Source organism: Pantoea sp. SM3640, assembly GCF_015654165.1.
GTDB lineage: Bacteria > Pseudomonadota > Gammaproteobacteria > Enterobacterales > Enterobacteriaceae > Pantoea > Pantoea vagans.
The window spans coordinates 2,415,988-2,473,658 of sequence record NZ_CP064872.1 but is presented as its reverse complement, the minus strand read 5'-3'; the positions used below and the strand labels follow the sequence as shown (position 1 = coordinate 2,473,658).

52 protein-coding genes and 2 tRNA genes (2 of these 54 only partly in view) are annotated in these 57,671 nt (G+C 54.9%); 25 read left to right on the top strand and 29 right to left on the bottom strand.

Annotated elements, in window-relative coordinates:
• From mukB to IV493_RS11515, 4 genes are all read left to right on the top strand, one after another.
• On the top strand, positions 1–2,749 hold the 3' portion of the coding sequence (gene mukB, locus IV493_RS11530; protein WP_195857162.1) for a chromosome partition protein MukB. 1,739 nt of this gene lie to the left of the window's left edge; the window shows 2,749 of its 4,488 coding nt (coding positions 1,740–4,488); its start codon lies off the left edge, out of view; the stop codon is at positions 2,747–2,749.
• A 147-nt stretch (positions 2,750–2,896) separates the two neighbouring features.
• The gene (gene ldtD / locus IV493_RS11525) at positions 2,897–4,708 is read left to right on the top strand and encodes a L,D-transpeptidase (protein WP_195857161.1); all 1,812 of its coding nucleotides are present in this window, start codon (positions 2,897–2,899) and stop codon (positions 4,706–4,708) included.
• Between the two features lie 185 nt (positions 4,709–4,893).
• Positions 4,894–5,442, top strand: a complete 549-nt coding sequence (locus IV493_RS11520) for a YcbK family protein (protein ID WP_010254972.1) — start codon at positions 4,894–4,896, stop codon at positions 5,440–5,442.
• Between the two features lie 39 nt (positions 5,443–5,481).
• Positions 5,482–6,111 carry an MBL fold metallo-hydrolase gene (locus tag IV493_RS11515; RefSeq protein WP_013357330.1) on the top strand — a complete coding sequence of 210 codons (630 nt, stop codon included), beginning with the start codon at positions 5,482–5,484 and terminating at the stop codon, positions 6,109–6,111.
• Between the two features lie 66 nt (positions 6,112–6,177).
• Here the strand turns inward: IV493_RS11515 and IV493_RS11510 are convergent, their stop codons facing one another.
• The 4 genes from IV493_RS11510 to pncB all read right to left on the bottom strand — a co-directional run bounded on the left by IV493_RS11510 (position 6,178) and on the right by pncB (position 11,773).
• A complete protein-coding gene (locus IV493_RS11510) occupies positions 6,178–7,368 on the bottom strand; it encodes an amino acid aminotransferase (RefSeq protein WP_013357331.1) in 1,191 nt (396 codons plus the stop codon).
• A gap of 232 nt (positions 7,369–7,600) precedes the next feature.
• Positions 7,601–8,710 (bottom strand): porin OmpF, encoded by a 1,110-nt coding sequence (ompF, locus tag IV493_RS11505; RefSeq protein WP_013357332.1) that lies wholly within the window; start codon positions 8,708–8,710, stop codon positions 7,601–7,603.
• 300 nt (positions 8,711–9,010) lie between these two features.
• Positions 9,011–10,411, bottom strand: a complete 1,401-nt coding sequence (gene asnS / locus IV493_RS11500) for an asparagine--tRNA ligase (protein WP_013357333.1) — start codon at positions 10,409–10,411, stop codon at positions 9,011–9,013.
• Positions 10,412–10,567: 156 nt separating this feature from the next.
• Complete coding sequence (gene pncB / locus IV493_RS11495; RefSeq protein ID WP_041456738.1) at positions 10,568–11,773, bottom strand: nicotinate phosphoribosyltransferase; 1,206 nt, start codon at positions 11,771–11,773, stop codon at positions 10,568–10,570.
• A gap of 243 nt (positions 11,774–12,016) precedes the next feature.
• Between pncB and pepN the strand changes: the two genes are divergently transcribed.
• Positions 12,017–14,632: an aminopeptidase N gene (gene pepN, locus IV493_RS11490; protein ID WP_013357335.1), complete on the top strand. Its 2,616-nt coding sequence runs from the start codon at positions 12,017–12,019 to the stop codon at positions 14,630–14,632.
• 35 nt (positions 14,633–14,667) lie between these two features.
• On the opposite strand, the gene ssuB is transcribed toward pepN, so the two are convergent.
• From ssuB to ssuE, 5 genes are read right to left on the bottom strand one after another with little or no spacing between them, the layout of a single operon-like run.
• On the bottom strand, positions 14,668–15,456 hold the full coding sequence (ssuB, locus tag IV493_RS11485; RefSeq protein WP_013357336.1) for an aliphatic sulfonates ABC transporter ATP-binding protein: 789 nt from the start codon (positions 15,454–15,456) through the stop codon (positions 14,668–14,670).
• The gene (gene ssuC / locus IV493_RS11480; RefSeq protein ID WP_013357337.1) at positions 15,453–16,244 is read right to left on the bottom strand and encodes an aliphatic sulfonate ABC transporter permease SsuC; all 792 of its coding nucleotides are present in this window, start codon (positions 16,242–16,244) and stop codon (positions 15,453–15,455) included. Before ssuC ends, ssuB begins: the two co-directional genes overlap by 4 nt.
• A 10-nt stretch (positions 16,245–16,254) precedes the next feature.
• Entirely contained in the window at positions 16,255–17,403 is a 1,149-nt protein-coding gene (gene ssuD / locus IV493_RS11475; protein ID WP_013357338.1) for an FMNH2-dependent alkanesulfonate monooxygenase, read from the bottom strand.
• A 9-nt stretch (positions 17,404–17,412) separates the two neighbouring features.
• Positions 17,413–18,366, bottom strand: coding sequence for a sulfonate ABC transporter substrate-binding protein (locus tag IV493_RS11470; protein ID WP_230299968.1), 954 nt, complete (start codon positions 18,364–18,366; stop codon positions 17,413–17,415).
• 11 nt (positions 18,367–18,377) lie between these two features.
• Positions 18,378–18,929, bottom strand: a complete 552-nt coding sequence (ssuE, locus tag IV493_RS11465; RefSeq protein ID WP_013357340.1) for an NADPH-dependent FMN reductase — start codon at positions 18,927–18,929, stop codon at positions 18,378–18,380.
• A gap of 749 nt (positions 18,930–19,678) precedes the next feature.
• On the opposite strand from ssuE, the gene IV493_RS11460 reads away from it, so the two are divergent.
• The 4 genes from IV493_RS11460 to IV493_RS11445 all read left to right on the top strand — a co-directional run bounded on the left by IV493_RS11460 (position 19,679) and on the right by IV493_RS11445 (position 23,900).
• Positions 19,679–20,659, top strand: a complete 981-nt coding sequence (locus IV493_RS11460; RefSeq protein WP_013357341.1) for a glycosyltransferase family 2 protein — start codon at positions 19,679–19,681, stop codon at positions 20,657–20,659.
• A gap of 101 nt (positions 20,660–20,760) precedes the next feature.
• Positions 20,761–22,062, top strand: a complete 1,302-nt coding sequence (locus IV493_RS11455; RefSeq protein WP_013357342.1) for a flippase — start codon at positions 20,761–20,763, stop codon at positions 22,060–22,062.
• Between the two features lie 134 nt (positions 22,063–22,196).
• Positions 22,197–23,207 carry a quinone-dependent dihydroorotate dehydrogenase gene (gene pyrD / locus IV493_RS11450; protein ID WP_013357344.1) on the top strand — a complete coding sequence of 337 codons (1,011 nt, stop codon included), beginning with the start codon at positions 22,197–22,199 and terminating at the stop codon, positions 23,205–23,207.
• Between the two features lie 153 nt (positions 23,208–23,360).
• A complete protein-coding gene (locus tag IV493_RS11445; RefSeq protein ID WP_013357345.1) occupies positions 23,361–23,900 on the top strand; it encodes a cell division protein ZapC in 540 nt (179 codons plus the stop codon).
• On the opposite strand, the gene IV493_RS11440 is transcribed toward IV493_RS11445, so the two are convergent.
• Positions 23,901–25,010 (bottom strand): YcbX family protein, encoded by a 1,110-nt coding sequence (locus IV493_RS11440; RefSeq protein ID WP_013357346.1) that lies wholly within the window; start codon positions 25,008–25,010, stop codon positions 23,901–23,903.
• A 110-nt stretch (positions 25,011–25,120) separates the two neighbouring features.
• On the opposite strand from IV493_RS11440, the gene rlmKL reads away from it, so the two are divergent.
• The 6 genes from rlmKL (at position 25,121) to rmf (ending at position 33,084) form a co-directional block, all read left to right on the top strand.
• Positions 25,121–27,235 (top strand): bifunctional 23S rRNA (guanine(2069)-N(7))-methyltransferase RlmK/23S rRNA (guanine(2445)-N(2))-methyltransferase RlmL, encoded by a 2,115-nt coding sequence (rlmKL, locus tag IV493_RS11435; RefSeq protein WP_195857160.1) that lies wholly within the window; start codon positions 25,121–25,123, stop codon positions 27,233–27,235.
• Positions 27,236–27,241: 6 nt separating this feature from the next.
• Positions 27,242–29,158, top strand: a complete 1,917-nt coding sequence (locus tag IV493_RS11430) for an ABC transporter ATP-binding protein (RefSeq protein WP_095707428.1) — start codon at positions 27,242–27,244, stop codon at positions 29,156–29,158.
• A 14-nt stretch (positions 29,159–29,172) separates the two neighbouring features.
• The gene (gene pqiA, locus IV493_RS11425; protein WP_147788434.1) at positions 29,173–30,441 is read left to right on the top strand and encodes a membrane integrity-associated transporter subunit PqiA; all 1,269 of its coding nucleotides are present in this window, start codon (positions 29,173–29,175) and stop codon (positions 30,439–30,441) included.
• Positions 30,428–32,071 carry an intermembrane transport protein PqiB gene (pqiB, locus tag IV493_RS11420; protein WP_147788433.1) on the top strand — a complete coding sequence of 548 codons (1,644 nt, stop codon included), beginning with the start codon at positions 30,428–30,430 and terminating at the stop codon, positions 32,069–32,071. Before pqiA ends, pqiB begins: the two co-directional genes overlap by 14 nt.
• Positions 32,068–32,637: a membrane integrity-associated transporter subunit PqiC gene (pqiC, locus tag IV493_RS11415; protein WP_013357351.1), complete on the top strand. Its 570-nt coding sequence runs from the start codon at positions 32,068–32,070 to the stop codon at positions 32,635–32,637. The genes pqiB and pqiC overlap by 4 nt, the downstream gene beginning before the upstream one ends.
• 279 nt (positions 32,638–32,916) lie before the next feature.
• Positions 32,917–33,084, top strand: coding sequence for a ribosome modulation factor (gene rmf / locus IV493_RS11410; protein ID WP_008925875.1), 168 nt, complete (start codon positions 32,917–32,919; stop codon positions 33,082–33,084).
• A 68-nt stretch (positions 33,085–33,152) separates the two neighbouring features.
• Here the strand turns inward: rmf and fabA are convergent, their stop codons facing one another.
• Together fabA and IV493_RS11400 are read right to left on the bottom strand one after the other, a co-directional pair.
• Complete coding sequence (gene fabA, locus IV493_RS11405) at positions 33,153–33,671, bottom strand: bifunctional 3-hydroxydecanoyl-ACP dehydratase/trans-2-decenoyl-ACP isomerase (RefSeq protein WP_008925876.1); 519 nt, start codon at positions 33,669–33,671, stop codon at positions 33,153–33,155.
• A 68-nt stretch (positions 33,672–33,739) separates the two neighbouring features.
• Positions 33,740–35,608 (bottom strand): Lon protease family protein, encoded by a 1,869-nt coding sequence (locus tag IV493_RS11400; RefSeq protein WP_195857159.1) that lies wholly within the window; start codon positions 35,606–35,608, stop codon positions 33,740–33,742.
• 53 nt (positions 35,609–35,661) lie between these two features.
• Between IV493_RS11400 and matP the strand changes: the two genes are divergently transcribed.
• Entirely contained in the window at positions 35,662–36,129 is a 468-nt protein-coding gene (gene matP, locus IV493_RS11395) for a macrodomain Ter protein MatP (protein WP_143813132.1), read from the top strand.
• A gap of 92 nt (positions 36,130–36,221) precedes the next feature.
• Here matP and ompA read toward each other — a convergent pair whose 3' ends face one another.
• Positions 36,222–37,292: a porin OmpA gene (ompA, locus tag IV493_RS11390; RefSeq protein WP_013357354.1), complete on the bottom strand. Its 1,071-nt coding sequence runs from the start codon at positions 37,290–37,292 to the stop codon at positions 36,222–36,224.
• Between the two features lie 350 nt (positions 37,293–37,642).
• Positions 37,643–38,134, bottom strand: coding sequence for an SOS-induced cell division inhibitor SulA (sulA, locus tag IV493_RS11385; protein WP_013357355.1), 492 nt, complete (start codon positions 38,132–38,134; stop codon positions 37,643–37,645).
• A 210-nt stretch (positions 38,135–38,344) separates the two neighbouring features.
• Between sulA and IV493_RS11380 the strand changes: the two genes are divergently transcribed.
• On the top strand, positions 38,345–38,974 hold the full coding sequence (locus IV493_RS11380; RefSeq protein ID WP_195857158.1) for a TfoX/Sxy family DNA transformation protein: 630 nt from the start codon (positions 38,345–38,347) through the stop codon (positions 38,972–38,974).
• On the opposite strand, the gene yccS is transcribed toward IV493_RS11380, so the two are convergent.
• Together yccS and IV493_RS11370 are read right to left on the bottom strand one after the other, a co-directional pair.
• Complete coding sequence (gene yccS, locus IV493_RS11375; protein WP_095707423.1) at positions 38,971–41,130, bottom strand: YccS family putative transporter; 2,160 nt, start codon at positions 41,128–41,130, stop codon at positions 38,971–38,973. The two genes, IV493_RS11380 and yccS, sit on opposite strands and share 4 nt — an antisense overlap.
• A complete protein-coding gene (locus IV493_RS11370; RefSeq protein WP_013357358.1) occupies positions 41,114–41,554 on the bottom strand; it encodes a YccF domain-containing protein in 441 nt (146 codons plus the stop codon). Before IV493_RS11370 ends, yccS begins: the two co-directional genes overlap by 17 nt.
• Before the next feature lie 123 nt (positions 41,555–41,677).
• Here IV493_RS11370 and helD point away from each other — a divergent pair, with 123 nt between their 5' ends.
• On the top strand, positions 41,678–43,732 hold the full coding sequence (gene helD / locus IV493_RS11365) for a DNA helicase IV (protein ID WP_195857157.1): 2,055 nt from the start codon (positions 41,678–41,680) through the stop codon (positions 43,730–43,732).
• A 1-nt stretch (position 43,733) separates the two neighbouring features.
• On the opposite strand, the gene mgsA is transcribed toward helD, so the two are convergent.
• Together mgsA and IV493_RS11355 are read right to left on the bottom strand one after the other, a co-directional pair.
• Positions 43,734–44,192 (bottom strand): methylglyoxal synthase, encoded by a 459-nt coding sequence (gene mgsA / locus IV493_RS11360; protein WP_147788429.1) that lies wholly within the window; start codon positions 44,190–44,192, stop codon positions 43,734–43,736.
• A 69-nt stretch (positions 44,193–44,261) separates the two neighbouring features.
• A complete protein-coding gene (locus tag IV493_RS11355; RefSeq protein ID WP_195857156.1) occupies positions 44,262–44,903 on the bottom strand; it encodes a DUF2057 family protein in 642 nt (213 codons plus the stop codon).
• Between the two features lie 176 nt (positions 44,904–45,079).
• Here IV493_RS11355 and IV493_RS11350 point away from each other — a divergent pair, with 176 nt between their 5' ends.
• On the top strand, positions 45,080–45,493 hold the full coding sequence (locus tag IV493_RS11350; RefSeq protein WP_033732185.1) for a CoA-binding protein: 414 nt from the start codon (positions 45,080–45,082) through the stop codon (positions 45,491–45,493).
• Between the two features lie 34 nt (positions 45,494–45,527).
• Here IV493_RS11350 and hspQ read toward each other — a convergent pair whose 3' ends face one another.
• Together hspQ and rlmI are read right to left on the bottom strand one after the other, a co-directional pair.
• Positions 45,528–45,845, bottom strand: coding sequence for a heat shock protein HspQ (gene hspQ / locus IV493_RS11345; protein WP_013357363.1), 318 nt, complete (start codon positions 45,843–45,845; stop codon positions 45,528–45,530).
• 58 nt (positions 45,846–45,903) lie between these two features.
• Positions 45,904–47,094 (bottom strand): 23S rRNA (cytosine(1962)-C(5))-methyltransferase RlmI, encoded by a 1,191-nt coding sequence (gene rlmI, locus IV493_RS11340; RefSeq protein WP_013357364.1) that lies wholly within the window; start codon positions 47,092–47,094, stop codon positions 45,904–45,906.
• An 85-nt stretch (positions 47,095–47,179) separates the two neighbouring features.
• Here rlmI and yccX point away from each other — a divergent pair, with 85 nt between their 5' ends.
• Complete coding sequence (yccX, locus tag IV493_RS11335; protein ID WP_195857155.1) at positions 47,180–47,458, top strand: acylphosphatase; 279 nt, start codon at positions 47,180–47,182, stop codon at positions 47,456–47,458.
• On the opposite strand, the gene tusE is transcribed toward yccX, so the two are convergent.
• Both tusE and yccA read right to left on the bottom strand, forming a co-directional pair.
• Positions 47,459–47,785, bottom strand: a complete 327-nt coding sequence (gene tusE, locus IV493_RS11330) for a sulfurtransferase TusE (protein ID WP_013357366.1) — start codon at positions 47,783–47,785, stop codon at positions 47,459–47,461.
• Between the two features lie 106 nt (positions 47,786–47,891).
• Positions 47,892–48,545 (bottom strand): FtsH protease modulator YccA, encoded by a 654-nt coding sequence (yccA, locus tag IV493_RS11325; protein WP_003850014.1) that lies wholly within the window; start codon positions 48,543–48,545, stop codon positions 47,892–47,894.
• A gap of 235 nt (positions 48,546–48,780) precedes the next feature.
• On the opposite strand from yccA, the gene IV493_RS11320 reads away from it, so the two are divergent.
• The 3 genes from IV493_RS11320 (at position 48,781) to agp (ending at position 50,983) form a co-directional block, all read left to right on the top strand.
• A tRNA-Ser gene (locus tag IV493_RS11320) sits at positions 48,781–48,868 on the top strand.
• Between the two features lie 67 nt (positions 48,869–48,935).
• Positions 48,936–49,023, top strand: a tRNA-Ser gene (locus IV493_RS11315).
• Between the two features lie 271 nt (positions 49,024–49,294).
• On the top strand, positions 49,295–50,983 hold the full coding sequence (gene agp / locus IV493_RS11310) for a bifunctional glucose-1-phosphatase/inositol phosphatase (protein ID WP_195857154.1): 1,689 nt from the start codon (positions 49,295–49,297) through the stop codon (positions 50,981–50,983).
• 65 nt (positions 50,984–51,048) lie between these two features.
• Here agp and IV493_RS11305 read toward each other — a convergent pair whose 3' ends face one another.
• The 3 genes from IV493_RS11305 to wrbA are packed head-to-tail and all read right to left on the bottom strand — an operon-like array spanning position 51,049 to position 53,325.
• Positions 51,049–52,422 (bottom strand): NAD-dependent succinate-semialdehyde dehydrogenase, encoded by a 1,374-nt coding sequence (locus IV493_RS11305; RefSeq protein ID WP_095707417.1) that lies wholly within the window; start codon positions 52,420–52,422, stop codon positions 51,049–51,051.
• Positions 52,423–52,474: 52 nt separating this feature from the next.
• Positions 52,475–52,705: a YccJ family protein gene (locus tag IV493_RS11300; RefSeq protein WP_003850006.1), complete on the bottom strand. Its 231-nt coding sequence runs from the start codon at positions 52,703–52,705 to the stop codon at positions 52,475–52,477.
• Positions 52,706–52,725: 20 nt separating this feature from the next.
• On the bottom strand, positions 52,726–53,325 hold the full coding sequence (gene wrbA / locus IV493_RS11295; RefSeq protein WP_013357369.1) for an NAD(P)H:quinone oxidoreductase: 600 nt from the start codon (positions 53,323–53,325) through the stop codon (positions 52,726–52,728).
• 301 nt (positions 53,326–53,626) lie between these two features.
• Here wrbA and IV493_RS11290 point away from each other — a divergent pair, with 301 nt between their 5' ends.
• Together IV493_RS11290 and IV493_RS11285 are read left to right on the top strand one after the other, a co-directional pair.
• On the top strand, positions 53,627–53,800 hold the full coding sequence (locus IV493_RS11290) for a general stress protein (RefSeq protein ID WP_013357370.1): 174 nt from the start codon (positions 53,627–53,629) through the stop codon (positions 53,798–53,800).
• A gap of 96 nt (positions 53,801–53,896) precedes the next feature.
• On the top strand, positions 53,897–54,811 hold the full coding sequence (locus IV493_RS11285) for a DMT family transporter (RefSeq protein ID WP_195857153.1): 915 nt from the start codon (positions 53,897–53,899) through the stop codon (positions 54,809–54,811).
• On the opposite strand, the gene rutG is transcribed toward IV493_RS11285, so the two are convergent.
• The 4 genes in view from rutG to rutC are tightly spaced (at most 49 nt apart) and all read right to left on the bottom strand, a layout consistent with a single transcriptional unit that may run on beyond the window.
• Positions 54,812–56,137, bottom strand: coding sequence for a pyrimidine utilization transport protein G (rutG, locus tag IV493_RS11280; RefSeq protein WP_013357372.1), 1,326 nt, complete (start codon positions 56,135–56,137; stop codon positions 54,812–54,814). It abuts the gene before it with no gap.
• Positions 56,138–56,186: 49 nt separating this feature from the next.
• Positions 56,187–56,699, bottom strand: coding sequence for an NADH-dependent FMN reductase RutF (rutF, locus tag IV493_RS11275; RefSeq protein ID WP_033782556.1), 513 nt, complete (start codon positions 56,697–56,699; stop codon positions 56,187–56,189).
• Between the two features lie 19 nt (positions 56,700–56,718).
• Positions 56,719–57,528: a pyrimidine utilization protein D gene (rutD, locus tag IV493_RS11270; protein WP_041456744.1), complete on the bottom strand. Its 810-nt coding sequence runs from the start codon at positions 57,526–57,528 to the stop codon at positions 56,719–56,721.
• Positions 57,528–57,671, bottom strand: the final stretch of a protein-coding gene (rutC, locus tag IV493_RS11265; protein ID WP_013357374.1) for a pyrimidine utilization protein C. 252 nt of this gene lie beyond the right edge of the window; 144 of the gene's 396 nt are visible here — the last part of the coding sequence; its start codon lies beyond the right edge, outside the window; the stop codon is at positions 57,528–57,530. Before rutC ends, rutD begins: the two co-directional genes overlap by 1 nt.

Below are 57,671 nucleotides of genomic sequence, written 5' to 3'. Positions count from 1 at the left end.
CATGATGATGCGTCAGGAGCTGGAACAGCTGCGCGAACGCATCACCAGCCTGACTGCCCGTGCGCCACACTGGCTGGCGGCGCAGGAGATCCTGACCCAGCTCAGTGAACAGACCGGCCAGGCGCTGAACAGCAGCCAGGACGTCACCGAATTTATGCAGCAACTGCTGGAGCGCGAGCGTGAAACCACCGTCGAGCGCGACGAAGTGGCGGCACGCAAACGTGATATCGAGCAGCAGATTGAGCGGCTCAGTCAGCCGGGCGGGGCGGAAGATGCGCGCCTGACTCAGCTGGCCGAACGCTTTGGCGGCGTATTACTGTCTGAGATTTATGATGATGTGACCCTCGATGATGCGCCGTACTTCTCGGCGCTCTATGGTCCGTCACGTCATGCAATCGTGGTGCCGGATCTCTCCCGCGTGCGTGAGATGCTGGATGGTCTGGAGGAGTGCCCGGAAGATCTCTACCTGATCGAGGGTGACCCGCAGTCATTCGATGACAGTGTCTTCAGCGTTGATGAGCTGCAGAATGCCGTCGTGGTGAAAGTGGCAGAGCGTCAGTGGCGCTACTCCCGCTTCCCGAAAATCCCGCTGTTTGGCCGCGCAGCGCGCGAAAATCAGCTGGAGCTGCTGCACCTTGAGCGCGACAAACTGGCTGAGCGTTACGCCACGTTATCGTTCGACGTGCAGAAAACGCAGCGTCTGCATCAGTCATTCAGCCGCTTTATCGGCACACATCTGGCCGTGGCCTTTGATGCCGACCCGGAAGCGCAGATCCGTCAGCTGGGCGCGCGCCGGGGTGAGCTTGAGCGGGCACTGAATCAGCATGAGAGCAATAATCAGCAGCAGCGTCAGCAGTATGAGCTGGCGAAAGAGGGCGTGTCGCAGTTAAACCGACTGCTGCCACGCGTCAACCTGCTGCTGGACGATACGTTGGGCGATCGCTGCGAAGAGATCCGTGAGCAGGTCGATGCGGCACAGGACGCGGCGCGCTTCCTGCATCAGCATGGCGCGAAGCTGGCGAAACTGGAACCGATCATCGCGGTATTGCAGAGCGATCCGGAACAGCACGAGCAGTTACAGGCGGATTATCAGCAGGCGCAGCAGCAGCAGCGCAACGCACGTCAGCAGGCCTTTGCGCTGACAGAAGTGGTGCAGCGTCGCGCTCACTTCAGCTACGACGACTCGGCCAGCATGCTCAACGGCAACAATGACCTCAGCGATAAGCTGCGTCAGCGTCTTGAGCAGGCTGAAGGTGAACGCAGTCGCAGCCGCGATCGCCTGCGTGAACATCAGGCGCAGCTGACGCAATACTCACAGGTGCTGGCTTCACTGAAAAGTGCTTACGACGCCAAGCGCGACATGCTCAAAGAGCTGCAGCAGGAGATGCAGGACATTGGCGTCACTGCTGACAGTAGCGCAGAAGAACGCGCGCGCGTTCGCCGCGATGAGCTCTACACTGCACTGAGCCACAACCGCGCTCGCCGTAATCAGCTGGAGAAACAGCTCACCTTCTGTGAAGCGGAGATGGATAACCTGCAGAAGCGCCTGCGTCAGCTGGAGCGTCAGTATCATCAGGTGCGTGAGCAGGTGGTCAGCGCGAAAGCGGGCTGGTGTACCGTCCTGCGTCTGGTGAAAGAGAATGGCGTTGAGCGTCGCCTGCATCGTCGTGAACTGGCTTACCTGAGCGGTGATGAGCTGCGCTCGATGTCGGATAAAGCGCTGGGTGCGCTGCGTCTGGCGGTGGCGGACAACGAACATCTGCGCGACGTACTGCGGCTGTCGGAAGATCCAAAACGTCCTGAACGTAAGATTCAGTTCTTTATTGCGGTCTATCAGCATCTGCGCGAGCGTATTCGTCAGGATATTATTCGTACCGACGATCCGGTCGAAGCGATTGAACAGATGGAAATCGAACTGAACCGTCTGACTGAAGAGCTGACCGCGCGTGAGCAGATGCTGGCGATCAGTTCACGCAGTGCGGCGAATATTATCCGTAAAACGATCCAGCGTGAACAGAACCGCATCCGCCAGCTCAACCAGGGGCTGCAGACCGTCAGCTTTGGTCAGGTGCGCAGCGTGCGGCTCAACGTGAACGTGCGTGAAACCCACGCTATGCTGCTGGATACGCTGTCAGAAGAGCATGAGCAGCATCAGGATCTGTTCAACAGCAACCGCCTGACCTTCTCTGAGGCACTGGCGAAACTCTACCAGCGTCTTAACCCGCATATCGACATGGGTCAGCGGACGCCGCAGACCATCGGTGAGGAGCTGCTCGACTACCGCAACTATCTGGAGATGGAAGTGGAAGTTAACCGGGGCTCCGATGGCTGGCTGCGTGCAGAAAGCGGTGCGCTCTCAACGGGTGAGGCGATCGGTACCGGTATGTCCATTCTGGTAATGGTGGTGCAGAGCTGGGAAGAGGAGTCCCGTCGTCTGCGCGGCAAAGATATTTCGCCATGCCGACTGCTGTTCCTTGATGAAGCGGCCCGTCTGGATGCCCGCTCCATCGCCACACTGTTTGAACTCTGTGAGCGACTGGAGATGCAGCTGGTGATTGCGGCACCGGAGAACATCAGCCCGGAGAAAGGCACGACCTACAAACTGGTACGTAAGGTGTTTAATAACACCGAGCATGTGCATGTGGTCGGGCTGCGTGGTTTTGCTGCCGATCCTTTACCAGTGCGTGCGGGAAGCGAAGCGGATGCGCTACCCGATCTGACTGCTGAAAAATCGCAGGCGGAAACGTAGTCAAAAACTGAACCATTGGTTAATCTGATAACGGCATTTGTCCCATGAGGCAAATGCCGTTTTTGTTTGTATACTCACATTATGAGTCACGGCGCGGTCGCAGTGGATACAGGGAACATTGCGAAGTTGAAAATTAAGGGGGCAGGGATGTTGCTGGTAAAAAAATTAAATCATCATCGCGTTTTATCATTGTTAGCGCTGGCGCTAACCGCTGTTCCATTTACGCTACCACAGGCCGCTGTCATCGCCGCGATGCCAGGGACAACGCAGGCGGCTATCACGGTTTCCGAAAGTCAGCACCGCATCCGTCAGGCTTTTACCAGTGTCGACCAGCCATTCTATCTGGGGCCGCTGGCAACGCTCTATGCTTCCCGCCATATGCAGCCGCTCTGGCAGGATGCTCAGGCGGTGCAGAAATTTCAGCAGCAGCTGGCTGAGGTGGCACTTTCAGGCGTTCAGCCGCAGTTCACGCGCTGGATTGAGCGTCTGACGAATCCGGCTATTACCGGCTTTGCCCGTGATGTCGCGCTCTCTGATGCGATGCTGGGCTATCTGCAGTTTGTTTCAAATGTGCCGACGCAGGGTGAAACCTGGCTCTACAGCAACGTTCCCTACAGGCTGACCCAGCCGTCGGTCGCGGTGGTGAATCAGTGGCAAAACGCAGTAAATGCGGGTTCGGCTGACACGTTTATTGCCTCATTACAGCCGCAGCATCCACAGTATCAGCCTATGCACGCCGCGCTGAAAGCGTTGCTCAGCGATAAGCAGCCCTGGCCGCAACTAAAAAGCAGTGAAACCCTGCGTCCCGGCCAGGTCAGTGATGATGTTCCTGCCCTGCGTGAAATTCTGCAGCGCAGCGGCATGTTAACGGCACAGGTTAACGCGCCCGCACCAGATGACGATGCCGTGCCTGTCGCGCCGGTACCGGTGAGCCACAGCGATCAGCCGGTCGCGGTGAGTCCTTCCGCTGCGCCAGTGGGCGAACTGGCCGCGCCGCCGCTGCAATCACCGGGCAATGTGCAGAGTCAGACGCTGGAAGGGAATACCGCCAATGTCTATGACGAGACGCTGGTTGCAGGAGTGAAGCGTTTCCAGCAGTGGCAGGGACTGGATGGCGATGGGGCTATCGGTACCAGAACGCGGCAGTGGCTAAATGTCTCTCCGCAGATGCGCGCTTCGCTGCTGGCGCTGAACATTCAGCGCCTGCGTCTGCTGCCGGATGATATGCACAACGGCATCATGGTAAACATCGCCAACTACTCGCTGATCTATTACAACAACGGTAACAAGATTCTCTCATCGCGTGTCATCGTTGGTCGTCCCGATCGTAAAACGCCACTCATGCGCAGTGCGCTGAATAACGTCGTGCTCAACCCACCGTGGAATGTGCCGACAACGCTGGTGCGTAAAGACATCATTCCGAAGGTGAAGCAGGATCCAACCTATCTTGACAAGCATGGGTATACCCTGCTGTCGGGCTGGAGTGCAGATGCTGAAGTGATTGATCCCAGCATGATTGACTGGCGCATGGTCTCTGCGGCGTCGTTTCCCTATCGGATGATTCAGGCTCCGGGCGTGGCGAATGCGCTGGGCCGGTATAAATTTAATATGCCGAGTTCAGATGCAATCTACCTGCATGACACGCCAAACCATAACCTGTTCCAGCGTGATATCCGTGCGCTCAGTTCAGGCTGTGTGCGGGTGAACAAAGCGTCTGAACTGGCAGGGTTATTGCTGCAGGATGCGGGCTGGAATGACTCCCGAATTTCCAGCACGCTGAAAGAGGGTGACACCCGCTATGTGCCGATTCGCCACCGCATTCCGGTCAATCTCTATTACCTGACGGCGTGGGTCGCTGATGATGGCAAACCGCAGTTCCGCACAGATATTTACAATTATGATGACACCGCCCGTTCGGGCAGTCAGGCCCTGAGTCGGGCCGGGCAATTACTGCTCTAGTAATTGATTTTAAATCGTTCCCCGCAAATCCTTATTAAAGAAAAATCTTATCAAATGGCGATCCCATAAGGGATCGCCTCGCAAACTCATGGCAGATGGGTTGACGCTTCTCCGGGAGAAAGTTATGGTTCGGCCTGTGCGCTTTTTGCACATTTCTATGGCTTCACTCTCAGGTAAACCGTTACATGTCTACTATTGATTCTTTTCGTCGCAAACTACTGCTGTGCGGTAGTGCCGCCGCCGGACTGGCATTATTGCCAGCTTCTGCAAGGGCCTCGCTTTCAACGTCTCGCCCGCGTGTATTGATGCTTAATAATCTTCACACCGGTGAAACCCTTAAAACTGAGTTTTTTAATGGTAAGAGTTACGACAAGGATGAGCTGTCACGATTAAATCATTTTTTCCGTGACTATCGCGCCAACAAAGTGAAAAGCATCGATCCACATCTGTTTGACCAGATTTTTCGCCTGCAGGCGCTGCTGGGCATGCGTAAACCGATCCAGCTGGTTTCCGGCTATCGTTCACTGGCAACCAACAATATGTTACGTGAGAGTGGTCCGGGAGTAGCAAAGCACAGCTATCACACCAAAGGTCAGGCGATGGATTTTCATATTGAAGGGGTTTCGCTGGCGAATGTACGCAAAGCGGCGTTATCTCTGCGTGCGGGTGGTGTAGGATATTATCCCCGCAGTAACTTTGTACATATTGATACCGGTCCGATCAGGCACTGGTAATGACACCGGCAACGCTGCGTGAGCCGGTCATGGAGCGTTATGAATTACCACATTATTCCTGTTACCGCTTTTGCCCAGAACTGCTCAGTTATCTGGTGCGACACGACTCGCGAAGCCGCACTGGTCGACCCAGGCGGCGATGCCGAACTGATCAAACAAACGCTGGAACAGCTAAAACTTAAACCTGCTCAGATTCTGCTGACACATGGACACCTAGATCATGTCGGGGCCGCTGTTGAACTGGCGGCGTTTTATCAGATTCCGATTGTCGGACCGCAAAAGCGCGATGCCTTCTGGCTGGAAGCGCTGCCGACTCAGAGCCGGATGTTCGGACTTGACGAGTGCGCACCGTTTACTCCCGATCGCTGGCTGGAAGAGGGGGAGAGCGTGCAGGTCGGGCTGACCACGCTGGACGTTCTGCACTGTCCGGGACATTCACCCGGCCATGTCGTGTTCTTTGACCGTCCGGGACGATTGCTGATTTCAGGCGACGTGATTTTTAATGGTGGTGTTGGGCGTACTGACTTCCCGCAGGGCGATCATCAGCAGCTCATTGATGCTATCCGCACAAAATTACTGCCGCTTGGCGATGATGTGACTTTTCTTCCCGGTCACGGCCCGATTTCAACATTGGGGCATGAACGCATCAGTAATCCTTTCCTGCAGTAAACAATCCGTAATTTTTACTGCAATAAAAAATGGGCCGTCAGGCCCATTTTTGTTTGGTCATCTGCGTTACAGCACGGCGACAATCGCTTCGCACAGCGCCGACATGTTGTCTGGCGTCATGCCCGCCACATTCACGCGGCCTGAGTTAACGGCATAGACACCGAACTCTTCACGCAGGCGAATCACCTGGTCTTTAGTCAAGCCACTGAACGAGAACATACCGTTCTGCCTGATGATAAAGCTGAAGTCACGCTGCGCGCCTTTTTCAGCCAGGGTGTTCACAAACAGCTGACGCATGCGCTGAATGCGCTGACGCATATCCGACAGCTCCTGCTCCCAGATGGTACGCAGCGTGTCGTTACCGAGAATGGTAGCGACAATGGCAGCACCATGCGCCGGTGGATTGGAGTAGTTGGCACGAATGGTGTACTTCACCTGGCTGAACGCCGTATCGGCCACGCTGGCTTCCGCCGCCACCAGGGTGATGGCTCCGACACGTTCGTTATACAGACCGAAGTTCTTGGAGTAAGAACTGGCGACGATCAGTTCCTGATGCGAGGCGGCAAAAATACGCAGACCTTCTGCATCTTCATCCAGACCACGGGCAAAGCCCTGGTAGGCGAAATCGAACAACGGTAACCAGCCATTAGTCTTTGACAGCTGCGCCAGCTGCTGCCACTGCTCAGCCGTTGGGTCGATACCGGTCGGGTTATGGCAGCAGCCATGGAACAGCACCACGTCGCCTGGCTGAACCTGCTGCAGCGACGCCAGCATACCCTCGAAATCGAGCGTATGGTTTGCTGCGTCATAGTAATGATATTCACAAACTTCAAGACCGGCAGCATTGAACACGTTGTTGTGATTCGGCCAGCTTGGATTGCTGATCCAGACCCGTTTCACCGAGGTCTGCGTGGCGAGGAAATCTGCTGCTACACGTAACGCACCTGTGCCACCCGGTGTCTGAGCTGTACGTGCGCGGCCTGCGGTGATCAGCGGGCTTTGATTGCCGAACAGCAGCGTTTGTGTGCAACGAGCGAAATCCGCCAGACCATCAATGCTGAGATAGTTTTTCGTGGTTTCGTTTTCCAGCAGGTATTGCTCAGCTTTTTTAACACTGGTCAGTACCGGGGTCTTGCCGGTTTCGTCTTTGTAGACGCCGATGCCCAGATTGATTTTTTCAGGGCGGTCATCAGCACGAAACAGATCGGCCAGCCCGAGAATAGGATCGGCGGGTGCAGCAGAGATCGATTCAAACATGTGTCAGGTCCATTAGCGTGAACTTTAGCAAGAGGACTATCAGGTTAGCGTCCGGCCAGGCAAATGCCAACCATTTGCGAGACAAAATCGACTATTTTGCGGTGTTGATTTCGCTATCAGGAGAAGCTGAGGTTAACGCTGAGCAGAAGGGGGAGAGAAACGCGGATGAGGAAAATAAAAGGCATAAAAAAACGGGGCCGTAGCCCCGTTTTTCAACATGCTTAAAGCAGGATTAGAACTGGTAAACCAGGCCTACGCCAACCACGTCATCTGAGTTGATGCCCAGTGGGTTGTTATCATCCAGCTGGTTGATTTTGTAATCAACATAGGTAGACATGTTTTTGTTGAAGTAATAAGTCGCGCCAACGTCGATGTATTTAACCAGGTCAGCATCGCCCACGCCTTCGATATCTTTGCCTTTAGACTGTACATAAGCAATAGATGGGCGCAGACCGAAGTCGAATTGATACTGTGCAACCAGTTCAATGTTCTGAGCTTTGTTTGCGAACGCTGTAAAGTCACCTGAGTTGATAGGTGTAGAGTTACGGGTCTCACCATACATCGCAGCTAAATAAACATTGTTGGCATCATATTTCAGAGCAGTTGCCCAGTTTTCTGCACGTTTACCTTCGCCAACACCAGTACCTACGTTGGTATCAGTATCTGTGTTACGGACAGTACCTGCAGACTGCGCATTAGTACGGTCGCTGCTGCTATAAGCTGCTGCGAAGCCTACACCGATCGGAGAAACATAAGTGGTTGAAACACCGTAGCCATCACCGTTAGCACGACGAATGTCTGCACGGTCGTTTTTGCCCTGGTACTGAGCAGCGAAGTCCCAGCCATCAACCAGGCCGAAGAAGTTGGTGTTGCGGTAGGTCAGCAGGCCGGTGCTACGACCGTTCATGAAGTTATCAGAATATCCTGAGTCGCCACCGAACTCTGGCAGCATATCGGTCCAGCCGATTGCATCGTAAACCACACCGTAGTTACGGCCGTAGTCGATTGAGCCGGCATCGCCGAATTTCAGACCGGCGAAGCCCAGACGGGTTTTGTTACCGTCTTGTGCGTCAGAACCTTCAGAGTTATTGGCCTGAATGTTATATTCCCACTGGCCATACCCGGTCAGTTGGTCATTGATCTGGGTCTCGCCTTTGAAGCCGAAGCGAACGTAAGACTGATCACCGTCGTTCTCTGAATCATCAGAGAAGTAATGCAGGCCAACAGCTTTACCGTACAGGTCCAGTTTGTTGCCGTCTTTGTTATAGATTTCTGCAGCGTTTGCTGCACCGGCGGCTAACAGAGCAGGGATAACCACTGCAAGAATATTGCGCTTCATCATTATTCATTACCCTCATTGGAGTTATTTGTACACCTGCCACTGCCGTCAGGAAATCTTTACAGAACCCTGAGTGAAGTTTGGTGTCTTCCTGTGTCTGCACGCATCTTTCCATCCAACCCGCCGTAATTCTAGCGCTTAAATGCTACTAAACTCGTAATCTGGTTTCTAAAAGAAAATATGTATTACAAAATGTAAAAAATACGGAACTTTGTGAGAGAACTCAAAATTTACAAAAATAAAAAAAGGCCGGCAGTGCCGACCTCTTTATATATATGAATTTCTTATATTTAATGCTGAATTTTAGAAACTTGCATTGCGTGGCGTGCGTGGGAAGGGGATGACGTCCCTAACATTCTGCACGCCAGTCACATAGGCGATTAAACGTTCAAAGCCCAGTCCGAAGCCAGAATGTGGCACGGTACCGTAGCGACGCAGGTCGCGATACCACCAGTAATCTTCTTTGTTCAGACCCATCTCTTCCAGACGTGCATCCAGCACATCGAGACGCTCTTCACGCTGTGAACCGCCAATGATTTCACCAATGCCTGGCGCCAGAACGTCCATCGCCGCCACGGTTTTGCCATCCTCGTTCAGGCGCATATAGAACGCTTTGATGTCTTTCGGATAGTTTTTCACCACGACTGGCGCTTTGAAGTGCTGCTCTGCCAGGTAGCGTTCGTGTTCAGAAGAGAGATCGATACCCCAGGAAACCGGGTTCTCGAAGGTCTGACCGCAGTTCATCAGGATCTCAACCGCATCGGTATAGTCAACCTGGGCAAAATCGGTGGTGATGAAACGCTGCAGGCGCTCAACCGCGTCTTTATCCACGCGCTCAGCGAAGAACGCCATGTCATCGGCGCGCTCTTCCAGCACCGCGTTGAACACATACTTCAGCATCGCTTCTGCCAGTGCAGCCGCATCATCCAGTGACGCAAACGCAATTTCCGGCTCCAGCATCCAGAATTCAGCCAGATGGCGGCTGGTATTGGAGTTCTCTGCGCGGAACGTCGGGCCGAAGGTGTAGATCTTCGACAGGGCGCTGGCGTAGGTTTCGCCGTTCAGCTGACCGGAAACGGTCAGGAAGGCCTCTTTACCAAAGAAATCTTCGCTGAAGTCGACTTTGCCCTGATCGTTACGCGGCAGGTTTTCCATATCCAGCGTTGAGACACGGAACATCTCGCCAGCACCTTCGGTATCCGAGGCGGTGATCAGCGGAGTAGAAACCCAGAAATAGCCATTTTCATGAAAGAAGCGATGCAGCGCCTGCGCCAGAGTATGGCGAACGCGGGCGACCGCGCCAATCAGGTTAGTACGCGGACGCAGGTGAGCGACTTCGCGCAGATACTCGATGCTGTGGCGTTTTGCGGCCATCGGGTAGCTGTCCGGATCTTCCACCCAGCCGACGACTTCCAGGCTGGTCGCCTGAATTTCAAACGCCTGGCCCTGACCTGGCGATGCCACCACTTTACCGGTAACGATAACGGAACAGCCGGTGGTCAGACGCAGCACTTCATCCTGATAATTATTCAGAGAATTATTGACGACAGCCTGAACGGGATTAAAGCAGGAGCCGTCATAGACAGCGATGAAGGAAAGACCGGCTTTGGAATCTCTTCGGGTACGCACCCAACCACGTACGGTGACTTCACTGTCAACCGCGACGCGACCGTGCAGTACGTCCGCTACAGGCACTACGCTCATAAATATCTCTCTATATAGAAGAAGTGAGTTAAAAGTTGCCCCATCCGGGGTTTTGCTATGTTACTTGTGAGTCTTCAGGAAACAAGCAAAATTCAGGGGGAAAGCGGATTTATTACAGCAGAGGCGGGGCGCATCAACGCCCCGATAAGAAGAGGTTTAACTCGCTTTTTTCACCAGCGGCAGATCAAAGGCTTTACGCAGGGCTCTGACAAAGGCTTTATCCTGGCAGATGGTTTTGCCCGGGCTGTCTGAAAGTTTCGCTACCGGCTTGCCGTTGCACTGCACCAGCTTGATAACGATGTTCAGAGGCGTCACGCCCGGAATATCACAGGTGAGACGCGTACCGATGCCGAACACCACATTCGTGCGCTGGCCAAAGTGGCGATAGAGCGCCAGTGCTTTGTCGAGATTTAAGTTGTCAGAAAAGACCAGGTGTTTACTTTGCGGATCGATACCCAGTTTCTGATAATGAGCCAGCGCTTTCTCGCCCCATTCAACCGGATCGCCGGAGTCGTGACGCAGTCCCTGATAGCGGCGGGCAAACACCGGACCGAAATCGCGCAGAAACGCATCCATGGCGATGCAGTCGGTCAGTGCGATACCCAGTTGATCGTCATACTCGTCCAGCCACGCCTGCAGCGCAGCACGCTGACTGTTAGCGAGAACCGGGCTAATCTGCTGGAAGGCCTGGAACCACTCATGCGCCTGCGTGCCGACCGGCGTCAGTGACAGACGGCGCGCCAGATCATAGTTACTGGTACCAATCAGCCACGGGAAATCCTGTTTCAGCGTGGAGACAATCGACTGCTGCACATCCTGCGAATAGCGGCGGCGGGTGCCGAAATCCATCAGGCGGAAGCGCGACATATCGAGGTCAGCCACCTGCGTCTTGAAGTCGCCCAGTTTCTGATGCAGGTGGTCAATCGCCTGCTGGGTGGTGACCTGCGGCGTGCGATGACGATGCACAATCTCACTGATCAGCGCCAGTAGCGGCACCTCCCACAGGATCACCTCCCGCCAGGGCCCCTGGATACGAAGCTCCAGTTTGCCATGATGATTGCGCACCTCAACCTGCTCCGGGTTATAGCGGAACTGGCGCAACCAGCTGAGGTAGTCCTGCTGGAAAAAGGGAAGGCGGGATAACCAGGTCGCTTCATCATCAGTCAGCGCCAGGTATTGCATGTCAGTAATCGCTTCACGAATTTCGTCAGCGTAGAGACCCAGCAGTTCGTCGCCGCGGCAGCGAAACTCCGCCGCCACCGTTACGTCATGATAGCGGTGGAAAACGGCCTGCTGCATATGGAGCTTATAGGCGTCCGTATCCAGCAGGGAGGTCAGTATCGGGGAAGCATGTCCTGTCATGGCGCGTTTCAGCATCCTGTTCGGTGGCGCAGTGCCCGGTGTTGTACACAGTCATAAAGACGCAAAAGTATAATTCACTATCTGAAGCCAATCACAGCATATTTCAGTCGGGCGGGTCGAGGCCAATCTGTGCCATTGTTAACAAAGTGTAGCCATTTCACCCTTCAGGTGCATTGTGCGTGGCAAGCTTGTAGTAACAAGCTTAGACTTTGCCGGTAAACTTATAACAACGCGAGACGCAATATGACGCAACAGCCCCAAATCAAGTATCGCCACGACTACCGTGCGCCCGATTACACCATCACCGATATCGATTTAACTTTTGAACTGGATGCGTCGACAACCCGTGTAACGGCCATCAGCCAGGTTAAACGCGTAGGCGACAGCCAGGCTGAGCTGCGACTCGACGGCGAAGCTTTAACGCTGATTGCGCTGGAAGTCGACGGGCAACCCTGGACGGCCTTCCGTGAAGAAGAGGGCGCACTGGTCATCAGCCAGCTGCCGGACAGCTTCACCCTGAAAATCATCAATGTGATTCATCCGGATCAGAACACCGCGCTGGAAGGGCTGTACAAATCGGGCGAGGCGCTCTGCACCCAATGTGAGGCTGAAGGCTTCCGTCATATTACCTGGTATCTTGATCGCCCGGATGTACTGGCGCGCTTTACCACCACCATTTATGCCGACGGTGAACGCTACCCGTATCTGCTCTCCAACGGAAACCGCATTGACAGCGGCCGGGATGAGCAGGGCCGCAGCTGGGTGAAGTGGGAAGATCCGTTCCCGAAACCCTGCTACCTGTTTGCGCTGGTGGCGGGCGATTTTGACGTGCTGCGCGACAGCTTCACCACCCGTTCAGGACGTGATGTGGCGCTGGAGATCTTCGTTGACCGCGGTAACCTCGATCGCGCCGACTGGGCGATGACCTCGCTGAAAAACAGCATGAAGTGGGATGAAGAGCGTTTCGGCCTGGAGTATGACCTCGACATCTTTATGATCGTAGCCGTGGATTTCTTCAACATGGGGGCGATGGAGAACAAAGGTCTTAACGTCTTCAACGCCAAATATGTGCTGGCGAAAGCGGAAACGGCGACCGACAAAGATTACCTCGGCATTGAGGCGGTTATCGGTCACGAATATTTCCACAACTGGACCGGTAACCGCGTGACCTGCCGCGACTGGTTCCAGCTCAGCCTGAAAGAGGGACTGACGGTGTTCCGCGATCAGGAGTTCAGCTCCGATCTGGGTTCACGTGCGGTGAACCGCATCGATAACGTCCGTATCGTGCGCGGCGCGCAGTTCGCCGAAGATGCCAGCCCGATGGCGCACCCGATCCGTCCGGATCAGGTTATCGAGATGAACAATTTCTACACCCTGACGGTGTATGAAAAAGGGTCAGAAGTCATCCGCATGATGCACACCCTGCTGGGTGAAGAGAATTTCCAGAAGGGCATGAAGCTCTATTTTGACCGTCACGACGGCAGCGCCGCCACCTGTGATGACTTTGTTCAGGCGATGGAAGATGCCTCAAATGTCGATTTGTCGCAGTTCCGCCGCTGGTACAGCCAGTCCGGTACGCCGGTACTGACGGTGCGCGACGATTACAATCCGGAACTTGAGCAGTACACGCTGCATGTCACGCAGCACACCCCAGCGACTGCCGACCAGAAAGAGAAGCTGCCGCTGCATATCCCGCTGGATATTGAGCTGTATGACGGTGAAGGCAAGGTGATCCCGCTGCAGAATAACGGCCATCCGGTGCATCATGTGCTGAATGTCACCGAAGAGTTCCAGACCTTTATTTTCGATAATGTCTACTTCCAGCCGGTGCCGTCGCTGCTGCGTGAATTCTCCGCCCCGGTGAAGCTCGATTATAAATGGAGTGATGCTCAGCTCACCTTCCTGATGCGTCATGCACGCAACGACTTCTCCCGCTGGGATGCGGCTCAGAGCCTGCTGGCGACTTATATTCGCCTGAACGTTGCCCGCTATCAGCAGGGTCAGCATCTGTCGCTGCCGCTGCATGTTGCCGATGCTTTCCGCGCAGTGCTGCTTGATACTGACTGTGACCCGGCCCTGACCGCGCTGATCCTGACGCTGCCGTCAGAAAATGAGATTGCCGAGCTGTTTGACACTATCGATCCGCAGGCGATTGCGCTGGTGCGTGACGCCCTGCAACGCACACTGGCACGCGAACTGGCCGATGAGTTCTTTGCGATCTACAACGCCAATCAGCAGCCTGAATACCGTGTGGAGCATGACGCGATTGGTCAGCGCAGCCTGAAAAATGTCTGCCTGACCTATCTTGCATTCAGTGATGCACAGCTGGCGGACAAACTGGTGCAGACGCAGTATCACCAGGCAACCAACATGACCGATGCGCTGGCGGCGCTTTCCGCTGCTGTGGCGGCTCAGTTACCGTGCCGCGACGCGCTGCTGGCGGCTTACGATGAGCGCTGGCATCAGGATGGTCTGGTGATGGACAAATGGTTTGTGCTGCAGGCAACCAGTCCGGCTGCCAACGTGATGCGCAACGTGCGTCAGCTGCTGAATCATCGCTCCTTCACTATGAGCAATCCAAACCGCGTTCGCTCGCTGGTGGGGGCCTTTGCCTCGGCTAACCCGGCCGCGTTCCATGCTAAAGATGGCAGCGGCTACAAGTTCCTGGTGGAGATGCTCATTGATCTGAACACGCGCAATCCGCAGGTTGCGGCACGAATGGTGGAGCCTCTGATTCGTCTGAAACGATATGACGAAGGCCGTCAGGCGATGATGCGTCAGGCGCTGGAGCAGCTGCTGGAGCTGGATAAACTCTCTGGCGACCTCTACGAAAAAATTACCCGGGCACTGAACGCCTGATACTAAAAAAGGGAGCGTCTGAGACGCTCCCTTTTTCAGCGCTGCTGCGCGTAACGTACCGGCTGCGGTCGTTCCGTACGCTGCATTACCCGATCCAGCACCTCCGCTTCCAGCTCGGCCAGCCGCGCCGATCCCCGACGCCGTGGTCGTGGCAGATCCACCAGCAGATCCAGACCGATCTCACCCTCTTCGATCAACAACACGCGATCCGCCATCACGACCGCTTCACTGACATCATGCGTGACCAGCAGAACGGTAAAGTGATGCTGCTGCCACAGAGACTCAATCAATCCCTGCATTTCAATGCGGGTCAGGGCATCCAGCGCCCCCAGTGGTTCATCCAGCAGCAGTAAGCCGGGCCGATGAATCAGCGCTCTGGCCAGCGCCACACGCTGTTTCTGCCCGCCAGAAAGTGCAGCTGGCCACTCATTGGCGCGATCGGCGAGTCCCACCGCCGTCAGGGCATCCATCGCCGCACTGCGCCATTCACGACCGCGCAGGCCCAGCCCGACGTTATCAATGACTTTTTTCCACGGCAGCAGTCGCGCATCCTGAAACATCAGGCGGGTATCGTCGCGCGCCGACTGCAGCGGCGCATTGCCTGCCAGCAGTTCACCGCTGGAGCTTTGTTCCAGTCCGGCCAGCAGGCGCAACAGAGTGCTTTTGCCGCAGCCGCTGCGACCCACTACCGCCACAAACTGACCCGAAGGAATATGCAGGTCGATCTTATTGAGAATGGTACGACTGCCATACTGTTTGCTGACGCCATTAACGCCAACCGGCGTGCCGGTGTTAAGGCGGGCTGGTGAGAGAGTCTGGCTCATGCGTTCTCCTCCTTCAGTTGGTAAGCGGGGTGCCAGCGCAGCCAGACGCGTTCCAGTAACAACGCGGCGACATCCGCCAGTTTGCCGAGCAGGGCATAGAGAATGATGGCGACCACCACCACATCGGTCTGCAGGAATTCACGTGCGTTCATTGCCAGATAGCCGATGCCCGCATTGGCGGAGATGGTTTCAGCAACAATCAGCGTCAGCCACATCAGACCGAGCGCAAAACGCACGCCGACCATAATATTTGGCAGTGCGCCGGGCAGGATCACCTGGATGAACAGACTCCAGCCGGAGAGGCCATAGCTGCGCGCCATCTCAACCAGCCCGCGATCGATATTGCGGATGCCGTGATAGGTATTCAGATAGATCGGGAACAGCGTGCCCAGCGCCACCAGAAAGATTTTGGCGGACTCGTCGATTCCGAACCAGAGGATTACCAGCGGGATCAGCGCCAGATGTGGCACATTGCGCAGCATCTGCACCGACGTATCCAGCAGGCGTTCACCGGTTTTTGAGGTGCCGGTGATCAGCCCAAGTATCAGGCCGATAGAACCGCCAATGCTAAAACCTATCAGCGCCCGCCAGCTGCTTATCGCCAGATGCTGCCAGAGTTCACCACTGGCAGTCAGCTGCCAGAAGGTGGTCACAATTTTCTCCGGCGCGGGCAGAATACGGTTCGATAACCAGCCGGTTTGCGAAGCAATCTGCCACACCACAACAAGCAGCGTCGGCAATAGCCACGGCACCAGCGTATCAGCAAGGCGTTTTCGGGTTCTGGCCATCATGCTCTCCTCAGCCCCGGGCGACTTTTTTCTCAGGGGTAAAATCGTTGGCTACCGCTTCACCATGCGCCTGAACCACGCGCGGCTGAGGCACCAATGGCACCTGCAGATCAAGATGCGGGAACAGCAGTTCGCCAACACGATAAGCCTCTTCCAGATGCGGATAACCCGACAGAATAAAGGTCTCGATGCCCAGCGCTTCATACTCTTTGATGCGTGCGGCCACGGTCGGGCCATCGCCGACCAGCGCGGTTCCGGCTCCACTGCGTACCAGACCCACACCTGCCCACAGATTCGGGCTGATTTCGAGTTTGTCGCGGCGACCACCGTGCAGCGCGGCCATCCGGCGCTGACCCACAGAATCGGCCCGCTGGAACGCGGCCTGTGCTTTCGCGATAGTGGCGTCATCCACATTGGCAATCAGCCGGTCGGCGGCCTGCCAGGCTTCTTCATTGGTTTCGCGCACAATCACATGCAGACGGATACCAAACCGCACCGTACGTCCCTGCGCGGCCGCTTTCGCGCGCACCTGTTCAATCTTTTCCCGAACCTGAGCAGGGGGTTCGCCCCAGGTGAGGTAAACATCGACCTGTTCGGCCGCCAGTTCCTGAGCCGGTTCAGAAGAGCCACCAAACCAGAGCGGTGGGCGAGGCTGCTGCACCGGCTTAAACATCAGGCGTGCGCCGCGAACCTTCACATGCTTGCCTTCGTAGTCGACGGTTTCACCTTCCAATACCCGACGCCAGACGCGGGTGAACTCGGCAGATTCTGCGTAACGCTCACGGTGATCCAGGAACACGCCATCGCCCGCCAGCTCTTCCGGATCGCCGCCGGTCACCAGATTGAACAGCGCGCGGCCGTTGGAGAGGCGATCCAGGGTAGCAGCCTGACGCGCCGCCTGAGTCGGTGAAATCACGCCAGGACGCAGCGCCACCAGGAAACGCAGGCGCTGCGTCACCGGGATCAGCGAGGCGGCAACCAGCCAGGCATCTTCACAGGAGCGGCCGGTTGGGATCAGGACCCCGCCAAAGCCGAGACGGTCAGCGGCCTGCGCCACCTGTTGTAAATAGGCGTGATCAACCGGGCGCGCGCCTTCGGCGGTACCAAGATAGTGGCCGTCGCCATGCGTCGGCAGGAACCAGAAAATGGATACGCTCATTATTGCTCCTTACTGCGTTACGGTATGCGGTTGCCAAATGCGATCCTGGATCGTCACTTTGACTGGCAACAGATGATTGGCATAAAACAGGTCAGCAGTACGCTGCTGTGCGGCTGCGGTTTCAGCACTGACCGGCGAAATCCGGGTGGGTGGACGATGGCTGAGATAGCGGGCAATAACCGGTTCAGGCAGGCCCATTGCCTGCGCCAGAAGCGTGGTGCTCTGCTGAGGCTGGCTGATAGTCAGCGCGTCGGCACTGCTGAAGGTGTCGAGCACCTGCTGGATAAACGCGCCGTGGGCTTCGGCATAGCTGCGCGTCGCCAGATAGAAGGACCCGGTCAGGTTCAGTGAGCTGCCATCAATCAGCAGGCGCGAATTACCCTGCAGCAGTACCGAAGAGTAGTAGGGATCCCAGATTGCCCAGGCATCCACGTCACCCTGCTGGAAGGCGGCACGCGCATCGGCTGGCGTCAGATAGACGGGTGTGATGTCTTTAAATGTAAGGCCCGCCTGCTGTAAGGCGCGCAGCAGTAAATTGTGTGAGCTGGAACCTTTCTGGAAAGCGACTTTTTTGCCTTTCAGATCGGCAACCTGTTTCAGGGCACTGTTTTTCGGCACCAGAATCACTTCTGATTTCGGTTTTGGCGGCTCCGAACCGACATAGAGCAGATCGGCGCCTGCGGCCTGGGCAAACAGCGGCGGAAGATCACCGGTACTGCCGAGGTCAATGCTGTTGATGTTCAGCGCTTCCAGCATTTGCGGGCCAGCCGGGAACTCGATCCACTTAATGTGAGTATGGGGAAAACGCTTCTCCAGCAACTGATGTGACTTCGCCAGCACCATGCTGACTGAACCTTTCTGATAGCCGATGCGAATCTCAGCCGGATCCGATTCAGCGGCCTGTACCTGAAGGCCAGCCAGTAACAGTCCTGCCACCAGCCACTTTCCTAATCTCTGCTTCATCGATCGCTTCCTTATACTGCCTGCGCAACGGGATGGTGATGACGGGTCAGCGCCAGCCAGAATGCGGAGACGGCTTCATCAAGACGCTCTGCCAGTGAATCTTCCAGTACAGGCTGACGATCGTAATGCGTGACCTGGCTGTCTTCGGCGTAGACCCCATGCAGAATTTCCTGTGCTTTTAAGGCGTTGAGAACCGGCTTCAGCGCATAGTCCAGCGCCAGCATATGCCCGACACTGCCGCCGCTGGCGAGTGGCAACACAACTTTGTGCTCCAGTGCGCGCTCAGGCAGCAGGTCGAGCAGAGTCTTCAGCGCACCCGAAAAGGACGCTTTATAAATCGGTGTCGCCACAATCAGGCCATCAGCCGAGGCCAGATCGTCACGCAGGGCCAGCAGCGCGGGCGCATCAAAGCGCGCATTAATCAGATCGTCAGGCTGAAAGTTGTGAATATTCCAGGGAATGACTTCAATGCCACGTGCCTCCAGCTTGTGCTGACACAGCGTCAGTAATGAGGTTGAGCGGGAGGGAAATCGTGGGCTGCCTGCCAGCGTAATAACTCGCATCATCACTCCTTATAACTAAAAGTTATTGATTATCAAAAGTTGAGAACTTATGCCTTCATACTGTCAGAGCAGGGGAGTGGGCTTAAATGATTTATCCGGCAAAGCAAGGGTAAAAACTGCAAATAGACGTATCGGTGGCAGATAATGAACACATCGCTTCCGATAATTCTTAAAATAAAGGCGAGCAGCAAAACCATTCATTAAGAGCAGTGATGCAAGAGGGTTAAAACAGGACGCGTGGCGGAAAAAATTATCTTTCTTCTGATTGCTTAACCATTCTGCTTGTGGCTGAAACCGTGTTGAAGCGCAGCGGCAGCCCGTAACCGGAAGGGAAACCAGCCTGACATCGGCCTGTTTCAGTGGTGTTCCGGCATGATATTAGGATTAATTGCAGAGCGTAAACTGTAATAAAAATGAAGGAATGCTGAAGTTATTCACGGTTTCAGATGTTCGCTTACATATTCCTGATTCTGGTTACGCCTGCCAGATGGGGGTAATTTAAATCGTTCCTCAACGGTTTTAACATTACAGCGGGCTATAGATGCACTTTTTTTAACAGTGATAATCCGGTGAAGCGTTAAGATAATTTTTACGACTGGTCTTTTTTCGCCTGACCGGTTTAAGATAATCAGGCTAAATGAAAGCTACCATAATATTAGCGCCTTACTCTTTTTGACGTTTCGCCTCTGATCAATCCCTGCATCTGGCAGGTGAATCGTATTCTTTTTTCTAACAGCAGAGAATTGCCTATGTCTGACACGCTATTATCAGTGGTTATTCCAACTTACAATGTTGAAAAATATATTGTGGAGTGCGTCGATTCACTATTACGTCAGGTTAAATCGCCCAATGAAATAATCATTGTGAATGATGGCTCAACCGATGGAACATTAGCCTTACTTGAACAGAATTATTCTCATCTTTCCCAGGTGAAAATAATTACCACTGAAAATGGTGGGGCAGGTCATGCACGGGATGTCGGTATTGATCAGGCGCAGGGCCAGTTTCTTTTTTTCTGCGATCCGGACGACGTCGTGGCGGATGGGCTGGTCGCTGAACTGGGCATGGTAGCGGAAAAGCATCCTGAAACGGACCTGTTCTGTTTTAAATCGTGCGTCTATCGCGACGGCCAGATTGATATCACCTCGCCAAAAGTCAGACACGAACTCTTTGGTCAGCAAAAACCGCAGGAGGTCTTATTGGGCCTGCTGCGTAACGGCAGCTATACCTCGGCGGCCTGGAGCTATGTCATCAGCAAACGCGTTATTGAACAGCATAAATTACGTTTTGTTAAACGCGTTCATGAAGACCACAATTTCACGCTCTCCTGCTTTATGAAAAGTCAGCAGGCCTGGGTGAGTCATCAGGTTTATTATAAACAGCGTATTCGCAACGGCTCCCTGACGAACAGTACCAAAAGTAATGAGTTTTTCTATCAGCGTTATGATGCCTTTATGCACGCCTACAATACGCTAACCAGTTCGCTGATTAAGTCAGCGTGGCGCGATACGCTTGAAAAAGCCTATTTAGTTCACTCGTTTCGTTTGATGATCTATTTATCACTCTATAACCGTACGCCTGTGCCGGAATATGTGCTTAACGCGATTCGCTTTATGGGTCGCAATGTGAAAACAGAAAACTTTAAAGAGTGGCTATTGTTCAATCGCCCTGAACTGTTTATTGCACTTCAGCATTACAAGGTCAAAAAAGAGCTGAAAAACGCCGCCTGATTCTGAAAAACAGCCTGATTCTGAAAAATGTGAAGCGATATTGTTTATGCCTTAGCGAAATGAGAAGGTGAGACATGCAATGTGTATAAGGTTGTTGCGTCATGGCAAAAGTACTCGATAAAAGTCTGGTTATTAATATTTTCTCGCTGCTGGCCTACCGCGGCGCATCGTTCCTGTTTCCACTGGCCACGCTGCCCTATCTTGCCCGCGTTCTGGGTGTAGAGCAGATGGGTACGCTGGCGCTGGCCATCGCCTGCGTGCTCTATTGCAGCACCATCTCTGACTGGGGATTCAACGTCTTTACCACCAAAGACATTGCTCACCACCGTGATGACAAGGAACGCGTCAGCCAGCTCTTCTGGTCAACTTTCAACGCCAAGCTGATGCTGCTGGTGGTGACCAGTGGCACGTTACTGACGGCGACCTGGTTTAATCCTGCCTGGCATCCGCTGTTCTTTATCATCCTGGCGAACTGCACCACTCTGATAGGCTCGCTGTTTTCATTCGGCTGGCTGATGCAGGGTTTTGAGAAGCTGGGTAAAACGGCGATGATCGCCACCTTCGGTAACTTCTGTGCGATTCCGCTGACCTTTTTGCTGGTGAAGTCCCCGCAGGATACCTGGCTGGCGGCGCTGATCCCTGGCACTGTCTCCATCATCAGCGCAGCGATTACGCTGAAGTTTGTGCTGGAGATGAAAGTCATTGGTCGTTACCGCTTTGAACCGCGCGAGATCAAACAGCGCATCACCGACAGCATGGATGTGTTTATTGCTATCGCGGGTGCCAATCTGTTTAACAGCGTCAACGTGGTAATCCTGGCCTCCTTTACCTCTACCTATATGGTCGGGATCTACAACGGGGCGGATCGTCTGCGTAAAGCGGCTAACTCCGTACCCGAGCAGATCGGCAGTGCTTTCTTCCCGCGCGTCAGCCACCTGTTTGGTCGGGATAAACGTGCCGCCATTGCGGCGACGCGCAAAAGCCTGCTGCTGTCGTTTTCCCTGAGTCTGTCGATTGTGATCTTTACCTGGTTCTTTGCTGACCTGGTGGTCTCTATTTTACTGGGTAAAGACTTTATTCCGTCGGCGGATGTGCTGCGCGTCTTTGTGCTCTGTTTCCTGTTCGGTAACATTGCCTATCCGGCTGGATTACAGATTCTGATCCCGCACGGTCTGGCCCGCCAGCGTATGTGGGTGATGATGGCTGCTGGCGTGATAAACGTGCCGCTATGCTGTTTCCTGGCCTGGAAGTTTGGCGCAATCGGTGCCGCATGGTCGATGGTGGGAGCTGAAGCGTTTGTCTGTCTCGGTATCTTTGGCATCATGCAGCGTCACGGCATCCTGCGGGAGTATCTGTTTCCTTCCGAGGTGAAAAACCAGCCCGTAAACGATTCCGCCGTTTAAGATCAAAGCATTTTCATATAGTTTTCTGCATCCCCGCCGTTCGATTTACTTTTGCGCCAGAGCACTTTACCATTCTGGCGCACATTTTCCCGTGCACCGACTTTCACGATTGCTTCCGTCCTTCAGGAGAGTGCATGTTTTATCCTATCGTCCGACCGGCGCTGTTTAAACTCGACCCCGAACGCGCGCACGAACTCACCTTTCAGCAACTGCGTTTTATGAACGGCACGCCGCTGGAGCTGTTTTATCGCCAGAATCTGCCGTCGCGTCCGGTCACCTGCATGGGACTGACCTTTAAGAATGCCCTGGGCCTGGCTGCGGGTCTGGATAAGAACGCAGAGTGCATTGATGCGTTTGCGGCGATGGGCTTCGGTTTTGTTGAAGTCGGTACCGTCACGCCGCGCGCCCAGGCTGGTAATGACAAGCCGCGGATGTTTCGCCTGGTGGAAGCGGGCGGCATTATCAACCGGATGGGGTTTAATAATCTCGGTGTTGACCACCTGGTTGAGAATGTAAAAAAAGCGCGTTTTAACGGCGTGCTCGGGATCAATATCGGTAAAAATAAAGATACGCCGGTTGAGCAGGGCAAAGAAGATTATCTGATTTGCATGGAAAAGGTCTATGCCCATGCCGGTTATATCGCCATCAATATTTCCTCACCCAACACGCCAGGTTTGCGCTCACTGCAATATGGTGAAGCGCTGGATGATTTGCTCTCCTCTATCAAACAGAAACAAAAAGAGCTGGAAAAGCGTCATCTGAAATATGTTCCGCTGGCCGTAAAAATTGCGCCCGATCTCTCTGAAGAGGAGTTAATTCAGGTTGCGGACAGTTTGATTCGTCATCAGATTGATGGCGTCATTGCCAGTAATACTACGCTCGATCGATCGCTGGTAAGCGGTCTTAAGCATGCTGAAGAAGCGGGTGGATTGAGTGGACGGCCAGTGCAGTCGCGCAGTACGGCGGTGATTCAGCGCCTCTCTCAGGAGCTGCAGGGGCGTCTTCCCATTATCGGCGTTGGCGGCATCGATTCTCTGACCGCTGCGCGTGAAAAAATCGCCGCAGGTGCAACGCTGGTTCAGATTTATTCAGGCTTTATTTATCAGGGGCCAGGATTAATTAAAGATATCGTCACGCATCTCTAAGACAATTCTCACAATCATTGGCCGGGGGGTTTATTTATCCCCTCGGCTCGTTTATATTTTGTCCTGTTGCATGCTTTTTCAGCTTTTCCTTATGTTTCTTTTTTCGCTGAATTCTGCGCGATTTTTGGCGTAGCGGTAAATACAGGGCACACGATGAAAATTAAACCCGATGATAACTGGCGCTGGTATTTTGATAGCAGCCACGACCGAATGATGCTCGACCTGGCTGACGGGATGCTTTTCCGTTCCCGCTTTTCCCGCAAAATGCTCACGCCGGACGCGTTCACTGAATCGGGTTTCTGTGTCGATGATGCCGCTTTGTATTACACCTTTGAAGAGACCTGTCGTCAGTGCAAACTTAGTGGCAGCCATCGTGCTGAGCTGGTGCTGAATGCGCTGGTCGCCGCGCGCTTCCTCAAACCCCTGATGCCGAAAAGCTGGCATTTCACCTCGCATGCCCCGGCAATGCAGCCCCGTCCCGGTGAAATGGTACAGGTTACGCTGGCCGAAGAGGGGACGCTGGCACGTCTGCTGGTGGTTGAGAGTGGTAATAATGCGGCGCTTTGCCTGCTGGCGCAGCCAGGTTTAACCCTGGCCGGTAAAAATATGGTGCTCGGCGATGCCATTAAGGTGATGAACGACCGCCTGCAGCCCTGGTACCAGGATGTCGCGCACTACGCCCGCGCGGTCTGATTACTTCACTTCTATATCACCTGCCGGAATACAGCTGCAGCTTAAGAGGGTGCCGTCCTGACGCAGGGCACTCTGTTTAAGCGCTTTTACTTCACCGGCTACCAGACTCAGCTTGCAGCTACCGCACAGACCTGCCCGACAGGAGTAAGGAATGCGAAAGCCCTGCATCTCCAGCTGATCCAGTAATATCTGCTGATTATCCCCGGTAAAGGTCTTGCCCTGAAATGTGATGGTCACGGCATCCTGTGCCTGTTGCTGTGGTTTCAGCGTTTCGACCACTTCGCCGGCACCATAGCTGCGCGGCGCATGACGTTTCAGGACGATCATTTCATCACCCGCACGCACCACGCCACTGTTACGCGCCACTAAGTTCAGACCGAAATCGATATCTCCACTGCCATCCTGAGCTGTGCGGAACGTCTGCAGCGTCGCCAGCGGATGACCGGTGGGATGCTTGAGTCCGGTCTCGGTGCTGACCGTGGTTAGCACACAGCGGCTGCATGGCTTTGGAGCCTCAAAGATGACGTCGCCAATCTGAATCTCTGCCCAGCTATCCTCATCCCAGGCGCCCGCGCCGCTGACGATCAGGTTCGGGCGAAACTGTTCTGCACGGACGCTGGCCGGGCAGCGCTGTTGCAGATCGTGCAGCGACGCGTTGTTGATCAGCAAAAACGGAAAGCCATCGGCAAAGCTCAGCGGAATATGATCAAACTTTTTGACCCGGCGAGTCGGTTGCGGCCCGACCCAGCGCAGCTGAACGTCGCGCGGGAAGAACTGGCTCAGCCACTGATTAATCGGCTGGGGGGCAATGCGCGCAGTAAAGTGGTTGCCCCAGACTTCGGTGGGATGATCCTGCTCACTAAAATCGCTGAAGCGGATCAGGGACTGGCTGCCATCCGGTGCGGCCAGCAGCAGGCCATCCGGCAGGATCGCGGGCGTAAAGCGCACCATCTCCGGGTGCTGACGTGCAGTAATAAAGGTGCCATCGGGTTCGGTCACCATAAACAGCCGATCAAATGCCAGTCCGCTGTCAGTGACCAGCGCATGTGACAACGCTAATCCCCGCATTGACTTCACAGGATGAATAAATAAGCGGGAAAGCGTGATCATGGTGTTCTCCTTGAACCCGACGCGCGACACAAAAGAAGCTAACTTTATGACATAGGTCTCCGATTCGCTATAATGCGCGACAATTTTCTCAAGAGTTAAAAAGTGACGATATGAATTCTCTGTTTGCCAGCACGGCGCGTGGGCTCGAAGAGCTGTTAAAAAGTGAGCTGGACGCGCTGGGCGCGCAGGATTTGCAAGTGGTGCAGGGAGGCGTTCACTACGAAGCCGACGATCGCGCCATGTACCAAAGCCTGATGTGGAGTCGTTTAGCATCACGCATCCTGTTGCCGCTGGGAGAGTTTGGCGTCTACAGCGATCTCGATCTCTATCTGGGTGTACAGAGCGTGGACTGGCCGTCGATGTTCGGCAGCGACAAAACGTTCGTCGTGCATTTCAGCGGCACCAACGATTCGATTCGTAACAGCCAGTTCGGCGCGCTGAAAGTAAAAGATGCCATCGTGGACAGCTTTACCCGTCAGAATCTTGAACGGCCGAATGTTGATCGTGAGCAGGCGGATATCCGTGTTAACGTCTGGCTGAATGACGATCGCGCCAGCATTGCGCTGGATCTCAGCGGCACCTCACTGCATCAGCGCGGCTATCGCCAGCAGACCGGTCAGGCTCCGTTAAAAGAGACCCTGGCGGCGGCAATTGTGCTGCGTTCTGGCTGGGAGCCGACCACGCCGCTGATCGACCCGATGTGTGGTTCAGGTACGCTGCTGATTGAAGCGGCGCTGATTGCCTGCGATCGCGCACCGGGCCTGCTGCGTAAGCACTGGGGCTTCACTGCCTGGAACAAGTTTGATGCTGCGCTGTGGCAGGACGTGAAAACCGAAGCGCAGAACCGTGCCCGCGCGGGCACGGCCGCCACCCAGGCGCGCTTCTTTGGCTATGACAACAATGGCCGGGTGCTGGAGTGGGCGCAGGCGAATGCCCGTCGTGCCGGCGTCTTTGAACTCTTTACATTTGCGCAACAGGACATGCTGCAACTGACCAATCCGCTCGATCCGGCGGTTCACGGCACAGTGCTGAGTAACCCGCCGTACGGTGAACGTCTGGAGAGCGAGCCGGCGCTGATTGCGCTGCACAGCCAGCTCGGTCGTCTGATGAAGCAGCATTTTGGCGGCTGGAACCTGTCGCTGTTCAGCGCCTCGCCTGAACTGCTGAGCTGCCTGCAACTGCGAGCCGATCGCCAGTTTAAAGCGAAGAACGGTCCGCTGGATTGCGTGCAGAAAAACTATCAGCTGGCGGTGAACAGCCATGAAAGCGCGGGACAGATTGCGGAAGATTACGCAAACCGTCTGCGTAAAAATGTGAAGAAGCTGGAGAAGTGGGCGCGTCAGGAAGGCATTGAATGCTACCGCATTTATGATGCCGATCTGCCAGACTACAACGTTGCTGTCGATCGCTATGGTGACTGGGTCATTATTCAGGAATACGCGCCACCGAAAACCATCGATCCGAATAAAGCGCGTCAGCGCCTGTTCGATGTTATCAGCGCGACACTGAGCGTACTGCAGCTGCCTGCTGACCGTCTGATTATGAAAACGCGTGAGCGCCAGAAAGGCAAAGCGCAGTATCAGAAGCTCAGCGAGAAGGGCGACTATTTCGAAGTTAAAGAGTTTAATGCGCGTTTCTGGGTGAACCTGACCGACTATCTCGACACCGGCCTGTTCCTCGATCACCGCATTGCCCGTAAAATGCTCGGTCAGATGAGTCAGGGCAAAGATTTCCTGAACCTGTTTGCCTATACCGGCACCGCCAGTGTGCATGCCGGTCTGGGGGGGGCGCGTTCAACCACCACGGTAGATATGTCGCGTACCTATCTGGAGTGGGCGGAGCGCAACCTGCGTCTTAACGGACTGACCGGGCGTCAGCACCGCCTGATGCAGGCGGACTGCCTGAGCTGGCTGAATGAGAGTGATGAGAATTTTGACCTGATCTTTATCGATCCGCCAACCTTCTCCAACTCAAAACGTATGGAAGAGAGCTTCGACGTTCAGCGCGATCATATGATGTTGATGCGTAACCTGAAACGCCTTCTGCGTCGCGGCGGCACCATCATGTTCTCCAATAACAAACGTGGTTTCAAAATGGACATGGATGGTCTGAAAGCACTGGGCCTGCAGGCGCAGGATATTACCCAGAAAACGCAGTCGCAGGACTTCGCGCGTAACCGTCAGATTCACAACTGCTGGCTGATCACTCATGCCGGTAAGGAATAAGATTACATGTCATTAATCAGTATCCACGGCGCTTATCTCTCCTTCAGCGATGCGCCGCTGTTAGACAATACCGAGCTGCACATCGAAGAGAACGAACGCGTCTGTCTGGTGGGCCGTAACGGAGCGGGTAAATCCACGCTGATGAAAATCATCAATGGCGAACAGCCACTGGATGATGGCCGCATCATTTATGAAACTGACCTGGTGGTGGCGCGTCTGCAACAGGATCCCCCGCGCAATATTACCGGTTCGGTCTACGACTTCGTGGCTGAGGGCGTTGAAGAGCAGGCTGAGCATCTGAAAGCCTATCACGCCATTTCCCATGTGGTGATGGAAGATCCCAGCGATAAAAACCTCAATGAGATGGCGCGACTGCAAAGCATTCTTGACCATCAGAACCTGTGGCAGCTGGAGAGCCGCATCCATGACGTGCTGGAGCAGATTGGTCTGCAGCCCGATACCGAGCTGTCGTCGCTCTCTGGCGGCTGGCTGCGTAAGGCGGCGCTGGGCCGTGCGCTGGTGAGCAACCCGCGTGTGCTGATGCTGGATGAGCCAACCAACCACCTCGATATCGAAACGATCGACTGGCTGGAAACCTTCCTGAAAAACTTCAGCGGCAGCATCGTCTTTATTTCGCATGACCGTTCGTTTATCCGCAACATGGCGACGCGTATTGTCGATCTTGACCGTGGCAAGCTGGTCTCCTGGCCGGGCAACTACGATCTCTATCTGGAAGGCAAAGAAGAAGCGCTGCGCGTTGAAGAGATGCAGAACGCCGAATTCGACCGCAAGCTGGCGCAGGAAGAGGTGTGGATCCGTCAGGGCATCAAAGCCCGTCGTACCCGTAACGAAGGTCGTGTGCGCGCGCTGAAAGCGCTGCGTCGCGAACACTCAGAACGTCGTGAAGTCATGGGCAAAGCCAACATGCAGGTGGGCGAAGCGTCCCGTTCCGGCAAGATTGTGTTCGAGCTGGAAAATGTTGACTACGCGGTGGGCGGCAAAACGCTGGTGAAGGATTTCTCAACCCAGGTTCAGCGTGGCGATAAAATTGCGCTGATCGGGCCGAACGGTTGCGGTAAAACGACCTTACTGCGCCTGATGCTGCAGCAGCTGAAAGCCGATCACGGCCGCGTACATTCCGGCACCAAGCTGGAAGTCGCTTACTTTGACCAGCATCGCGCTGAACTGGATCCGGATCGCACCGTGATGGACAACCTGGCTGAAGGCAAGCAGGAAGTGCTGGTCAATGGCAAACCGCGCCACGTGCTGGGCTATCTGCAGGACTTCCTGTTCCATCCAAAACGTGCGATGACGCCGGTGCGTGCGCTTTCCGGTGGGGAACGTAACCGTCTGCTGCTGGCGCGCCTGTTCCTGCGTCCCAGCAACCTGATGATTCTGGATGAACCAACCAACGACCTCGACGTCGAAACGCTGGAACTGCTGGAAGAGCTGATTGATGGCTATCAGGGTACGGTCTTACTGGTGAGCCACGATCGTCAGTTCGTCGATAATACGGTCACCGAGTGCTGGATTTTTGAAGGCAATGGCGAAATCGGTACCTTTGTGGGCGGTTATCACGATGCGCAGCAGCAGCGCGCCGCCTACCGGCAGCACAGGTCTGCTTCACCGGCTAAAGCGACAGCGAATAGTACGAAGCCAGCCGCCGAAAAGAGTGAAGCGAAGCGTAACGTGAATAAGCTCAGCTACAATCTGGCGCGAGAGCTGGAACAGCTGCCGCAAAAACTGGAGCAGCTGGAAGCGCGCATCGGTGAGTTACAGGCGAAGATGAGTCACCCGGACTTCTTCAGTCAGGCACACGATCAGACGCAACCAGTGCTGGATAATCTGGCGCAGGCTGAGCAGGAGCTGGAAACCGCTTTTGCGCGCTGGGAAGAGCTTGAGTCACTGAAAAACGGCGCGTAGGGCAGGGCTAACGGATGTGTTCAGCAGTGAAAAGTAACGCGTGGATGCTCTGTCCACAATGCGATTTAATGATTAAGCTGCCGGACATTCCCGTTGGCAGCCGTGCGTCATGCCCGCGCTGCCATACCTCTCTGACGGCTAACTGGCACGAGCCGCGTAAACGGCCGACGGGTTATGCGCTGGCGGCGCTGTTTATGCTGCTGCTGGCGAATCTGTTTCCTTTTGTCTCCATGAAAGTGGCGGGGCTGACCAGCCAGATTACGCTGTCGCAGATCCCCCAGGTCATGGTGACGGAAGATTACAGCAGCCTGGCGACACTGTTTCTGCTGTTTGTGCAGGCGGTTCCGGCCTTCTGCATGGTCACCATTATTCTGCTGGTCAATCCGGTCCCTCTGCCCGTCCGCCTCAAAACTGGTCTGGCACGTATCCTGTTTCAGCTGCGTAACTGGGGCATGGCAGAAATTTTTATGGCGGGCGTTTTGGTCAGCTTCGTCAAGCTGATGGCCTATGGTGATATCGGACTGGAAACCAGCTTCTGGCCGTGGGTGCTGTTCTGCCTGTTGCAGCTGCGCGCCTTTCAGTGCGTTGACCGCCGGGGCTTGTGGGACAGTCTTTCCCCGCGACCCGCCATCCCTCATCCACCCGAAGTGGGCATCAGTGGTTTAGAGCAGGGCCTGCGCTCCTGTCCCTGCTGTACGGCCATTCTGCCGGAAGCTGAGCACACCTGTTCGCGCTGCGGCGTCACCGCTCAGGCGCGACGTAAGCACAGCCTGCAATGGACGCTGGCGCTGCTGTTCACCTCAATACTGCTTTATATCCCGGCTAACCTGTTGCCGATCATGGTGACGGAAACCCTTGGCACGGCTTATCCCTCTAATATCATGGCGGGAGTTATTGTGCTGTGGGGCGATGGTTCCTATCCGGTGGCGCTGGTGATCTTTATCGCCAGTATCATGGTGCCGACGCTGAAGATGCTGGCAATCGGCTGGCTCTGCTGGGATGCCAGCGGACGCGGGCAGCGTGACAGTCATAAGATGCATAAAATTTATGAAGTGGTCGAATTTGTTGGCCGCTGGTCAATGATCGACGTGTTTGTGATTGCCGTGCTCTCTGCGCTGGTGCGTATGGGGCAATTAATGAATGTTTATCCCGCGTGGGGGGCAGTATTGTTTGCGATGGTGGTGATTATTACCATGATCGCTGCCATGACCTTTGACCCGCGATTAACCTGGGATCGTGTACGCGAAAACAATATGAAGGAGTCGCGCCTTGACGGAAACTAACCACGGCCATGCAAAGGTGGAACAGATTAAGCGCTGGTCGCCGGTCTGGATTGTCCCCATCGTTACGCTGTTAATCGGCGGATGGATCCTCTTTTATCACTTCAGCCATCAGGGGCCGGAAGTCACCTTAACCACCGAAAATGCCGAAGGCATTGTTGCCGGTAAGACCACGATTAAAAGTCGCAGCGTCGATGTTGGCGTGGTGGAGAGCGCGGTGTTAAGCGACGATCTTCACCATGTGGAAATCAAAGCGCGTCTGAATGCGGGCATGGAAAAACTGCTGCACAGCGACAGCGTTTTCTGGGTAGTGAAACCGCAGGTGGGACGTGAAGGGATCAGCGGACTCGGCACGCTGCTGTCAGGTGCGTATATCGAACTGCAGCCTGGCACTAAAAAGCAGCCACCCGAGCAATTTAAGCTGCTGGATGCGCCGCCGTTAGCGCCACCGGATGCCAAAGGTATTCGTATCGTACTGGACAGCAAAAAGGCAGGCCAGCTTAATCCGGGTGATCCGGTGCTGTTCCGTGGCTACCGTGTCGGTACGGTTGAGACCAGCGTATTTGATACTGACAAACGTATGATGACCTATCAGCTGTTTGTCGCTGCACCCTACGATCGCCTGATTACCACCAACGTACGTTTCTGGAAGGACAGCGGCATCGCCGTGGATATGTCCGCCTCAGGGATGCGGGTGGAAATGGGATCGCTTACCACGCTATTCAGCGGCGGTGTCAGTTTTGACGTGCCGGATGGCTGGGAGCTGGGCGAGCCCGCGCAGAACAAGTCTGACTACCATCTGTTTGACGATCAGCGCAGCATTCAGGACTCGCTCTACACCAACCATATCGACTACGTGATGTTCTTCTCTGACTCGATTCGCGGTCTGCAAGCAGGTGCGCCGGTTGAGTTCCGTGGCATTCGTCTGGGTACCGTCTCGGAAGCGCCACTGATGAAAGCGGGCCTGGATCAGGCGCTGAATAATGATTACCGCGTGCCGGTGCTAATCCGCATTGAGCCGGATCGCTTTATCAGCCGACTGGGTGAGAACTTCGATCTGGAGCAGCATCTGCAGGATGGTAAAAAACGTGGTCTGCGCGCCACGCTGAAAACCGGCAACCTGTTGTCGGGCGCGCTCTATGTCGATCTCGACTTCTATGACAATGCGCCAGCCTACAAAGGCCCGCAGAAAGTTTCTGGCTATGAAGTGATCCCAACGGTCAGCGGCGGCCTGAGCCAGATTCAGCAGAAGCTGATGGCGGCGCTGGATAAGATTAACAGCCTGCCGCTGAACGGTATGGTCAATGAAGCGACGGGTACGCTGAAAGAGAGCCAGAAAACGATGCGTGATCTGCAGCGCACCATCGACAACATCAACAAAGTCACCGCCAGCCCGGCCATGAAAACGCTGCCGGAAGATCTGCAGCAGACCTTGCGCGAGCTGAACCGCAGCATGAAGGGCCTGCAGCCAGGTTCGCCTGCCTACAGCAAGCTGGTCGGCGATATGCAGCGTCTGGATCAGGTGTTGCGTGAACTCCAGCCAGTGTTGAGAACGCTAAACACCAAGAGCAATGCGCTGGTATTTGAGGCGAAACCGGGACAGGATCCCCAGCCGAAGAGGGCGAAACAGTGAAAAAAGGATTGATACTTTGTGCCGCGCTGGTGTTGAGTGCGTGCAGCAGCAGCGTTGACAATACCTGGTATCAGCTGCCCTCCGGGGCGGCGTCCATGCAGGTCACCAGCAGTCAGCTGAATGAAGCGCAGCCGATGTTATGGGTGCAGCAGGTGACGGTGCCGGACTATCTGGCAGGTAATGGACTGGTTTACCAGACCAGCGATGTCAAATATGTTATCGCCGCGAATAATCTCTGGGCCAGCCCGCTTGATCAGCAGTTACAGCAAACGCTGATTACTAATCTGAGCAAGGCGCTGCCTGGCCGATTAGTGGCGGGATCACCCTTAGGCGCACAGCACGACACGCTGAATGTAACCATTACAGGCTTCCAGGGACGCTACGATGGCAAAGCGATTGTCAGTGGTGAATGGACGCTGGAACATCAGGGTCGTCTGACCAAACAGGCGTTTAACCTCGTGCTGCCGCAGACTGAAGATGGCTACGATGCAATGGTCAGAACGCTGGCGGCGGGCTGGCAGCAGACCGCACAGAAGATTGCTAATAGTGTGGTTGCGTTAAATTAAGATTGATGTGAATAAATAAGCTAAGCCCCTGAACGATTGTCGTGCTTTATCGACATTGTTCAGGGGCTTTTTTATTAGCTTATTCAGAAAGATAGTGCTGGCGTATGCATCACAAAACGTCCTTAATTTTACCGATTAAGGTCACATTTATGACACTGGCATGAAGATTGGGCATTGATCTTTGGGTGCGCAGGAGGTAGAACATAAGGGTGGTTGAACATTAATTCACCACTTTTCTTTCCACCAGATTCCACAGACCTTACATGAGGGACACGGAGTATGAAGAGACAGAAACGAGACCGCCTCGAACGCGCCCATTCACGTGGTTATCAGGCAGGCATTACTGGACGCTCAAAAGAGATGTGTCCGTATCAGTTGATTGACGCTAAGTCTCACTGGTTGGGAGGTTGGCGACAAGCCATGGAGGACAGGTCGGTAGCTGCATAACCGGATGTCACTGAAAAGGGAATATAACCTCCGCCATGCGCGGAGGTTTTTGTTTCCGGGGGAAACGCTTAGAAAGCGGCGGTATCTTTAAACAGGCCGACTTTCAGATCGCTGGCGGTATAGATCAGATTACCGTCAACCAGCACTTCACCATCTGCCACGCCCATCACCAGTTTGCGATTAATGACGCGTTTGAAATGAATGCGGTAAGTGACTTTCTTCGCTTCTGGCAGGACCTGTCCGGTGAATTTCACTTCACCCACGCCCAGCGCACGACCTTTACCTTCGCCGCCCAGCCAGCCCAGATAGAAACCGACCAGCTGCCACATGGCATCCAGGCCCAGACAACCCGGCATTACCGGATCGCCAATAAAGTGACAGCCGAAGAACCAGAGATCAGGATTGATATCCAGCTCCGCTTCAACAAAGCCTTTATCATATTTTCCGCCGTCTTCGGTCATTTTGACCACGCGGTCCATCATCAGCATGTTGCCAGATGGAAGCGGCGGACCATTTTCGCCAAACAGTTCACCACGACCTGACAGAATCAGATCTTCTTTGGTATAGGATTCGCGTTTATCTACCATGTTTTCAATAAGCCTTGTTTTAGTGAATCACGAATATTAGCGAACAGTTGTACGCTGAGCAAATCGGATTAACGGTGGTTGAACCAGTTAAGCCAGCGGAGCGCCCAGGGACGTTGCGGCACGTCCGGCTGGTTAAACAGGCTAATGCGTTCCTGGATGGTATTCAGCAGGCAGTCGCCCTGACCATCTTCAGTACTCCAGATTTTACCAGTCAGGAGCGGCAGCGCTTCATCAGCACGGTCGATCGCCCAGATATGGAAGCGACCCTGTTCAACCGCTGTCACAACGGCCTGGTTAAGACTGAGATGACGCACGTTGCAGGAAGGAATAATCACACCCTGCTGACCCGTCAACTCACGCTGATGACAGATATCAAAGAAGCCTTCGATCTTCTCATTCAGTCCGCCAACCGGTTGTACGTTGCCAAATTGATCGACTGAGCCAGTCACGGCGATTTGCTGATTGATCGGCTGATTCGCCAGTGCGCTGATTAAGGCACAGAGTTCAGCCAGCGAAGCGCTATCACCGTCGACCTCGGAATAAGATTGCTCAAAGACCATCGAGGCTGAGAAGGGCAGTTGCTGATCGAGCTCCAGCTCGGCGATCAGAAATGCCTGCATGATCATCATGCCTTTAGCATGAATGTTGCCGCCCAGCTCCGCTTTGCGCTCAATATCCATGAACTCGCCATCGCCGGGATGAACCACGCAGGTAATACGAGAAGGATCGCCCCAGGCACGGGGATGACCAGGATATTCCACCACCGACAGGCCGTTAATCTGACCGACCACCTCGCCTTCGGTTTCAATCAGAATCTGTCGCAGCAGGATCTCATCACGCATCCGTTCATTGAGATAATTCTCGCGCCACAAGCGCGCTTCAAGCGCATCACGCAGCGCTTCGGCATCAAGTGCATCGCCCATCAGGGCCGACTCGCGCATCTGACGCTGCAGCCAGCGCGGGCAGAGTGGCAGCGTATCCTGATCGCCGCTGTAACGGACACCTTCTTTAATCAGCTCTGGCCAGAAGTCCGCTTCCGGCAGGGGCAGGCCCGCCTGTTGCGCCAGTTCAGCACTCCAGCGACACCAGGCCAGCATGTCATCTTCATCCAGAACCTGAATGTTCTCTTCAAATTCAGTATAGATGGCCATTTCATGCGCTTCAGGGTCTAGCTCCTGAAAATCCGCCAGCGCTTCCCGGTCGCCGCACAGGACCAGGTTAAGGTTGAGTGGCAACGGAGGAATCGAGACAGGCAGCGGCCGGCGTTCATCCTGAGATGTCCACTCAACATAGCCTTGCTCAATACACTTTTTCAGGCGCAGCCAGAGAATCGGCTGCGTCAGCAGGCTACGCAGTGACAGTACCAGCGTGCCGCCATTGGCGCGATGGATAAGCCCTGGCTCGAGCTGGATGCGATCTTTATACTGGCGCACGCAGCCAAATAACTGCTCCATCTCAATCCACTCAGCAAAGTGAATACCACCCTGACTGGTGAATGGGCGTTGCGGATCGGAAGGAGGCTGAAGCGTGACGTTGTCAGCCATGATATGGTAATCACCGCCGGACAGAGTGGTACTGTCAGTCATGACCCGCTGCGCGGCCTGAACGATAAAGGTCAGATAATCGCGATTCTCCTGGCTTCGAACCAGCAGCAACGGGAATCCCTGCGTCTGGTGATGTAAATGCGCCAGTGCATTCAGCAACCGGGGCTGTACCGTTGCCAGAGCATCAGTTTCTTCATCAGCAATTCGGGAGAAAACGGATTGGTATTGCGCGCTATCCGGCTGTAAGGTCTGCCACGTAAGTTGAGTGCTGGTCAAAATAATCGCATTTGTCTGTTTTAAGAAAAGCGAGATTATACAGGATTCACCCTTGTTAAGCACTGCAGACTTCCTGTTGAAGATGTGATGATGGCAGCATGTTTTTCGTTGCTGCATCCGGGAAAAAAGCTGTTATTCTTAGCCCGTTACGTGATCACGATGAGATTCCGATGAAATACCAGCAACTCGAAAATCTTGAATGTGGATGGAAGTGGAAATACCTGGTGAAAAAACATCGGGAAGGTGAACTGATCACGCGTCACCTTGAGTTAAGCGCGGCGCAGGCGGCAGTGGATAAACTGCTGGCGATGGAAAACAATCCGGTGACGGTGAATGAGTGGATTGCAGAACATATTCATTCCGATCTTGATAACCGACTGAAGCAGACCATCCGTGCCCGGCGGAAACGCCATTTCAATGCTGAACATCAGCACACCCGTAAAAAATCGATAGACCTGGAGTATCTGGTCTGGCAGCGGCTGGCAGGCCTGGCTCAGCGGCGCGGCTGCACGCTTTCAGAAACGATTGTTCAGCTGATAGAAGATGCGGAACGCAAAGAGAAATATGCTACTCAGATGTCGAGTCTGAAGCAGGATTTGCAGGCAATTCTGGGTAAATCGGGTTCAGAGAGCGAGTAAGCGGGCAGGGGATTTCAGAGTGTGTGCGCTGACGGAACGATTACTGGCATAAAAAAACCCCGCCTTAGCGGGGTTTTTTATGACGTGTGAACTTAAGCCTGTGGCTGAGTTACAACGTCTTTGATGCCTTTAACATCGATTTCTACACGACGGTCCGGAGACAGGCAATCGATCAGGGCATTACGGCCTTTCACGCTGTCACAGGTGTTGCCGGTAACTGGGTTAGATTTACCCATGCCACGTGCAGAGATCTTGTTAGAAGGGATACCTTTAGATACCAGGTAATCTACGACTGACTGAGCACGTTTCTCAGACAGTTTCTGGTTGTACTGCTCTGAACCGATGCGATCGGTGAAGCCCAGTACGACAACGGAACCATCTTTAGGATCCATTGAGCTCAGCTGGCTGTACAGCTGATCCAGAGCCTGCTGGCCTTCTGGCTTCAGGGTAGATTTATTGAAGGTGAACAGAACGTCAGACTTCAGAGTGAAACGCTTGGTTTCAACAACTGGAGCTGGTGCTGGAGCCGGAGCTGGAGCCGGAGCAGCGACGTCATCCTGACCGAAGCGGTATGAAACGCCTACGCTCAGCATGCCATTGTCTGGACGGGTACCAACGGTCTGTGCATCACCGATGTTGTTAACCCACTGGTAATCCAGACGGGTAGCCCAGTTTTTGGTCAGTGCATATTCAACACCAACTGCAGCCAGCGGAGATACGCCGGTGTCGTGGTCGCTGATGCGGCCAGTAGTTGGGTTAGTCTGCGTTGCATCTGCGCGCCATACCATGCCGCCCAGACGAGTATACACGTCCAGATCGTCATAGATTGGGTAGCTCAGTTTAGCAGCCAGCTGAACGCCTTGTGCTTTGAATGCGCCGTTAGTAACAGTACCTTTGTTAGGCATGCGGCCCAGCCAGTCATAGCCCAGCTCGAAGCCCAGGTATGGGTTTGCCTGATAACCAACGAACGCACCTGCGCCCAGCTGGCTTTCATGAGTTGGACCGTTGTTGTTCTCGTAACCGTTACCGTAGTAACCAGTGTCGTGATACTGAGACCAGCCCAGTTTAGCACCGGTGTACCAGGTGTCATCTTTCGGAGCGGCCTGCGCTACGGTAGCGAAGCCAGCCAGTGCCACTGCAATTGCGATAGCTGTCTTTTTCATTTTGCGCCTCGTTATCATCCAAATAGGCAATGAGCAAAAAGGTTGCTCTTGGTTTAAATCCTTCGCCGGGTCAAAACGCTCGCTTATGACTCTACCGCAAAAAACGGAGGTTATTGAGCACCCTGGCGAGATAAAGTCTACAACGAGATTGGAAACTTACAAGTATGATGTGAGGCGCTTCTGTAAAAAAACAGCGATTTATACACAATTTCTAACAATTAGCCTGGTAGTATTGTCGCGGCAAAAAGCCTTAAAAACCTGCTAAACCATTGTCACAGCTCGAACTAACAGAATCAGTGGTTTAGCGACGACAGATAAGAAAAATAGCTTGGGAAACTTCTGATTTTTACTTAATGAAACAAATCCGACTGAATTTTTATCGCACTTTGCGGTCTGAGAGGCGCTTCCGATGTCCCGCTTGCCCGCAAAATCAAACCCAGCGCCTCACCCTCTGCCGCCGCATTTTCAAGTTGACGGCGCTCATCTTCGTCAAGGTCATAAGGAATCCATGCCAGAACGACACTGTAGTTTCCTGTGCGTAATGCCTTGACCATCGCCTCCACCGCATTCAGACGTTCAGAATCGGCGATATGCATACTTTTATCCAGCGGTAATCCCGACTCCTGCATCCAGGTGCGATTCAGTTTATGTGCCGGTGTTAGCCACAACTGCCAGCGTGATTGCTGACTCAGCTGCTGTAATAATGGCAACAACAGCATCTGCATCATACCGGGCTGCTCGCTGCAGCGTAACTCAGTAATTCCACCGCCCTGAGAGGCCGGAACGGAAGAGGACGCGTAATGATGAGCATAGCGTGCATTATCAGGATGTTGGGTTCGCATAAGTTAATCACCAGCAGTTGACTGTATGAATATACAGTACTGTCATCCTGGATAAAGATCAACCCAAATTTCTGAAAACGCCTCGCAAAAACGCGACAAGATTAGTTGAAGCATTATTTATTCATTGAACCCGATGACACTTTTTTCTATCTTCTAATTGCCTGATACCCAAGGCAATTTAAGAAATATTTCTGACATGGAGGTGGTGCAATGAAAAAGGTGAACCCAGTCGTAGAGCGCTCCAGAACGCGTCTGGCCTCGTTGGGGCCGATAGAGTCCCGCACCCAGTTTGGGGGGTACGCTCTGGCTGTCGAAAGTGTGGTTTTTGCCTTAATTAATAAAGACGAACTCTATCTGCGGGCCAGTGAACCCCTGCGCGAGTACATTGCCGATCGCCCGCTGCAACCCTTAATTTTTCGCAAGCGGGGAAAACTGGTCAGCCTCAATTACTTTCAGGTTGATGAGGCATTATGGCGCGATTCTGACCATCTGCTGGCGCTCTCTGCCGCCTCTTTAGAGACGGCGAAGCTGGAGCTGCAGGACAGGCAAGCCTCTCCAAGGCTGAAAGATTTGCCTAATCTCAGCGTACGCATGGAAATGATGCTCTTTGAAGCGGGCGTGATGAGCGTCAATCATCTCTATCAGATAGGGGCCAAACAGTGCTGGCTGAAGCTAAAAGCGATCAACCAGCATGTGGGGTTTCAGACATTACTGGCACTGCAGGGGGCTATTATGGGCCACCATGCGGCTGCGCTGCCGCAGGCAACCCGGGCGGAGCTGAATGCATGGTTCCAGCGCACGCTTTTATCAAACCCGGACCTCAGAAGCAGTGACAGCTAGTCACTAATAAGCGTGCGGCGCAGGCGAGCCACATCGGGCATTAATGCCACCAGCAGACCGAGTTGCTGGAGCACCAGCGGCGCACGCGTATCTGCATCTGCAGCCAGCTGGCTGATTCGCTGAGCCAGTTGCTGGCGCATCGCTTCAACATGTTCATCGCTGACCACGTCCGTCTGGAGCACATCTTCGACATAGCAAACCGTATCATCCAGTAAGGTGAGCAGGTCCGGCGCAGTAATTTTATCGCGGTGAGCGCCCAGCGCGGAAATGTAGCTCAGAAATGAGTGATTGGAGCAGAGCAACTGAAAAGCTGACTCACGCAGCTTCTGGCTGGTGCGACTTTCACTGCTCATGTTTGAGACGACAGAGGCGAGTTCAGCATCCGCATTATGCGCATCACGGCGGGCGATACGATAGGCGAGACGGTTATCCTTACCCTGATGATATTGCTCCATGATTGCATCCAGATAGCGACAGTTCGCTTTCAGAGTTCGCTCTGCCACCGCTGGCAGTTGACGAAAGCGCCAGTCAGGCCAGATAAAGGCGACAGCCAGCCAGGCCAGACCACAACCGAGTAAGGTATCCACGACGCGGGGCAGGGCGACTTCAAACCCTTCACCCAACAGGTTAAAGCAAAGCAGCACCAGCAGAGTGATAAACAGCGTAGCCTGTGCATACTGCACCTGTCTGAAAGCGAAGAACAGCACGCCGCTAATCACAATCAGGATTAACTGCCCTTCAATGGAAGGTACCAGCCATAAAACGGGTAAACCAATCGCAATCCCCGCCAGCGTTCCGCCGATGCGCAAGGCAAGACGTCGCTGCGTTGCGTTATAGTTGGGCTGGCAGACAAACAGGCTGGTCAGCAAAATCCAGTATCCCCGCTCCAGTCCGGTTATCTGAATGAAGCCGTATCCAATACAGAGCACCACTGACATGCGAACCGCATGCCGGAACAGCGCCGACGCGGGAGAGAGATGACGGCTGAAGCGCAGCCGGATATCACTCCAGCCACTTAACCCTTCGCGCGACAGCAAATTGTCACTGTGCTGTGGATCTTCCCCGGCCAGCGTCTGCTCTGATTCAATGGAAGCAAGCTGTGCGTCAATGGCGCGCAGGTTACGCAACAGCCAGAACAGCGCGCGGGTATGCGGGGCCTCAGGCTCATGCTGTTCAAGCCGTTCAATCGCTTTCTGCAAACGTTCGAACGCGCGCTCAAAGCGGCTGTCATGTACCCATCTTTCACGCATCAGGATGCAATGAGCCAGCTGGCGACAGGCCTGTGCCTGCATATTCAGCAGGCGCTGAAAGCGAAACAGAATTTCGTTATAGCGCCAGTCGCCGCGCAGCAGGTGATATTGCAGATGAGAAGAGCTGGCGCGTTCATGAATATCCTGCGCTACAAAGTAGTAGTGCAGACTGCGACGGGTGCCGCGCGACCCGCGATCGCCGCGCAGGCGACTCTGCAATGTCGTTTTGGTCAGGTTGAGCTGCGCCACCAACTGGCTGTTCACCATCGCTGCATCGATAAACGCCGCATCATCCTGCTCGCCCGCATCGGGATCGAACAGATTCGCCTTGGCATCAAGGTAGCGCGCCAGTTGTGAAAAGCTTCCTGCCAGCTGTTCCTGGACCGGCCGGACCGGGAACATCAGATGACCCAGCAGGGTCAGCAGGTTATACCACAGTGCACCGACCAGCAGCAGCATCGGCTGCATGTACCACTGGCTGAACAGCCCAATGCCGAGCATGGTATAGACCGCAATCAGCAGCGCACCAAAAGCGATAGTGGCGTAGCGCTGCCCCAGGGCACCCAGCAAAATAAAGCCCCAGGTCGAAATCGCCAGACCGATAATAAAAGCGAACGGCCAGGGAAACAGTAGCTCTACGGAAACCGAGGCGAAGCAGAAGCAGAGCAGGGTAATCAGCAGATTCTTCAGACGACCGGCCAGGCGATCATCAAGATCGGCCAGCGCAGCCGCGACCACCCCCAGCGTCAGGGGAATCGTCCACTCAATCTGATGCAGCCACCAGGGGATGGCAGCGCAGCCACTCAGCGCAAACAGGATCCGCAGCAGATAGCGCCAGGTACTGTTAAACAGATATTTCCGCCAGCCTGGCACGGCATCTGACATCGTATTAATAGCGACGGGCATTGGCTTCGCGCGCAGCACGCGCCTCTTCCACTGACACCACCCGGCGTCCAACCGGCCAGAGCGCGATGGCGGCGATCTTAAAGTTTGCAATCCCCACCGGAATACCAATGATGCTGATGCACTGCACAATCCCGACGGAGATATGCGAAAGGCAGAGCCACCAGCCGAAGAAAATCAGCCAGAAGATATTCAGGAAGGTCCCGCCGGTATTCATTATGTGGCTCTTACTTTCAGGGCGCAGCACATCAACATGTACTGCCTCGTTGCCAAATGGCAGCAGTGAAAGTTTGGTAATTTCCCAGCAGGAGCGGGTCAGCGGCAGGGTAAAAACCAGCACGATGCTGATTAGGGTGGCAAACAGCCAGCTCAGGGTGGTGAAAAAGCCGCCCAGGACAAAATTAAGAATATTTAAAACGGTGCGCATGATCTTCTTTTCCTTTTGCATTCCGCAAGATGTGACGCCAAGTTTAGCTTGTTTTAAGGCTGGAGCGCCAAGGGTCTGACAGGTAAACTCCCCCTAATCCTGTTATCTGACGTTGGTGTCGGCGTGGAACTGAAAGCAACCTCAATGGGCAAACGGCTTGCCCAGCATCCTTATAACCGTGTTCGTCTGCTGGCAGCGGGTGTCGAAGTCAGTGGCGATAAGCATGAGTATCTGATCCCCTTTAATCAGTTACTGGATATTGCCTGCAAGCGCGGGCTGGTATGGGGTGAGCTGGAATTTCTGCTGGCCGATGAAAAAGTGGTCCGGCTTCACGGAACGGAATGGCAGGAGACGCAGCGCTTTCACCACTATTTGCTGCAGGCCTGGCAGAACTGGAGTCTGGAGATGAGTGAGGTGTGCCGCGAGGTGCTCCAGTCACTGCGCGACGAAATCGGAACGTTTGGCGCGCAGGATCGCTGGCTGAATCGCCACGAGCTGCAGGCGCTGAAGACAAAGATTCTCAAACAGTTCGACGCGTTACCGATGCCGTTCACCCGCTTAAACGATTTTCCTGACTGCCGTGATAACCTGGCATTTTGCCAGCACTGGCTGGATCAGGGTGAGTCGGCCCTGAGGCAGCGAAACCGCGACTGGACTGCCGCCATGCTGACCCGCTATCAGTCGTTCTTCGCCAGCGTCGAGAGCACACCACTCAATCAGTCGCAGTGTGAGGCGGTGGTTAATGGCGAGGATTCTCTGCTGGTGCTGGCCGGTGCGGGCAGCGGTAAAACCTCTGTGCTGGTGGCCCGTGCAGGCTGGTTAATGGAGCGCAGACTGGCCAGCGCCGATCAAATTCTGTTGCTGGCGTTTGGCCGCCAGGCGGCTGAAGAGATGAACGCACGTATTCAGTCCCGGCTCTCTGCGGGTGACATCCAGGCACGGACTTTCCATTCTCTGGCTCAGCATATTATTCGTGAAGGCAGCAATAAGCAGCCGGTTATCAGTAAGCTCGAGAGCGATGCGGATGCGCGTCGTACGCTGCTACTCAGGGAGTGGCGGCAGCAGTGCCATGAGAAAAAGGCGATGGCAAACGGCTGGCGTCAGTGGCTCCGTGACGAACTAGAGTGGGAGGTACCGGAAGGGCCATTCTGGGAGGACGAGAGGCTGGCAAACCGGCTGGCGTCACGTCTGGAGCGCTGGCTCGGTCTGATGCGCATGCATGGCGGCGCACAGGCGGCCATGATCGCGGATGTGCCGGAAGAGATTCGGGATCATTTCAGTAAACGCATCAAACTGATGGCACCCCTGCTGAAAGCGTGGAAAAGCGCGCTGAAAGAGGAGGGCGCGGTCGATTTTTCGGGACTGATCCACCAGGCCATTGCGATTCTGGAAAAAGGACGGTTTATCAGTCCGTGGAAACACATTCTGGTGGATGAATTCCAGGATATCTCGCCTCAGCGTGCCGCATTGCTCAGCGCACTGCGCAAGCAAAATAAGCGCACCGCGCTGTTTGCGGTTGGCGATGACTGGCAGGCTATCTACCGCTTCAGCGGTGCAGAGATGACGCTGACCACCGCATTTCATCACTACTTTGGTGAGGGCGATCGGTGCGTGCTGGACACCACCTACCGCTTTAACGACCGCATTGGTGACATTGCTAACCGGTTTATCCAGCAGAATCCGCAGCAGCTGGCAAAACCGCTGAACAGCGTCACCAAGGGCAATAAAAAGTCGATTTCGCTGCTGTCGGAGGATCAGCTGGAAGCCCTGCTGAACAAACTCAGCGGTTACGCGAAGCCTGATGAGCGGATTCTGCTACTGGCGCGCTATCACTATCTGCGACCGGAATTACTGGATAAAGCCAGAACCCGCTGGCCGAAACTTAATCTGGAATTTATGACAATCCATGCCAGCAAAGGTCAGCAGGCGGATTACGTTATTCTGGTGGGATTGCAGCAGGGTAAAGAGGGCTTCCCGGCGGAAGTACGCGAGTCGATTATCGAACAGGGCCTGTTACCACAGCCCGAAGCGTTTCCGGATGCGGAAGAGCGCCGTCTGGCCTATGTGGCGCTGACGCGCGCGCGTCAGCAGGTCTTTCTGATGTTTGATAAGGCCGCGCCGTCCTCGTTTGTCGATCACTTCCGCGAACTGGGCGTACCCGTACTGCGTAAAGCCTGATTTATTTCAGACGATCGGCCAGATAGCGCTGATAGTCGGGGATCATAATCTCAACGTTTTGCGCAAACAGTGGCGACTGAATAATAAAATCTGCTGTGGAGCGGTTCGTGGCGACCGGGATATTCCAGACGGTCGCCAGACGCAGCAGAGCTTTCACATCCGGATCGTGCGGCACGGCGTTAAGCGGATCCCAGAAAAAAATCAGCGCATCAATTTTTCCTTCCGAGATCAGCGCGCCTACCTGCTGATCGCCACCCATCGGGCCGCTCAGCATGGCTGTCACATTCAGACCGGTATGATGATTGATCAGATTTCCGGTGGTGCCGGTCGCATAGAGGATGTGTGGTTCAAGTGCGGGCTGATTTTGTTTAACCCAGTCAAGCAGGGCGGCTTTACAGTGGTCATGGGCGACCAGCGCAATATGTTTTGTGGTGCCAAGGGTACGAAAAGTCTGTTCCATAAAAGCGTCCTGATAAGGCTCATGCGCAAGAAGAGAAAGCACGAGTTTACCTCTGGCTCTTTAATGCTATCAACTCGTACGCAGCATTTTGACCAGTGTCAGAAATTGCTGACGCGTAGCTTCGTCGAAGCGGTGAAACCAGCGATGCAGCGAAGGAAGTTCGGCCTGGGTTGTCCAGTCAAGCTCGGCGGTGAGGCGGGAAGAAGAGGGCGTAGCAGAAGCGGAATTTGCAAACCGGGGTACAGAGGCAATCTGATGGGTGCGATTGTAATTCAGCATCGCTTTTTCCATATCCGCTGTCGCGGTGGCCGGCAGGTGGTCACGCACGCTGGTGATCTCATTGCCTTTCTCATCCACCAGCTGAAAATTCAGACTGCGGTCAAAATGATAACGCTCACGTTTTGTCTCCAGCGCCGGCAACCGGATGGTGATGGTTTTGGCCACGGCAGTAAAGGTGACGATCATCGGCGCAGACTGATAAGCGATCACACTCTCTTTCTGCCCTTTGCGTTGCTGCTCTACCCGAAACAGAAACTGATGCTGACCGCGATCCAGCTCTAAGCTGTCTGCTCCTTTGAGGAGCGAGCCTGAAATTTTTCGACCATCCAGCACCAGCAGATCGATTTGGGGATCGAGCTTTAATGTGATGGCAGAACAGGACGCCGAAACAAGGAGTGTAAGTAACCCCGTTACGGCCAGCGACAGCTTCATTTCAACTCCGGTAAGTGGTGACGCAAAGGATGACGTGTAGCAAATTCTTACATTATGGCAGTTAATTTACATTTAAACATATTTATTCGTGCGCGGGTTCAATTAATTTCGTCAGGGACTTAACTGTTGAAGCATGCGCCAAACTACACTCAACACTGACCTGAAAGGAGATAAAGATGAACGACCAGACAATTCGCGATGTGCTGACGCGCACCCAACGTATCGCCTTAGTAGGGGCAAGCGATCGTCCCGACCGTCCCAGTTATGGTGTGATGAAATATCTGCTCGATCAGGGCTATGAGGTGATCCCGGTCAGCCCAAAACTGGCCGGCCAAACCCTGCTGGGGCAGCAGGCTTACGCCAGTCTGGCGGAAGTACCGGGCGAGATTGATATGGTAGATGTCTTTCGCAATTCAGAAGCCGCGTGGGGCGTGGCGCAGGAAGCCATTGCTGCAGGGGCAAAAACATTGTGGCTGCAGCTGGGTGTGATTAATGAGCAGGCGGCGGTACTGGCACAGGATGCAGGCATGACGGTGATTATGGATCGCTGCCCGAAGATTGAGATTCCGCGTCTGGGGATAACGCGTTAAAAATTAGCGTGGCGGCAGAGCGTGCCGCCACAGTTTAATGCCGCAGATGAGGTGCCTGTAATTGCTGACGTACTGACGCTGCCAGCTCATCCATTGACGGCTGCTCTGGATGTTCAATGCTGGTTTCACCGGAAAGCTGAATTTCGGCAACATAGGTGTGCACCTGATCGCCTTCCTCATCTTCCATCACCACATGATACCAGGGCGCGGTGCGCATCTTCTCTTCCGCGCCAACCTCTTCAATTTTAGGCTCATCTAACGAGTATTCAGGATCGACATCCACAATAACGCCCAGAACGCCGGACAAACGATGACGAACCTGCTGACCAATACCAAATTTACTGGCAATCATAGTGACCTCCGAAAAAAAGCTCTCTTTCCAATATGGGGGCAGGAGCTGATTTTTCAAGTCACATCACGCGGCAGGCGAAACCTTTCAGATAGAGACCTTCCGGATAGCTGGCGATGACCGGATGATCCGCTGCCTGCCGGAACTGCTCAATAAACTGCACTTCGCGGCCCGCATCCAGCGCCGCATCGGCGATGATCTTCTGGAACAGATCGGTGGCCATCAGACCGGAACAGGAGAAAGTCAGCAGCACGCCACCTGGGTTAAGTAGCTGAATGGCAAGCATATTAATGTCTTTATAGCCGCGGCAGGCACCCATTAACTGGCTTTTGTTTTCGACAAACTTTGGCGGATCCATAATGATCAGATCAAATTTCTCACCGCTGTCACGATAACGACGTAGCAGTTTGAACACATCATCACGCTCGAAGCGCGCGCGGGAGAGATCCAGCTCATTCAGTTCCACGTTCTGACGGGCAACGTCCAGCGCTTCCTGTGAGGTGTCCACGCTGATCACTTCTTTACAGCCGCCCATCAGTGCAGAAACCGCGAAGCCGCCCGTATAAGAGAAGCAGTTAAGCACGCGGGCATCCTGCGCGTAACGACGCGTGGCAAGACGGCTGTCACGCTGATCAAGGTAATAGCCGGTTTTGTGGCCGCCCTGAATATCAACCAGCAGCTTCATGCCATGCTCGGTAATCGGCAGCAGCGGCGGGGGCAGTTCACCGGTGACGGTGCCCTGCGTCAGCTCCAGCCCCTCTTTCTTACGCACAGCGACGTCAGACCGGTCATAGATGGCACAGTCAGGGAAGCACTGTTGCAGGGCAGTGATGATCGCCGCGCGCTGATATTCCGCGCCTGCCGAGAGCAGCTGAAGCACTAAAAAGTTGCCAAAGCGATCGATGGTGACGCCCGGTAAACCATCTGATTCACCAGCGATCAGGCGATAGCTATCCAGACCATCGCGGGCCGCCAGCCATTTGCGCCACTGTTGCGCCTGTTCAAAACGGCGCACAAAGAAGGCGATATCGATGGATTCATCGGCCTGCCAGCTCCAGACGCGGGCGCGGATCTGCGACTCGGGCGAATAAGCGGCACGCGCCAGCCATTTACCGTTGCTGTCACACACGTCAATGGTTTCACCCAGTTGCGCTTTACCTTCCAGACGTGCAACGGCACCTGAAAAGACCCATGGATGGCGACGGAGCAGGGACTTTTCACGTCCCTTTGCGAGAATCAATCTGACTGTCATAGTTTGCTATGCTTACCTGAAAAAATGAGGCGCCATTGTCCGGTGGATAACGGGAAATTGCAACGAACAGCATCAGGAGAGAATAATGTCAGCAGCCTGTTTTAAAGCATGGGTTCATGGCCGCGTCCAGGGCGTCGGGTTTCGTTACAGTACGCAGGCCGAAGCCAGAACCCTGGGCGTGCTGGGTTACGCGCGAAATCTGGATGACGGCAGCGTCGAGGTGCTGGCCTGGGGCGGGGCGGAGCAGGTCGAAGCACTCATCGCCTGGCTTAAAGCAGGTGGACCACGCAGCGCACGCGTTGATAAGGTGCTGGTGGAGCCACACCAGCCCGCAGAACCGCCCCGCGATTTCAAAACCGGTTAACTACAGGCATTTCGCCGGTTTAGGCAGGCCGGCGATTTTCGTCGCCTGTTTAGCGGGTCCTTCCGGGAAGAGGCGAAACAGGTAGCGGCTGTTGCCTTTCTCTTCCCCATACTTCTGCGCCATTGCCTTTACCAGCATCCGCACGGCAGGTGAGGTGTTAAATTCCAGATAAAAGGCGCGCACGAAATGGACCACTTCCCAGTGTGCTTCAGACATGGTAAGCCCTTCCTGTTCCGCGATGTGCGCCGCCAGCGCCTCACTCCAGTCGTCGATGCTCTTCAGATAGCCTTCGGCATCGACGGCGATTTCGTTACCGTTAAAATTCACGTGACGTCCTCTCTATAAATGACGGCGCAGTTTAGCAAACCTGGCGGACAGTAAAAGTAAAAAACCCCGCCGAAGCGGGGTTTCACAGACTGACTGTCACTGCTGGTTAGTTGCTGCGGGCAAAACCCAGCAGGCTCAGCAGGCTGACGAAGATATTATAGAGCGAAACATAGAGGCTGACCGTCGCCCGAATGTAGTTGGTTTCACCACCATGAATGATGTTGCTGGTTTCCCACAAAATGGCACCTGCGGAGAACAGGATGAACAGGGCGCTGATAGCCAGATGCAGCGCAGGCAGCTGCAGGAAGATATTCGCGACCACCGCCACCAGCAGCACCACAAAGCCAGCCATCATCATGCCGCCCAGGAAGGACATGTCACGACGGGTCGTCAGCACGTAGGCAGAACAGCAGAAGAACACCAGCGCCGTACCGCCCAACGCCAGCGCTATCACGTCGCCCATGCCTGCGGTCAGGAATGAACTCAGGATAGGACCCAGGCAATATCCCAGGAAGCCGGTAAACGCAAACGCGGCCAGAATACCCATCGGGCTGTTCGCCAGACGGTAGGTTAAAAACATCAAGCCATAAAAGCCGACCAGCATCAGAATCAGACCCGGCGCAGGCAGGGCCAGCAGGGTGCTGGCTGTCGCCGTTACCGCGGAAAAGGCCAGGGTCAGTCCCAGCAGAAAATAGGTATTACGCAGAACTCTGTGCGTTGACAGCAGTGAGGACTGCGATGAGGTGACAATTCTTTCCATGTTGCGCTCCTTTAAGCAGAACACTAATCAGCAGAACACTAAATATGTGCCGAGAATACGCAGGCCACTAAAGAGGGAAAAGGCGTTTTACCCTTCTTTACGCGCTATTCTGCTAATTGTTTGAGCAGAGTGGCGATTTTCACAGCGAAAAATCACAATCTGGCTGTTTTTCAGGCGAATAGACAGATAGACGCTTTACATCGCTAAACGGGATGTTTATAGTGCGCGTCATTGCGGAGGGGTGGCCGAGCGGCTTAAGGCAGCGGTCTTGAAAACCGCCGATGGGAAACCATCCGAGAGTTCGAATCTCTCCTCCTCCGCCACTTTATCTGCCACGGGCAATAAAGCGGTAAAATCAGTAAGTTTACCGAAGCAGTACCGTTTCAAAACGGAGGGGTGGCCGAGCGGCTTAAGGCAGCGGTCTTGAAAACCGCCGATGGGAAACCATCCGAGAGTTCGAATCTCTCCTCCTCCGCCACATTTTACAGGCCAGCACATAGTGCTGGCCTGTTTCGTTTCTGCCATTCCGGTTTTTTCCTCCAGTCTGAAAAAAGCACGCCTCTTCCGATGACGCGCGGCTGCGCATTCATCTGCCCGATGCATCTCTGCTATAGTCCACTCACTGTTTTTGCAAACATCTGGCGCTTTTCTGAGGCGAGCTGAGTTACACTGTTAAATACATCGCTCTGAGGCGAGCTAATCGGTTGATAGCCAGAGTGTTTCTTTACTGAATGAATGGAATAGGCACAATGATCAAGAAACTGAGTCTTTGCGCATTGTCAGTGCTCGCTGCATTGCCGGTCGGAACGGTAGCATTTGCTGCTGATGGCGATATGCAGCTGCAACAGGTGCTGATGTTAAGCCGTCACAATCTGCGTGCGCCGCTGGCCGATAATGGCAGCGTGCTGGAGCAGTCGACCAAAAAGAGCTGGCCGCAGTGGGATGTTCCCGGCGGACAGCTGACCACCAAAGGTGGCGTGCTGGAAGTCTACATGGGTAACTACACCCGTCAGTGGCTGGCACAGCAGGGCCTGGTGAAGAACGGCAGCTGCCCTGACAGCAATAACGTCTTTGTTTACGCGAACAGCCTGCAGCGCACTGTCGCTACCGCGCAGTTCTTCGTGAATGGTGCCTTCCCTGGCTGTGACGTTGCCGTCACGCATCAGGATGAAATGGGCGCCATGGATCCCGTATTCAATCCCGTCATCACCGATGACAGTGAAGCCTTCAATAAAAAAGCGCTGGCCGCCATGGCCGCCGCCAATGAGAAACTGTCACTGAAGCCCGCCTTCCAGCGGCTGGAAAAGATTGTCGACTACAAAGCTTCGCCTGCCTGTAACAATAAAAAGCAGTGCGACCTCAGCAGTGGTCAGAACACCTTCAGCGCTGAAAACGGTAAAGAGCCAACGGTCAGTGGCCCGCTGAAAGTGGGTAATTCGCTGATGGATGCCTTTACGCTGCAATATTACGAAGGTTTCCCGCTGGACCAGGTTGCCTGGGGCCAGATCAAAACGCCTGAACAGTGGAAAGAGCTGTCAGCGATTAAAAATGGTTATCAGGACACGCTGTTTACCAGTCCGGACGTTTCCCGTGAAGTGGCAGCACCGCTGGTGGATTACATCCGCAGTCAGTTAGTGGATCAGGACAAAGCCAACGCGCCGAAAATTACGCTGATGGTCGGCCATGACTCGAACATCGCCTCGCTGCTGAGTGCGTTACAGGTCAAGCCTTATGAGCTGCCTGACACCTATGAAAAAACGCCAATTGGCGGTCAGGTTGTTTTCGAACGCTGGCATGATGCGAAAAACGATAAAGACCTGCTCAAGGTGGAGTATGTTTATCAGACCGCCGATCAGCTGCGCAATGCGGATGTACTGAGCCTGAAGAACCCACCGAAGCGCGTGACGCTGCAGCTGGCGGGTTGTGAGGCCGATGCGAATGGCTATTGCAGCTGGGATCAGTTCTCTCAGGTGCTGAATGCGGCACTGCAGGGTACACCGATGCAGCCTGCTGCGGCACCACAACCGGCAGCTCAGGCTGACGATGACAGTGCGAAAGCCGCCGCGACGCAGGATGCTGCAGCCGATAAAGCTGAAGCGGACAAAGCGACCGCAGCCAAAGAGAAATCTGACGCAGATAAAGCTGCCGCTGAGAAGTCAGAGGCGGACAAAGCCGCAGCCGATAAAGCTGCTGCAGAAAAAGCAAAAGCAGAAAAGGCAAAAGCGGATAAGGCTGCAGCTGATAAAGCCGCGGCTGAAAAGGCAAAAGCTGACAAAGCAGCAGCAGAAGAAAAAGCCGCCGCTGAGAAAGCAAAAGCCGACAATGCAGCAGAATCAGCCAGTGACAATAAAGCCACGACTGACAAAGCTGACGCCGCGAACGCGCCTGCAACGGCACACCATGACAATTCAACGTCAGCAGCTGTGGCCACACAGTAATTACGCTTTCCGGCCAATAATAAAAAACCCCGTCGCGACGGGGTTTTTTTATGGCTGCAGGACGATTAACCCGCCACGACCACCAGCTTCTGGTTAGCAAACTCTTTGATGCCAAGATCAGAAAGCTCACGGCCATAGCCTGAACGTTTCACACCACCAAATGGCAGCTCAGCAGAGGTATCGCTCTGGGAGTTGATAAACACCATGCCGGTTTCAATGGCAGATGCCAGTTTACGACCGCGTGCAATATCACGAGTCCAGACCGATCCACCCAGACCATAGTGCGAGTCGTTCGCCAGCGCCACAGCCGCCTGATCATCACCCACGACATAAACCTGCGCCACCGGGCCGAAGAACTCCTGATAATAGGCAGGATTATCCGGGGTAATGCCGGTCAGAATGGTGGGCTGATAGAAGCAACCTTCACCGTCAACGGCTTTACCGCCTGTCACCAGTTTTGCGCCATTAGCCACCGCTTCGTCTACCTGTTTCACCAGACGGTCGCGTGCGTCAGCGGAAGAGAGCGGGCCAAGCGTGGTTTTCTCATCCAGCGGATCGCCCAGCGTGGCGGCACTCAGCGCGGCACTGAACTGGCTGATAAAGCGATCGGCAATCTTCTCATGCAGAATAAAACGTTTTGCGGCGGTACAGACCTGGCCGCAGTTGCTGAGACGCGCCTGCACGCCCTGGCGGACGGCTTCGTCAAGATCGGCATCGTCCAGCACCACAAACACGTCATTGCCGCCCAGTTCCAGCGTCGATTTCTTCAGATGCTTACCGGCCTGCTCAGCCACAGCGCTGCCTGCGCGCTCGGAACCGGTCAGAGCAACACCCTGAACCCGGTCGTCAGCAATCAGATCGGCGACCTGATCGGTTGAGATGAACAGGTTAGTCCAGGCACCTTCAGGTGCACCCGCTTCACGCACCAGCTTTTCAAAGACATCGGCACAGTGCGGCACGATATTGGCATGTTTCGCCAGCACCGGGTTACCCAGCGCCAGGTTAGGGGCCAGCACGCGCATCAGCTGATAGTAAGGGAAGTTCCACGGCTCGACGGCGACTAACACGCCAATCGGATGATACTCAACCCAGGCTTCGCCCAGCTCGCTGGGATAGGACTGCGGCTGAAGAATACGTTCTGCATTCTCTGCGTAGTAGCGGGCAATCTGTGAACAGATTTTCACTTCGCTACGGCTCTGACCAATCAGTTTCCCCATCTCTTTACTGGCGATGGTGGCCAGTTCTTCCGCGCGGCTATCAATCAGGTCAGCCAGTTTTTTCAGTACCTGCAGACGTGGCTGGATCTCACCTTTGCTCCATGATGAGTGAAACAGGCGATCGGCAACGTCCAGAGCTTGGCTGACAGCGGCCTCATCATGCGACGGCCAGCTTTTCAGCAACTGGCTATTGGCGGGATTAATGCTTTGATAGGAAGACATAGCGTACTCCTTGGTGAGCTAAAAATGAGGGCGGGAAGGTCCCGCCCCAGAATCAGACGTTCTTACGTTCTACGGGCTTGTCATCCCAGGTCAGGAGATCTTTATCAGTTTTTTCAAAGGCACGAATCAGCACGTCATCGCTGCCTTGCTGACGCCAGATCTCTTCTGCCAGTCTCTCATCGTAATTCGCCACTTCGAAAATGGCCTCGGCAATTTCAGGGGAGGTATGACGCAGACTGGCCCATTCGCCAACGTGGTGTGCTTTCGATTGTTCAGTAGACATACTTTTCTCCTTTGTTTAAATCAGTCCTGCAGTTTCACTGTCAGTCCGGCAACATGTTCACCCTGGAAACGGGCAATATTCAGTTCCGCTTCTGTCGGCTGACGCGAACCATCGCCGCCCGCCAGCGTGGTCGCACCATAAGGCGTGCCACCGCGAACCTGAGAAATATCGAACAACTCTTTGGTGCCGTAGCCGATAGGCACAATTACCATGCCGTGATGCGCCAGCGTGGTCCAGACTGAGGTAATGGTCTGTTCCTGACCGCCGCCGGTGCCGGTTGAAGTAAAGACGCTGGCAACCTTGCCAAACAGCGCGCCTGACGCCCAGAGACCGCCGGTGCGGTCCCAGAATGTCCGCATCTGTCCGGACATGTTGCCAAAGCGGGTCGGGGTGCCGACGATAATCGCGTCATAATGCGGCAGTACCTCAGGCGTCGCTTCTGCTGCCTGCTGATTGGTTTTGCCGCCCACCTGTGCAAAGCGATCGGCCTCCATCGTTTCTGGTACCCGCAGGATATCCACTTCCGCGCCGGGAACCCGACGAGCGCCTTCTGCAACTGCGTTCGCCATCGTTTCAATATGTCCGTACATCGAGTAATAGAGCACCAGAATCTTGGCCATAAATCTCTCCAGGTGGTTTTGACGTCCAGAAAAAGTATAGAAGAGCTTTCGTTTTACGCAGGCGATACGGAAACGGAGGCGAACGAGTCGGGCAATAAATCCGCAGCTAGTCGGTTGTAAGTCGGCAGAATGTTCGTTGTTTAATCAAATTGCTGGTGATTACTCTGTTGCTAAATGTGACTGTCGGGCGAGTAAAAGAAGAATCTGGCTATTATTTAAGCATGAGTTGAATTCTGGCTTCAGGCCGTCAGCTCTCTGCTATTTCATTCTTATTTATCGCACTACGCGACAGGAGCAAATCATGACAACACATCGTGGAGGTTCAGGAAATTTTGCTGAGAACCGTGAACGTGCCGCAGAAGCGGGACGTAAAGGGGGAAAAAACAGCGGCGGTAATTTCAAAAACGATCCGCAGCGCGCCGCGCGCGCCGGTGAGAAGGGCGGGCGCAGCAGTCCTAAAAAAGCGGACGCATAATCCCACTCTGCCGCCGGTTAAGGCCGGCGGTTAACGTCGTTGCTTTTCCCCGTCGCTCTCCCCACAATATCGTCCGGACACATCATCAGGTGAATTATGTCGGACACACCCCGCGGTTTAACCCTGCGCCTGACGCGGCAGGAGCTGGTATTACTTTTTATCACCATGATCTGGGGCGGCACCTTCCTGGTGGTGCATCGTGCGATGCAGCATTCCGGCCCGTTCTTTTTTGTCGGACTGCGTTTCGCCACCGCCGCGCTGCTGCTGGCACTGTTTTTCCGCCGTTATCTGGCCGGCATGACCTGGCTGGAAATAAAAGCGGGCACGCTGATCGGCCTGTCGATTGCCGGGGGTTATGGTCTTCAGACCTGGGGCATGCAGACTATCTCCAGCAGCCAGTCTGCGTTTCTTACTGCGCTTTATGTTCCGGTGGTGCCGCTGCTGCAGTGGCTGTTTTTACGCCGTCCTCCGGGATTGATGTCGTGGCTGGGGATTGTGCTGGCATTTACCGGCTTGTTGCTGGTGGCCGGACCGCAGGATGGCCGCATCAACCTGAATGCAGGTGAAATAGCCACGCTGCTCAGCACCCTGGCGATTGCCGCCGAGATCATCTTAATCAGCCGCTATGCCGGTCAGGTTGATGTACGCCGCGTGACGCTAATCCAGCTGGCGGTGGCGTCGCTGTGTGCCTTTGTGCTGATGATCCCCAATGGGGAAACGGTGCCTGTAATCTCAACGCCGCTGCTGCTCAGCGCGCTGGGGCTGGGCGCGGCCAGCGCACTGATTCAGGTCACCATGAACTGGGCGCAACGCAGCGTTTCGCCAACCCGCGCCACGGTAATCTATGCCGGAGAACCTGTCTGGGCGGGCGTCGCGGGGCGTATTGCCGGTGAGCGCCTGCCTGCGCTGGCGTTGCTGGGTGGGGCGCTGATCGTCTGCGGCGTGATCGTCAGTGAGCTGCGGCTGAAACGGAAAAAAGCGGTGCAGCCTGCTGCCACACCGCTGGAGTAATTAACCCTGCTGTCGCGCCAGCGGTTTGTCCTGCTGCGCGCTGCGACGGCGCAGAATGGCATTGAGGATAATCGCGCCAAAGGTGGCAGTACCGATCCCGCCCAGCGTGAAAGAGCCGATCTTCAGCGCGAAATCCCCTGCGCCGAGCACCAGCGTGGTGGCGACCATAATCAGATTACTGTTCTGACCTAAATCGACATGGTTCTGCACCCAGATGCGTGCGCCCGCCACCGCAATCAGCCCGAAGACCACAATGGATGCGCCGCCAATCACCGGAGCCGGAATGGTGTGGATCAGCGCACCAAACTTCGGTGAGAAACCGGCGAGGATGGCAATGATGGCTGCAGCGACAAACGCCAGCGTGGAGTAGACCTTAGTCACGGCCATCACCCCAATATTCTCGGCATAGGTGGTTACGCCACTGCCGCCCATCGAGCCGGAAAGCATCGTGGCCAGTCCATCGCCCACAAAGGCACGTCCCATGTAAGGATCGAGGTTACGGCCGGTCATGCCCGCCACGGCTTTCAGGTGTCCCAGATTTTCCGCCACCAGAATGATCGCCACCGGGGCGATCAGTACCATTGCCTGCAGATCAAAGGTCGGTGCGGTGGTGTGCGGCAGGCCAAACCAGGCTGCCTGTGACAGCAGGGTAAAATCGACCGGCTTGCCCAGTCCCAGAACATTGGTCAGCAGCGCATAGATCGCCCAGGCCAGAATCAGGCCGACCAGAATCAGCAGGCGCTGTACCATCCCGCGGGTAAACACGGCAACCAGACCGATACAGAGCACGGTCATCACCGCGACCCAGCTGTCGAAGGAAGAGGCGGAGACGCTATGAACCGCAATCGGTGCCAGATTCAGCCCGATCGCCATCACCACCGCACCGGTCACTACCGGCGGCATCAAATTTTCAATCCAGCGCGTGCCTGACTTCATGACCACCAGCCCAATCAGCGTGTAGAGCAGGCCGCAGGCGATCACGCCGCCCAGCGCCACGCTGAGGTTGGGATTCAGTCCCTGACCACTGAAGCCGGTCACCGCAATCACTACGCCAACAAAGGCGGCGCTCGACCCGAGATAGCTGGGCACGCGACCACCGGTGATAAAGAAGAACAGCAGGGTGCCAATACCCGAGACCAGAATCGCCAGATTGGGATCCAGCCCCATCAGCAGCGGCATCAGCACCGTTGCGCCAAACATCGCCACCGCATGCTGCAAACCCAGCACCAGCGTCTGCCCCAGCGGCAGTGTTTCATCCGGGGCGATAATGCCGTTTTCTGTCAGTGCCGACTTCTTTTGCCATTGCGGAAACCAGGATCGTGCCATCGTCTACTCCAGAGCGTGATGAATGCCGGTAAGTTTCAGGGAAGAGTGATCAGGCATCCTGCCGCAACAGGGGATGGTAGCCCCGGTCAAACCACATAAGGCCATGGGTATCATCATTTCGCACTATGCCCACGACTTCGCAGAACAGGGTGTCATGCGTACCGACGCTGACAGTCTGCGTAATGCGGCAGTCAAAGGAGGCAACCGCGCCGCTCAGTACCGGCGAGCCGGTGACGGCCGTCGACCACTCAGCGGCACTAAACCGCTCGGCCATCGTCGTTTTCCCGCCGAACAGAGTAGAGAGCGCTTCGTGTCCCGCCGCCAGCGTATTGACGCAAAGCTGCATGTTGTCGCGAAACACCGGATAAACTGAGGCAGAACGGTTAAGGCAGACCAGCAGCGTCGGCGGCGAATCGGTGACGCTGCACACCGCCGAGGCGGTAAAGCCTGCACGTCCGGCCGGACCTTCTGTGGTGATGATGTTGACCGCCGCACCCAGCCGCGACATCGCATGACGAAATTCAGTTTTCTCAACGGCTGGGGTAAGGGTTTCCAGGCTCATAGTGTTCTCCACGAAAGGGTTATCCTGCGACGCGCTGCAGCGGCTGCACGTCATCCGTCTGATCCAGCCACTGCAGCAGCAGGGCATTAAATTTTTCGGGGTCGGTGACGCTCATGGCGTGGCCACCCCAGGCCATCATCTTTTCAGTGGCGTTCGGAAGCGCCCCGGCCAGCGCCACTGAGCAGCTCCATGGCACCAGCAGATCGTCCTGGCTGGCGATGACCAGCACCGGTTGTGGAATGGCGGCAGCCCGTGCGCTGAAGTCAGCGCTCATCAGGGCGTGCAGTCGTCGCATCAGGTTTTCCATCCCCTGAAAATTCGTCACATGATGGCTATCTTCCTGCTCCAGCCGTATCTGATGCTCTGCCATCCATTCAGCAGGATAGAGAAACAGCGGCTGAGCACGGACGAAGGCCTCGACGCCGACATTGAGCAGCAGATCCTGCCGGACCTGAAAGCAGCGACGGGTATGCTGATGCAGCGTCAGCCAGCCGTTGATCACCACGATCCGTTCGATCCGATCCGGATAATCCAGCGCCAGCTGCATCCCCATCAGACCGCCCAGCGCGTGACCGATCACGCTGAAGCGCAGGATGCCGTGTTGCGCCAGCGCGTCGGCCAGCTCTGCCGCCATCATCGCCATGCTATAGCCTTCCGGTAAGCTGTCCGCGCTGCGACCGGTGCCGCGCTGGTCATAGAGCACGACCCGATAGCGTGCCGTCAGCGTCGCCAGCTGTGGCTGCCAGAAACCCGCCACGCCGCCCAGACCGGAAGAGAGCACCAGCGTCGGTGCCTCAGGATTCTGAAGACCCAGAATATCGAGCTGCATCAGACCTCCGGCTTGCCGATATGCGCCACGCTGGCGATTTCAATCAGCGCGTCAGGCTTGACCAGGCCGCACTGAATGCAGAAACGGGCGGGCTTTTCACCGGGGAAGTATTCGGCGTAAACCTGATTCACCGCGGCGTAATT

Bases quoted from the DNA above. Each gene is read 5' to 3' on its own strand.
- pqiA (WP_147788434.1), top strand. From the start codon at position 29,173: ATGTGTTCAGCAGTGAAAAGTAACGCGTGGATGCTCTGTCCACAATGC.
- IV493_RS11380 (WP_195857158.1), top strand. From the start codon at position 38,345: ATGAAAAAGGTGAACCCAGTCGTAGAGCGCTCCAGAACGCGTCTGGCC.
- IV493_RS11470 (WP_230299968.1), bottom strand. From the start codon at position 18,366: ATGAAGCAGAGATTAGGAAAGTGGCTGGTGGCAGGACTGTTACTGGCT.
- pyrD (WP_013357344.1), top strand. From the start codon at position 22,197: ATGTTTTATCCTATCGTCCGACCGGCGCTGTTTAAACTCGACCCCGAA.
- IV493_RS11355 (WP_195857156.1), bottom strand. From the start codon at position 44,903: ATGAAGCTGTCGCTGGCCGTAACGGGGTTACTTACACTCCTTGTTTCG.
- IV493_RS11520 (WP_010254972.1), top strand. From the start codon at position 4,894: ATGTCTACTATTGATTCTTTTCGTCGCAAACTACTGCTGTGCGGTAGT.
- pncB (WP_041456738.1), bottom strand. From the start codon at position 11,773: ATGACAGGACATGCTTCCCCGATACTGACCTCCCTGCTGGATACGGAC.
- IV493_RS11515 (WP_013357330.1), top strand. From the start codon at position 5,482: ATGAATTACCACATTATTCCTGTTACCGCTTTTGCCCAGAACTGCTCA.
- ssuE (WP_013357340.1), bottom strand. From the start codon at position 18,929: ATGCGAGTTATTACGCTGGCAGGCAGCCCACGATTTCCCTCCCGCTCA.
- agp (WP_195857154.1), top strand. From the start codon at position 49,295: ATGATCAAGAAACTGAGTCTTTGCGCATTGTCAGTGCTCGCTGCATTG.
- IV493_RS11440 (WP_013357346.1), bottom strand. From the start codon at position 25,010: ATGATCACGCTTTCCCGCTTATTTATTCATCCTGTGAAGTCAATGCGG.
- mgsA (WP_147788429.1), bottom strand. From the start codon at position 44,192: ATGGAACAGACTTTTCGTACCCTTGGCACCACAAAACATATTGCGCTG.
- ssuB (WP_013357336.1), bottom strand. From the start codon at position 15,456: ATGAGCCAGACTCTCTCACCAGCCCGCCTTAACACCGGCACGCCGGTT.
- yccS (WP_095707423.1), bottom strand. From the start codon at position 41,130: ATGCCCGTCGCTATTAATACGATGTCAGATGCCGTGCCAGGCTGGCGG.
- IV493_RS11445 (WP_013357345.1), top strand. From the start codon at position 23,361: ATGAAAATTAAACCCGATGATAACTGGCGCTGGTATTTTGATAGCAGC.
- IV493_RS11350 (WP_033732185.1), top strand. From the start codon at position 45,080: ATGAACGACCAGACAATTCGCGATGTGCTGACGCGCACCCAACGTATC.
- fabA (WP_008925876.1), bottom strand. From the start codon at position 33,671: ATGGTAGATAAACGCGAATCCTATACCAAAGAAGATCTGATTCTGTCA.
- IV493_RS11510 (WP_013357331.1), bottom strand. From the start codon at position 7,368: ATGTTTGAATCGATCTCTGCTGCACCCGCCGATCCTATTCTCGGGCTG.
- wrbA (WP_013357369.1), bottom strand. From the start codon at position 53,325: ATGGCCAAGATTCTGGTGCTCTATTACTCGATGTACGGACATATTGAA.
- IV493_RS11370 (WP_013357358.1), bottom strand. From the start codon at position 41,554: ATGCGCACCGTTTTAAATATTCTTAATTTTGTCCTGGGCGGCTTTTTC.
- rlmI (WP_013357364.1), bottom strand. From the start codon at position 47,094: ATGACAGTCAGATTGATTCTCGCAAAGGGACGTGAAAAGTCCCTGCTC.
- rutF (WP_033782556.1), bottom strand. From the start codon at position 56,699: ATGAGCCTGGAAACCCTTACCCCAGCCGTTGAGAAAACTGAATTTCGT.
- asnS (WP_013357333.1), bottom strand. From the start codon at position 10,411: ATGAGCGTAGTGCCTGTAGCGGACGTACTGCACGGTCGCGTCGCGGTT.
- IV493_RS11430 (WP_095707428.1), top strand. From the start codon at position 27,242: ATGTCATTAATCAGTATCCACGGCGCTTATCTCTCCTTCAGCGATGCG.
- ldtD (WP_195857161.1), top strand. From the start codon at position 2,897: ATGTTGCTGGTAAAAAAATTAAATCATCATCGCGTTTTATCATTGTTA.
- rutD (WP_041456744.1), bottom strand. From the start codon at position 57,528: ATGCAGCTCGATATTCTGGGTCTTCAGAATCCTGAGGCACCGACGCTG.
- rutG (WP_013357372.1), bottom strand. From the start codon at position 56,137: ATGGCACGATCCTGGTTTCCGCAATGGCAAAAGAAGTCGGCACTGACA.
- IV493_RS11400 (WP_195857159.1), bottom strand. From the start codon at position 35,608: ATGCAGCAACGAAAAACATGCTGCCATCATCACATCTTCAACAGGAAG.
- pepN (WP_013357335.1), top strand. From the start codon at position 12,017: ATGACGCAACAGCCCCAAATCAAGTATCGCCACGACTACCGTGCGCCC.
- IV493_RS11300 (WP_003850006.1), bottom strand. From the start codon at position 52,705: ATGTCTACTGAACAATCGAAAGCACACCACGTTGGCGAATGGGCCAGT.
- IV493_RS11460 (WP_013357341.1), top strand. From the start codon at position 19,679: ATGTCTGACACGCTATTATCAGTGGTTATTCCAACTTACAATGTTGAA.
- IV493_RS11285 (WP_195857153.1), top strand. From the start codon at position 53,897: ATGTCGGACACACCCCGCGGTTTAACCCTGCGCCTGACGCGGCAGGAG.
- yccX (WP_195857155.1), top strand. From the start codon at position 47,180: ATGTCAGCAGCCTGTTTTAAAGCATGGGTTCATGGCCGCGTCCAGGGC.
- rlmKL (WP_195857160.1), top strand. From the start codon at position 25,121: ATGAATTCTCTGTTTGCCAGCACGGCGCGTGGGCTCGAAGAGCTGTTA.
- IV493_RS11290 (WP_013357370.1), top strand. From the start codon at position 53,627: ATGACAACACATCGTGGAGGTTCAGGAAATTTTGCTGAGAACCGTGAA.
- matP (WP_143813132.1), top strand. From the start codon at position 35,662: ATGAAATACCAGCAACTCGAAAATCTTGAATGTGGATGGAAGTGGAAA.
- ompF (WP_013357332.1), bottom strand. From the start codon at position 8,710: ATGATGAAGCGCAATATTCTTGCAGTGGTTATCCCTGCTCTGTTAGCC.
- ssuC (WP_013357337.1), bottom strand. From the start codon at position 16,244: ATGGCCAGAACCCGAAAACGCCTTGCTGATACGCTGGTGCCGTGGCTA.
- IV493_RS11455 (WP_013357342.1), top strand. From the start codon at position 20,761: ATGGCAAAAGTACTCGATAAAAGTCTGGTTATTAATATTTTCTCGCTG.
- IV493_RS11305 (WP_095707417.1), bottom strand. From the start codon at position 52,422: ATGTCTTCCTATCAAAGCATTAATCCCGCCAATAGCCAGTTGCTGAAA.
- yccA (WP_003850014.1), bottom strand. From the start codon at position 48,545: ATGGAAAGAATTGTCACCTCATCGCAGTCCTCACTGCTGTCAACGCAC.
- sulA (WP_013357355.1), bottom strand. From the start codon at position 38,134: ATGCGAACCCAACATCCTGATAATGCACGCTATGCTCATCATTACGCG.
- rmf (WP_008925875.1), top strand. From the start codon at position 32,917: ATGAAGAGACAGAAACGAGACCGCCTCGAACGCGCCCATTCACGTGGT.
- hspQ (WP_013357363.1), bottom strand. From the start codon at position 45,845: ATGATTGCCAGTAAATTTGGTATTGGTCAGCAGGTTCGTCATCGTTTG.
- ssuD (WP_013357338.1), bottom strand. From the start codon at position 17,403: ATGAGCGTATCCATTTTCTGGTTCCTGCCGACGCATGGCGACGGCCAC.
- ompA (WP_013357354.1), bottom strand. From the start codon at position 37,292: ATGAAAAAGACAGCTATCGCAATTGCAGTGGCACTGGCTGGCTTCGCT.